This is a genomic window from Enterobacter cloacae complex sp. IR5384, assembly GCF_049237265.1.
Classification (GTDB): domain Bacteria; phylum Pseudomonadota; class Gammaproteobacteria; order Enterobacterales; family Enterobacteriaceae; genus Enterobacter; species Enterobacter cloacae.
The window spans coordinates 1-44,994 of record NZ_JBMKHJ010000036.1 but is presented as its reverse complement, the minus strand read 5'-3'; the positions used below and the strand labels follow the sequence as shown (position 1 = coordinate 44,994).

Sequence of the window (44,994 nt, the reverse complement as noted above, 5' to 3'; positions counted from 1 at the left end):
CAGACACCGTCTGAATTTGCAGCGGGCTGGAGAAAGGGTCATTCTGAGAATGAAGATTCCGACGTTACTAACTGAGTGTTGTATCTAATCGTGGGGGCAGGTCACATACATCGTGCCAAAATTTAGAGTGCTTCACAAATACCATGCATACAACATAAAAAAGATAGCCTTGAATCATTATCCTGAATATGTATGGAAATGACATTCCGAATACAACCATATCTGCCATTTAAAACTCTTTCCAATATATGATAATGTTATTATTATTTCATGTATATTTAAAATTAGATAAACAAAAACAGACAATGGATAAACAAAAAAAGACATTATTATTGAATAACAATGATTGTTATATGGTTTATTTAGGCAGCTTGGGCATTTCATGTCACGTGATTTAAGATCTAGGTATTTATTCTTTTGATTCAGAGTCAAGCTAGAGTTGTTTGAAGGGAAGGGGATGGGAATGCGTGAGTTTCAGCCTCCAACTACCTGTAAAGACATATTTTGAAACCTATATAAATGGGATAAGAAAAAATATCTTCAGTGTAAAACGATAAAAAAATCGCTATATCTTATTGATCATATGTGAATTTTCTTGTCTAAGAAAAATTTCTCGATAAGTGGATGTTCAAGACAGTCTGCGCTATACAAATAAATACAATAAAAAGTGTTGACCCTATAGTAGTTACAGGGTTTTTAATGGTCATCAACAGGAAACGAGCAATATGCTCTTATGATGAACATTAACTTTATTAGGATTATCACTATGAAAAATATCAAACTTCTCGCAGCAGCTGGTCTTCTCTCTGTTGTCTCATTCTCTGGTATGGCGCAGACTGTCAGCGTAACTGCTTCCACTCTTGACAGTGCAGAAGCAAAAATTGCTGCTAAAGCAAAAGAAGCACAAACGTCATACAAAATTCTTTCTGCTTCTACTGGCAATAGAGTTCACATGACCGCTATTCTAGGAGAGTAGCGATGTAACTGCTTGAAATAGCAATGTTTTTATTTATCCATTGTGATTCAAATATAATGTGCCGATTTATACAAGCATATTACCTTCCTTTATCTTGAGTGATGTTTTAGGGCTGCCTGTTGTTGGAGCCCTTTTTTAACTTCTCGATGTTAGAGTCTTTCCTATATATCAATAATTACAAAGGAAATCATTAAATTGAAATATTTGTATTTATCAGAACTACGGAGGTTATTTTTTAAGTAAGGCTGTTTTTGGAGTTTCTAAAATTATCGTTTCAGCTAGCTCAGCTTTGATTTTATAATCTGTTCGACTGCTGTTCTTGCTTTAACCGCTGCTTGTAAATCTCTGAGTATGTGAGCACGAATAATAGCTCCTTCAAAGAGCATTGAAACGGATTCTGATATTTCGAACACAAATTTTTCGGAGGAAATAACCTTCGACACATGGTGCCTGATTAATACATCCATTTCTATTTTATTACGAGCACACCTTTGATGTATCAGATGAGTGGGATCGCTAAATTCAGCACTGACATTGATAAAATAACAACCATGAAAAGATGACGATGTGATGTCTCTGCTATTTATAGAATCATCGAGTGTATTGAAAAGCTCGCTAATAGATGGGTAACCATCCTCTACTTGAGATAAACGAGAGTTTAAAGATGCGAAATATTGTTGGTTGCAATAGTCAATGGTAGCCGCAATAAGCTCTTCTTTGCTTGAAAAATAGGTATAAAGCGTCTTCTTCGCTACACCCGATTCAGTCAATACCTGGTTTATACCAACAGCATGAACTCCATATTGATAAAAAAGTTTAAAAGCAGTTGAGATTAATAGTTCTTTCTTGTCCATAGAAGCTAAGACCTGGTTGTTGTACGGATTGAATATTGACATCAGTAGACTGACTTGTCTACTCTTAGATGAGGGAGACAGATCGGTCTCCTTTACTTTGCCGGTACTTAATTAAGAGGTTTTTACATGAAAAGTACTCCCCGTGCTCCGCATGAAATGTTTCATAAAATCTATGACTTAGTGACTATTGGCTCAGGCTCTGCTGCAAGGGCAGCGGCTAATGAAGCACGCAGATTAGATAAATCAGTAGCAATGATTGAGCAGGGGGTTGCGGGAGGCACGTGTCTGAATGTTGGCTGTATCCCGTCCAAAACCTTATTGGCGGCGGCTGCAATTCGTTTTTCTGCGCTTCAAAAGAAATTTTCTGGCATTGATACCTCGGCTGCTCCTGTTGACCTGGCATTGTTGGTTTGGGATAAAGATCAGATGATTGGCCAATTTCGAGAGACCTATCATGTACAGGGACCTTCTGAAGCCGGTATTGATGTGTTTCGAGGGGCTGCCGCTTTTACGTTATCTCAGAATCAGGAATATGTGAGTTTAAATGTTCATGGAATTGATGGCATCACTCAAGTACATGCAAAGAACGTAGTCATTGCAAGCGGGGCGAGTCCGTTCATTCCTGAAATTCCAGGGTTGAAGGACGTAGATTATCTGACGTCTTCCACGGCTATGTCGCTTACTAAAGTTCCTGAATCTTTACTGGTTATTGGTGGGAATGCTATTGGCCTTGAGCAAGCTCAGTTGTTCTCTCGTTTAGGGTCAAAAGTCAAAGTTATTGAGGTTGCCACCAGAATAGCTCCTTTCGAAGATCATGAAATATCTGCTGTCTTGGCGAAATCACTCAATAATCAAGGTATTGAATTTTTAACTGGTGCAAATATCACACAAGTAAAAGCAATGGGAGATTTAGTTAGCTGCACAGTCAAGATTGGTGAGAGCACTTATATTCTTTCTGCTGAGAAGATTATGATCGCAACCGGGCGCCGCCCATTTACCGAAAATCTTAATCTTAATGCTGTTAATATCTCGACTGGTCCACGTGGGCAGGTGATTGTGGACGAGAATCTTAAAACGTCAAATTCACGAGTCTGGGCTGCTGGTGATGTTACAGGCGGTGCTCAATTTGTTTATGTTGCAGTTGAGCAAGGTAAATTAGCAGCGAGTAATGCTCTTGGTGATAAGCTAGATTCTCTGGATTATAATGTCCTTCCTCGTGTAACTTTCACTTCTCCGGAGCTAGCTTCTGTAGGTTTGACTGCATTACAAGCTGAGGAAGAAGGAATTCCATATGAAGTCCGAGAACTGCCTGTCGCGTTTGTATTGCGTGCAATTGTGAGTCGTCATACTGATGGTTTGGTAAGACTGATCTCGAATAGTGAAACAGGGAAGATACTCGGCATTCATATGGTAGGGGAATCTGCAGGTGATGTTATTGGTGCGGCTACCTATGTCCTTTCAGCTAATATGACAGTACAGCAACTTGCTAAACTATGGTCCCCTGAATTCACAATGACAGAATCACTAAAGAATGTGGCGAAAACCTCCCCAATTAGGTAGCACAACCTACCAACCTTAAATCCATAGTCAGCTTAATGCTGACAATGGCGGCCTAGTCCATTCGCTTATTGGGATTTTCCTATGAGTATATTACCTATCCTTCAGTTTCCCGACCCTCGATTACGTACCGAAGCAAAGACGGTTCTATGTATAGATGAGCAGGTTCATTTTCTTGCTCAAAATATGTTAGCAACAATGTATGATGCAAACGGGATTGGTCTTGCTGCTACCCAAGTAAATACCCATGAGCGCGTCGTCGTGATTGACGTGTCTGAGACGCGCGATCAGCCAATGGTAATCATCAATCCTGAAATAGTTTGGGCTAGCGACAATATTTCTAAAGGAACAGAAGGCTGTCTTTCGTTGCCGGGTATTTACTGCGATATTGAGCGTTCAGAGGTAGTGAAGATCAAATACATGGATAAATATGGGAAAACCCAGGAAATTCACGCGGATGGACTTCTTGCTATCTGTATCCAGCATGAAATGGATCATCTAACAGGAAAACTCATTATTGACTACCTCTCTCCCTTAAAGAAAGAACGAGTTCAAAGAAAATTATCGAAACAGAGAAACCGTCGGAATAAAAGGAAGTAATTTTGTATCTAACTGTTTTATAAAAAGAAAACCGCATGCAAAAAATACAATAAAAAGTATTGACCCTATAGTAGTTACAGGGTTTTTAATGGTCATCAACAGGAAACGAGCAGTATGCTCTTATGATGAACATTAACATTATTAGGATTATCACTATGAAAAATATCAAACTTCTCGCAGCAACTGGTCTTCTCTCTGTTGTCTCATTCTCTGTTATGGCGCAGACTGTCAGCGTAACTGCTTCCACTCTTGACAGTGCAGAAGCAAAAATTGCTGCTAAAGCAAAAGAAGCACAAACGTCATACAAAATTCTCTCTGCGTATACTGGTGATCGAGTGCACATGACCGCTAAATTAGGGGATTAATAGATAATCATTTTAGGGTATCTATAGGAATATATACCTTGATAAAATCTGCCACCATATACTAATTTTTATTATTTGATATATCACATGTTTTTCCTTGAATAGACTTTAGCGGACTGCTGATAAAGAGTCCGCATTTTTTTAATATAATACTAATAGTTAAGTATAGTTTTTTATCCGTGCAAATATTTTAGCTCCACGCCCTCTTTGATACTTTCAGTTTTTGTGATCCATTCTCAATACCGATGCTTGGTTAAAACAGAGAACCATTCATCATCAGCTAGCAACCGGTGCTTTTACGATTTAAGGGGTTAAGACGCCGCTCACTATTCTATTCCGTTAGCCTGACTCTGTGATTTCCCGAACATAGTTCAGTGTTCTGAACAGATAAAACCAGCATATTTGTGTCCGGAGCGTCAGACAAGATTGTCTGATAAAGGGTGACCGCATTGTACAAATCATCATCGTACTAGTCGGTGTTATTTGAATTTCCCGACAATTCAAAGCAATCCGCCTGGAGTTCGCCTACTAAGTCCTTGATGTAATCGTCCTTAACGAATCCGCCAAAGTTCGCCTGATGCTCTTCATCCGCGTCATAAGGACCGCCATAAATATACGCATATCCACCTTCCCGGGAGTTATAAGGATAGGCATTCACTAGGTCTTCGTAGTGTTCATAAAACCAGTTGCGCATCACTTCCAGCTGATTCGCTTTACTGTTGTATTGCAGTGACTTAAGCGGGACTTTCTTATGATTAATCATAAAGGTTTCTGACATAGTTTTATGTCTCCCAGACTAGACTAGGGGTCTGAAGCCCAACCGTACGAAAACGGACGCTAAGTACGTTTTGTGAACAGATGATCATCAAGCCCTGAGACAATATGATCGTCACAGAGTCCATTCATCCGTTTCTTCCGCTTGCTTCAGTGGCCGTAGCTGGCCTTTTGTTACCTGCTCAGCAAGTGTGAACGTGTAATGCCCCAGCATATTGATATCGCGTGCTTCAGTGGCGAAAGTCTGGCTTCATCCTCTTCATTTATGGTTTCACCTTCATTACGTAAATGATCCAATGCTGCCTGCATATAGATGCTATTCCAGAGAACGACTGCATTGGTCACCAGTCCGTGCGCACCCAACTGATCCTCCTGCCCATCCTGATAGCGTTTCCTTATTTCACCTTTTTGTCCGTGGCAAATCGCTCTGGCTACAGCATGTCGGCTTTCTCCCCGGTTAAGTTGGGTCAGGATGCGGCGGCGATAATCTTCATCACCAATATAATTAAGAAGGTATAAATTGCTTCATTTGGCGCACTATCGTAAACGTTTTTGGCGGGACAGGATGTACTTGTGTGTACGAAACCGAGGGCCAACAATAAATATTGATTTAATGCAAAGGCCCATATAAGATTGATTTACAAGGTGATGGTGCTCCACCTTTCCCAACCGCCGGTTTTTCAACACCGGATGATGGCGCCTGATATACAGATGAAGTTGTCCTCTTATAGGCATGTATGTCAGGTATCGCTATGCAAAATAAAACCACATTACCGCTTACCGCAGAATCTCTCTCTTTTCAAAGAGATAATCCGATTTATGTCTTCGGTCATCGAAATCCTGACAGCGATGCTATTTGCAGCGCGCTGGTTGTGGCTGACTGGCTTAATTACACCGGTCGTCCCGCAACGCCCTGGCGCCTGGGGGATATCACCCCGGAAACCCGTTATATCCTCAACGCTGCGGGTGTTTCACAACCCGATTTACTCACCGTCGATCTGACAGATAAAACCGTATGGCTGGTTGATTTTACGGATGCAGAGCAGGGACCGTCTTCGCTGATGGACAGCAACGTCATCGGCATCATTGACCATCATCGTATTGGTACCCTTGTTACCCGCAATCCACCGGATGTCTGGGTGCGGGCGGTAGGATGCTGCGGAACAGTAATTCTCTCAATTCTCATGCATGACATTCCGATGCCGCTGACTGCCGCTCAGGCTGTGTTGCTGATGGGGGCGATCCTCAGTGATACCGTTGCGCTGACGGGTCCCACCACCACCACTCAGGATCAGGAATCCGTGGCTGTTTTGCGGGAAATCGCCGGTATCGATTATGACCAGTTTGTGACAGGGCTGCTGCGAGCCAAAACAGATATAACCGGGCAATCCGCGTCGGTTTTACTCAATCGTGACGCCAAAAATTACCGGATCCATGATGTGCCGCTGTTGTTGTCACAAATTGAGGTCCGCGACATGGCTGATATTACTCCCCTGTTGCCTGAGCTACTGCAGGAAATGGATAAAACCTGCAAGGACAGCGTGCTGGACATGGTGATCCTGATGGTGACAGACATTACCAGCCGGAACTCCGTTTTGCTTTTTTCAGACAGCAGCCTGACAGGCTCCCGCCAGGTATCGCTGCCCGGCATGACAAGCCGGAAAAAAGAAATCCTCCCCTGGCTGACCAACCGCTTCGCTTCTTATAAGAGGTGATTTATGCAAATTTACCGGCATGCCTTGTTACTTGTACAGAATGAAACCGATGGTCTGCTGTTGCTTGAGCAGGCAGAACGTCTGGCAAAAGAGATGGGCACCCGTATTACTGTCGGGCATCTCAGTGCTGACTATAGGGAACTGGATTATACCAGTGACTCATTAACCAAAGACCGTCAGTCCCGCGAAGTTATTGATGCAAAGGCAATGCTTAGCCGTCTGGTGGAGTCCAGCAGTATTGATATCAACGTCAGGTCCATCGTCAGCATCCATCGTTTCCGGGACGTTGAGGCCGTTGTTCAGCATGAAGATATCGATCTGGTCATGCTGGGGCATGAAAACCGCCTGTTCAGGGTTTTTTCCTCCTTTTCTTTCGAATTCATCAATCACCTTTCTGTTGATGTTCTGATTAAACATATTCCAGCCCCTTAAAAGAAGGTCAAACTTATGAGCTTTGAAATTGAATGTATCATCGCAAGAGAAATTCTGGATTCCCGCGGTAACCCGACCGTAGAGGTTGAAGTGACTTCTGTAGGGGGCAGTATGGCCCGTGCCTCCGTTCCTTCCGGTGCCAGCACCGGCTCCCGTGAAGCCATCGAGCATCGCGATGATGACAAGACACGTTTTGGCGGTAAAGGTGTTCAGGATGCGGTCCGGTGCGTCAATACCGAAATTAACGATGCCCTGCAGGGCTACGATGTACGCCGCCAGAAAGAAATCGACAACTGTCTGATTGCCCTTGATGGCACAGAAAACAAAGGCCGGCTGGGTGCTAATGCGATCCTTGGCGTATCGCTGGCAGTATCCCGCCTGGCGGCACAACTATCCTCTACCCCGCTCTACCGCTATCTGGGTGGCGTCGGCGCGAATCTGCTGCCGGTTCCCTGTATGAATATCATTAACGGCGGAGTTCATGCCCGCTGGCAGGGCGCTGATTTTCAGGAGTTTATGATTGCACCATGGGGAGCCTCTTCCGTACGCGAAGCTATTCGCTGGGGCAGTGAGGTCTACCAGGCCCTGCGTCAGGTCCTGCTGGAAAAAGGTTTATCCGCCGGCGTGGGCGATGAAGGCGGTTTTGCACCGGCCGTTTCCTCAAACCGTCAGCCGCTGGAGCTTATCGTGGAGGCAATTAGCAAGGCGGGATACCGCCCAGGCGAAGATATCGTTATTTGCATGGATCCGGCCTCCAGTGAATTCTACGTCGATGGGAAATATACCCTGCGTACCGAAAATACCCGGCTCAGCGCCGACGAAATGACCCGCTACTATGAGCAACTGGTGAAGGATTTCCCGATAGTCCTGATTGAAGATGGCCTTGCGGAAGACGACTGGGCCGGCTGGCAGCTCCTGCACCGCGCGCTCGGCGATAAAGTTGAGCTGGTTGGCGATGATATCTTTGTGACCAATGTGAAATATATCCAGCGAGGTATCGATGAAAACCTGGCCAATGCCGCATTGATCAAACTGAACCAGATAGGCACCCTGAGTGAAACCATCGAAGCCGTCCAGTTGTGTCAGGATAACAACTGGGGAACCTTTATTTCGCACCGGAGCGGGGAAACCGTGGACAGCTTCATTGCAGATATGACCGTCGGCCTGCGGGCTGGTCACCTGAAAACCGGTGCACCCAGCCGTGGGGAGCGCATTGAGAAATACAATCAACTGATGCGTATTGAAGATGAATTAGGTGATGCCGCCATCTTCGCCGGTAAAGCCGCCTTCAAAAAACGCTGATTCCGTCACCCTTCCCGTATGCTCAGATACGGGAAGGGGTAGGGTGGTTCTGTGAACGGAAAAATACTCATACTGTCAACAGCAACGGGGATCCAGGCAAACTGTCTGGTTTTCCTGATCGCTGATGCCTTTTTTAATATACTGCCGGATGATACCAGTGCCGTTGTAATCGCGCTGTTCATCGGTAGCGGTGCCCATCTTCTGATGCATCACCTCCTTGACCGGAGTCCAGGTAAATCCGGGTAATCAGTACAAACAACTCAACGGGTTCAGGTCCTTCCGGTTCAGTTGTGGGTGACAGACAGGTAGTTGTTATGGGGAAAATTATTTTACTCCGCCATGGCGAAAGTTAGTTGAATCGCAAAATCGTTTTACCGGATGGGAAAATGTCCCGCTGATGCTGAAAGGAGTGGAGGAAACCCGGCGCGCAGCAAACCTGATAAAACGGTCCGGGATCAGTGTGCCACTACAATCATAGATGGAGCCTGCACATCCGTTCTGAACCGGGCAATTCATTCGCTCTGGCTGATAATGGAAGCGCTGAATCAATTGTGGTTACCGGTGGACAAATCATGGCGGTTAAATGAACGTCATTACGGTGCGCTTCAGGGAATGAACAAAGATGAAGCCACTCAACAGATTGGCCAGAAAATCGTTTATCACTGGCGGAGGAGCTATCGTGGTATCTCCCTTCCGTTGCCGGAAGCACCTGCTTCACTTCATCGTGAGGCACGTTATCGTCATGTGTCCCTGACGGATTTGCTGGGGGGAGAAAGTCTGGAAATAACGCAACGAAGGTTGTTGCCTTACTGGCACCACGTCATTGTCCTGCGCGTCGCCAGTGGCGAAACCATGTTGCTGGTCAGTCATGCTAATACACTGCGTGCGCTGACCATGTTTATTGAGCAGATTGATGAAAATAAGGTTCCCGATCTGCATGTCCTGACGGGAATCCCCGTACTGTATGAAATGAATGAAAAACGGGCCATCACCGCACGTTATTCCCTTGAATGACGGTCTGATGGTGCCCTGATTTCAGCGAGGTGGTATGTACAAATCATTATTCGCGGTGGTGATAGGCGGATCGATCGGCTGTGTGATCCGCTGGATCGATCGGCTGTGTGATCCGCTGGATACTGTCCATGCGTCTCAATGCACTTTTCCCCAATCTTCCACCTGGTACCCTGGTGGTTAATCTGGTTGGCGGATTTATCATCGGTATGGCACTGGCCTTTTTTGTCCGGCAGCCTCACCTTGATCCCGCCTGGAAGTTTTTTATTACCACCGGCATATGTGGCGGTATGACAACCTTTTCCACCTTTTCTGCTGAGGTGGTGGTGTTACTTCAGAATGGCAATTATGCATGGGCTGTCATTTCCGTACTGACGCACGTAACTGGCTCGCTTCTGATGACTGCCACTGGTTTCTTTGTGATGACACTGCTGTAAAAGCATATGCGCCATACACTTAACCGCGCCATGTCTCCGGCAGATTTTCATTTTATCGCCATAACAACATACCTGACCTGCCGGGTCAGGTATTTCCGGAGAAGGGTGTATGGAGATGCTCCCTGAGAATATCGTGAAGGGACTTTCCGAGGCCGAGGTGCAGACCCGGCTGGGTCAATGTGGCTATAACGAAGTGCGTGAACAGCCTCCGGACCAGGTGCGTGCTATCCTCAAACGTCTGCTGGGTCCCATCCCCTGGATGCTCGAAATTGCGCTGGTACTTGAAGTGGTTCTGGGAAAGACGACTGAACCAGTGCGCGCTCAGACAACGACGAACCATCCATTCACCTCATTCGGAGGTCACAGATAGTCGCTGTCTCACACGCCGAATCCCCTCCTGAGTTCACCACGATCCAGCAGGTCATGGCGGCGTCCGGCGCCATGATCCTAGCAGTCGCAACCGGCAGCGACGGTCATCCCCATATCCGCGGGTTGCAATCATTAGTCGAAGCATAGGCGATGATACGGCAGGACTCGTCAGGGATACGGTTTCCAGTGAAAGATTAGACTTATTGCTGCCGGCAGTAGTGTCAGCGTTGCCAGTGTGGCTGAAAGCAGCCCACCAATAATGGCAAATGCCATCGGTCCCCAGAAAACATCCCGGGCAATCGGCAGCATCCCGAGAATGGCCGCCGAAGCGGTCAGCATGATGGGGCGTGAACGGTGCAGCGCGGCGACTTTGATCGCCTCATCCGCAGTGAAACCATTTTTCATCCCCACATCCACTTCGCTAATAAGAATGACGGCATTACGGATGATCATCCCGGCCAGTGCAATGATCCCCAGCAGCGCTACAAAGCCCATCGGTATGCCAAAAGGCAACATAGCCATAACAATCCCCGGCAGACCAAAGGGTGCCATCAGCAGGGCCAGCAACATCGAGGAAAAACGCTGTAACTGGATCATCAGCAGTAACAGCATCACCATCAGCGTGACAGGCAATACCGCATACACTGAACTGTTCCCTTTGTCCGACTCCACAACCACCCCGCCTTCCTCCACGCCGTAACCCGGCGGCAGACTCTCCCGGAAACCGGCAACGACAGGAGACAGTGCCGATGATAGCCTTTCTGCACGCACCCCGGGCGCGGTATCCGACTGGGCCGTGATAAACGGCAGCCGCTGCCGGCGCCAGATAACCGGGTCATCGAGCGTCCATTCTGGCGTGGCGACCTGTCCCAGGGGAACTTTATTCCCGGTCGATGATGTCAGCATCAGAGCATTCAGTAACGCCGGGTTTTGTCGTGAGGCTTCATTTCCCCGCAGCACCACATCAATCTGGCGGTTACGGTCGCGCAGGGTGGTCACGGTGGTTCCGGAGAACAGCGTGGCAAGCGTTCCTGCCAGTGACTGAGACGTCATGCCGGTGGCACGCGCCTGCGTCTGATCCACCCGCAGACGGATGACCCGCTCCGGTTCACCGGACGTCAGATTGACACCCCGAGTATCGGGATTGCGGGCAATCATCCCTGCCAGTTGCGTGGCCAGTTCACGTACACGGGTATTATCCGGCCCGGATACCCGATATCTGATCGGCCAGCCTACCGGGGGGCCCAACTCCAGTGTGGATACCCGGGTTGTGAGCGTACTGAAATCTTTCGACAGGATCTGCTCAAGCTGTTTCTGCAGCCGGTTTCTCGCCGCTTCATTTTTCGCCACTACGACCAGCTGGGCAATGTTCTCTTTCTGCAGCAGAACATCCATCGGCAGATAAAAACGTACAGCGCCGGAACCGATGTAGCTTGAGTAATGGTCAATATCAGGATTATCGCGCAATTTCGCTTCAAACTTCAGGACGTCGTGGTGTGTCTGTGCCTGGCTGACATTCTGCGGTAGAGTCAGGCTCACCAGTAGCTCCGGGCGATCGGACGCCGGGAAAAACTCACCCTGCATCAGAAGGGCCCCGCCCCCGGACAATATCAGTATCGCCAGGGCACAACCGAGTGTCTTGCGCCGGTGCTGCATCACCCGGTCGAGCAGGCGGGTATAATGACGGTGAAAGAAACTGTGCTTATGTGACTGATGTGAATGCTGTTCCGGCAGTAACCAGACGCCGGTAAGCGGCGAGAAAAGAACCGCAACCAGCCATGAGCTCAGCAGCGCTGTCAGTACCACCACAAACAGGGAGTAGCAGTATTCTCCTGCGCTCGATTCCGCAAATCCCACCGGTATAAATCCGGCAATCATCACCAGTGTTCCCGTCAGCATCGGGAACGCGGTGGTACGAAATACCTGCGTGGCGGCCACACTCAGGGCATCGCCAGCCTCAAGCCGCGACACCATGGCTTCTACGGTGATCATGGCATCATCAACCAGCAGTCCCAGTGCAATAATCAGGGCACCGAGGGAGATTCGCTGCAGCCCTATCCCGGCCAATTCCATCCCGGTAAATGTCATGGCCAGCACCAGCGGAATGGCCACAGCGACCACCAGACCTGCCCGGCTGCCCAGCGAAAAAAAAGAAACGGCCAGCACAATAATAACGGCCTCAACCAGCACCTGGACGAATCCTCCCACCGCGTCACTGACTACGGCCGACTGGTCTGCCACCTTCTCCACACTGATCCCGTAAGGAAGATGCGTGCGGATCCTGTCCATCGTCGCGTTCAGCGCCCGACCAAAATCAATAATATTTCCACCGCGAGCCATCGAAATCGCCAGCCCGAGTGCCGGTTTACCGTTAACCCTAAACTCCGGTGAGGGCGGATCTGCCTGCTGCAGTGTGACCGTGGCCAAATCGGTGAGGGGGATAAAACGGTTTCCGGTATGCAGCACAATTTGCCGCAGGCTGTCCACGGATGTGAAGGCGCCACTGACTTCCACCGACATATTTTCCTGTGATGTCCGGATACGTCCGGCGGGCGTGACGGCATTCTGTGCCTGCAGAGCCGCCGTCACCTGCTGAAGATCGAGTCCCATTCCCGACAGTTTCAGTGGATCAAAAGCAATCACCACCTGTTGTTCGCTGTCACCCAGCGGCGTAACTTTCCCTGTTCCCGGAACAGCCAGCAGAGATGCCCGGATATCATCGACGGTATCGCGTAACTGCCGGGGAGTGAAGCCGTCCGACGTGAAGCCATAAATTGTGCCGTATGTATCATCGAATTCATCATCCACGGCCGGGGTGGTGGTGCCGTCCGGCAGGGATGCCCGGATGTCGTCCATCTTTTTCCGCACGCTATACCAGATACCCGCAACCTCTGACGGCGGTGTGTCATCACGCAGGTTCACAAAAATCACCGACGAGCCCGGACGCGTGTAACTCTCGATATAATCCAGATGTGGGATTTCCTGGAGCTTCTTCTCCAGCGTGTCGGTGACGAAACTGACGGTATCTTTTACCGTTGCGCCCGGCCACTGTGCCGACACCACGGCGGTCTTAATGGTAAACGCCGGATCTTCGCTGCGCGGCAGATTCAGAAAGCTCATGACGCCTGTCACCGTGATCATCAGCATCAGAAAAGCCACCAGTTGTCGGTGGGCCAGTGCCCAGGCAGAAAGATTAAAACCGACGGAAGCGTGCATAACATTTTTCATTTTTGGTCCTCCGTCAGCACGTTTTCCCCGTCACGTAACTGACTGACCCCGGCAGTGACCACCTGTTCACCAGCTGTCAGCCCTTTTCGGATGAGCACCGAATCGGTCATATAGGCCGCAATGTCAACGGGTGTCAGGCGCAGGCGATTTTTGTCGGTGTCCACCACGAACACTGCCGGCTTCTGTTCTTTCCTCGTCAGGGCAGATGCCGGTACCTGAAACACATCACTGCCGCCCATTGGTAATGACCCGGTGACCGTCGCCCCCATAGCCATTACTGCGGGTGCATTCTCAAGGTCATAGCGTACCCGCCAGGTCCGGGTCTGTGTATCTGCCTGCGGGCTGATGTCACGCAGCGTTCCGGTTACCGACACCGACGGGTTATCCGCCATACGCAGGGTGAGTGTCTGCTGCTGTTTCAGGGTGTCAGCCAGAGCCCCCGGTACGCTGAAGACCGCATCACGGGCCCCTGACTGCGCCACCCGCAGGATTTCCTGTCCGGTGGTCACTACCTGTCCCGGACCGGCGCTGACGGTGGTGACCACCCCGGTAACCGGTGAGACCAGTCGCGCATACCCCAGACGGTCCGTTGCACTGCTCAGGTCGGCCTGAGCGCTCTGCAGTTTTGCTGTTGCCGTGTCGCGGTTTGTGCGGGCCTCGTCAAGCTGAACCCGGGCAACCGCACCCTGCGGGGCAAGCAGCGTCATGCGTCGCAGGTTTATCTCAGCAAGCCTGACGCTTGCCCCGGCTTCCTGTACTACCGCCTGAGCACTGCGGTACTGATTACACAAATCGGTATCATCCAGTTCAGCCAGTACCTGCCCGGCAACCACTGACTGCCCCACATCCGTGAGTCGTTTCACCATCCGGCCATCGGTACGGAAGCCGATAATCGTCTCTTCATGGGGCAATATTTCACCGGTCATAAGCGTCTGCCCACCATGATTGCCGGCAGATACCTCCGTGGTCATCACCGGTCTTGGTGGGACATGGCGGGATACCGGCTCATTATCACAGCCGGTCAGTTGCAGGGCGAGGGCGAAAACCAGGGCTGAGCCCCGTCGCCAGAAAGGCAAAGATGCTATCAGGGGGATGAATGAATATGATGGCATGGCAGCCTCCGGAAAAAATGCTGCCATGAGTAAACCGCAGGTGTGTCCAGATACGTTCGACGAACCATCAAGATTTGGTCAAGAAAAGTGAAAAAGAAAACTCATACGGGCAGTTTCACCTGAAACAGGAGTCCGTTCCCCTCTTGCGGGATACTGGCGGTCAGCGTTCCGCCGTGAGACTCACAAATGGCTCTGGCAATCGACAGACCCAGTCCACTGCCTCCTGAATGACGGGAACGGGAAACATCAGAACGGGTAAACCGGTCAAACATCACCGGCAGAAAATCCGGTTCGACGCCCGCGCCGTAATCCCGGAAGGAGAACGTCCAGTAGCCTGACTGAACGTACCCCTGTATCGTTTGCTTCCCGCCTTCCGTCGCGTAACGCAGAGCGTTCTCCATTAAAATGGTAAAGACCTGTCCGATTCGCAGCGGGTCCGCACAACATTCTCCCGGAGGGATATCCGTGTCGTAACCGAAATGCCCGGCGGTAGCCTGTGGCCGTAGCCAGGCAATCTTTTCCTGCAGTAATCCGGCGGGTGAGAAGCGTTGTTTATTCAGCGTGAGTTGCCCTGCATCAGCCAGTGAGAGCAGGTGCAAATCATCAATCAGACGGCTGAGGCTCTGCAGCTGGTTCATCACCATATTCATCTGCGCCTTATCAGGCGGGAATACGCCGTCCATCATTCCCTGCAGACGGCCCACCGCGGCCGTCAGTGGAGAGCGCAGTTCATGCGCGGCCGCAACATGAGATGCCCGTAATTCCCGGTCATAACGTTCAAGTCTTTCGGCCATGGTATTGAAGTTCTGCGTAAACAACATCAATTCAGAGGGCGCACTTGCATCCAGTTTTGAGCGAGTGGTAAAACGCCCCTGCGCTATCGCTGCGGAGGCCCGCGTCAGCAGACCGAACTGCCGGGCGAGAGGTCGGGCGGCCAGCAAACCGAGCATAATTATCAGCGGCGTCACAAACAGGACCAGCCCTCCCAGCGTCAGCCAGTCTGTTGACGCAATGGACGGGTCTGAGAACTGCAGTCCGTACCAGTCATCAATAATTTCATGGTAACGGATGCGGTTAAGATCGGGATTTTCCCGCAGATGCAGAAATTCCTGTCGTACCGGCTCCGGCATCCGATTCTGTACCCAGGCATCCAGCAGGGCAAAACGCAGCCACATGCACAGGGCGATAAGCACGACACTGCCGGCCGCCAGCGACAACACCCTGACGCAAATCCAGCGCCATAATGAACGGGACTCTCTTTTATTCATGGCTGCAAATACCGGTAACCGACCCCTCTCACGCTGGTCAGCACACCGCTGACCCCCGCTTTTTCCAGTTTGCGGCGCAGGTTATAGATGTGTGTATCAACCACCCTCTCCAGGGCATCACTCTCCGGCAGACAGTGTTCAAGCAGGGTCTGACGGGAACAGACGCTCCGGGGGCGGGTCATCATCATGTCCAGCAGTGAAAACTCGGTGGGGGTCAGCTCAAGGTGCACCCGGTTTTCATCGTGAATAATAGCGACTGACATGGTGTCCCGGTTGAGTTCAACGGCCCCCACCCGGCGATAATTTTCAGCGTCAGTATGCGCTGCCGCCCCACGCCGTAACACCGCCTGCACCCGGGCCACGACCTCACCCGGATGATAAGGTTTGACGACATAATCATCCGCACCGAAGCGTAAGGCCCCGATACGGTCCGGAGCCTCGCCCATTGCGGTGACCATTATCACGGGAACATCGGATTCGCGGCGCAGCCGGCTGAGTATTTCTGTTCCGGTCATACCCGGCAGCATGATATCAAGCAGAATAAGTGCAGGATGCTGGGTAAGGGCGGCTTCAAGTCCTGCTTTTCCATCATGGGCCAGTATGACCCCGAAGTTTTCACGGCGAAGATAGGCTTCGAGAACATTCGCCGCATCCCGGTCGTCCTCGATAATCAGAATACGTTTTGTGTTCATTCATTCTGCCTTGATGGTTTCTTGATGGTTTCCACGCTGAGTCTTGATAAAGCATCGTCATAATCCACTGCGGTTTGCCGGGCGGTTACAGCTTACCGTAATGCATAAACATAAAACGAGGGATATATGATGGCAACGTGTTCGTCTGTAACAGGGTGTACTATGATCCTGCTGGCAGCGACCTGCGGGTCCGCTATTGCCGACAGCGGCAATCAGGATGGAGTGACGGTGGGGATAATAGGAGAAAACGCCCCCCGCTACAGTGGCGCGGATAAGCAGCACTGGACAGTGATGCCTTCCCTGCAGGCCCGTAAAGGCGCGTTTTTCTTCGGCTCAACAAAAGGTATCGGTTATGACCTGCAGACGGATAATGGGCTCTATTTTGAAAATGCGTTCGGATACAGTTTTGGCCGTGCCGATCAAAATTCATCGTGGCGCGATGGTTCTGACAAACTGAAAGGAATGGGAAACATCCGTGGTGCACTGAACACGCAGGTTGCTGTTGGCTGGCAGGTGAACAGCTGGTTTACCCCGGAAATCCGTGCAACTCTGCCGCTGACGGATTCACAGGGGGTACAGTACCAGGCCTCGCTGACGCTCGTGCCCTGGCAGAACGACACAGATACGGTTGCCTTGCAGGGCGCGGCACTTTTTGGTGATGCCCGGTACATTAATACCTGGTACGGCGTTAATGCTGCCCAGAGCCGCACAACCGGTTTTCGGGAATACAACCGTAGCGCAGGATTTTACGCTACGCAGACCACCCTGAGCTGGCAGCATCAGTTTAATGAACACTGGGGCACCCTACTGGGCGCTTCATATGCCTGGCTTGCGGATAAAACCAGTGACAGTCCTGTTGTGTCAGCGCGAGACAATATCAGCGGTTTTGCTGGTATCAACTGGACATTCTGACGCGCCTGGAACTGGCAGAGTCTCCGAAAAGTGGACTATCAGAAACATATATTTGAATGTTGATATCAGATGATGTTTTGCGAGTCATCTATTGGCTTGGAAATGGCCTCAAGCCCTGAGTGATATATCACCGGAAGATTACGAGCAGGAACATGTACTATTACACTTTCAGTGGGGTGGATTATAAGCGCAGGATAATAGCATATGAGGACAGCATTAAAATTCATTACCTTTCCAAATCCTTTATCTATATTCTCGGTAGTATAAAACCATGTATAGCGAAAGAAAACCTTAGCATATTAAATAAGACTGCACGGACTATATTCCCGCCGTGGTTCTTCTGCCCCCATAAACAATGACCACGAAAATATCAGAAAAACCACGACATCACATGTTGAATGGGCCGAATCCCTGCGTGACCAGAATTGACGAGTGAAGACTTGAAAAGTTTGACATAAATTGAATATCGTCATCCCATAATAGTATGGATATAGTACGCACTGCCAGCTAATTTGTTCCGTCCGTTGAGTCTCTAACTGACTATTATTTTAAGACTGATATATCAGTCTCTTTGATTTTTAGATGGCAATAATATTTTCTGACATTACTTCATTGAGTACTTTTACCACCATACTGGCATCAAGATTCTTGACCGACACATAGACCTTTATATGAGCCTCCACGCTATCGAGAATTATATCGAGCGTACGGTCAAGCTCTTCTGGACAGTAGTTCATCACGCTGTCGAACACGCTATTGTACGATGCCCTGACAATCCCATTACATACCGTAAGGAATAAGGCGATATTTCTCATTCAGAACTGAATCACATGCGGCAGCAGGAGGATGAAAATCAGCGACTGAAGAAACAGGTGGCTGGCCTGAGTGTGGACAAGGAGATGCTTCAGGAGATGCTGAAGCAAAAGTTCTAAGGCCGGCACAGAAATACCAGTCGGTGCATTCTCCGCAGGAAGCATATCGTATCAATGCCCACCGGGGACGCGGGTTACTAATGCAAAGCAGAGCTGTTTAACCGCCGCTATCGGACATAAATACTGGATTTTAATCTATTTAGAACTCAGAATGAGGTACGGGAGAATTACATTATGCTGGCTGAGGTAATACAATAACGAGCGGCCTCATGAATCTCTGAATAACCTGATACAGGAAGAGGTATCGGCTGATGACTGAAAACCCGGAGCTATCAAGAAGTGCATGGAACAAAAATGGCATGCTTAAACTTACAGCGTTTGGTTTACGTATACTTCGCTCTTCTTACTTTTTATGATGATAAATTTGGCATACCACCCTGTTCTTAATATATTTAAAAAAAACCAAATACCCCCTCCACAAATACTTGACGTCACATGATACATTAATGAGGCCTTAAAAGAAAAAACCGATGATTTAGTAAATCACACATAAATATTGAACACAATACATTTAACATAGAGAAAAAATTAGTGAGTTAAGTAATAGACATATTAAATCAAAACTACAACTCAAGACATCTAAACACCCCACCATGGTGCATAATAATAACAGAAATACTTCTAACCGTAAGGATACATGATAAAAAATGGTTACCACAGCGGGGAGGTAACCATTTTTAGTTAACTACTCTCTCGGAGGAAAACCTGCCTCACGTAAAGCATTAGCAACTTGTTCAGTAGATAAAGAAGTTTTCACTTCGATCTTACGAGTCGGTGGATCAGTTATGATACTTGCTTCAGGATCAATATTTTGAATCACTTTAGTCACTGTCCGGGCACATCCGCCGCATGTCATATTTTCTAGATGTAATTGCATATATATATCCTATTTAGTTGTAGTAACTTCAATGATAGAACTTGCCACCGTTGTAAGGTCAAGCCCTATCGCCAAAAATTTTCGTGCTTATATTCTCTGACTAAGCGTTTCACCTGAGGTGGGGATATATACTGCCCCAAAGTATTTCAAGTAAACCGTTCAGTTGTGCTTTCTGCCGGCTGTCGGGCAACAAGACGAAGACGTAGCAGTCCTCGCAGTAAAAGAAGTGGTTGCCGCGCCGTAACCCCTTATCCCTACGACAATGCAATACGCGGGCGGTTTTATCCCTCCACCCACGTATTGCCGACCTTATCGCCAGACAGTGGCGTTAACCTGCCCGGAGAGTTATGGCTTAGCCGGAGAGCTTTCTGTCCATCCGCCCCCTAGCGCTTTATACAAATTGACCAAATTGCTCATTCGCGCCAGTCGGGTTTGAACCAGAGTTTGTTGCGCACTGAACAGAGCTCGTTGTGCGTCAAGCTCCGCCAGATTATCGTCAATACCGGCCCGGAAGCGCTGTGAGGCCAATTCATAGTTAGCCTGGCTGGCCTGCACCAACAATTGTTCTGAACGGAATTGATCATCCAGGGTTTGTCTGCCCGCCAGGCCATCAGCCACCTCGCGGAAAGCAACTTGAATCGCCTTCTCGTAATTCGCAATTTCGATGCGCTTTTGTACCTGGGCCAGGTCCAGATTGGCGCGCAGCGCGCCCCCCCGGAAAATAGGCAACGAGATTTGCGGAACAAAACTCCAGGCCGCTGACCCCGGATCGAACAACCCGTCCAGACTCGAACTGGCCGTACCAGCCGATCCTGTCAAACTGATTGCCGGGAAGAATGCCGCGCGAGCGGCCCCGATATTGGCATTAGCTGCACGCAGTTGCTGCTCTGCCGCACGGACATCCGGACGACGCACCATCAATTCGGCCGGCAAGCCCGCCGGCAACGCTGAAGGGATGATGTCATCGGGCAAGGTATTCGCTTTATCCAGGCTGGCCGAGAGTTCGGCCGTCAATGGCTGCCCTAAAAGCAGAACCAGTGCATTGCGATCCTGCGCCGCCACCCTCGTATAAGCCGCCTGACTGACTTCCGCAGTACGCAACGCAATATCTGCACGCCGCAAATCGATTTGCGTTGCATTACCCGCATCAAACAGCGCCTGGGTCAATGCGTAAGTCCTCTTTTGCGTGGTCAGCGTATCGTGAGCCAGTTGCAGCAACTCCTGATCCGCACGCAACGTCAGATAAGCGTTTGTCACCTCAGCGAGCAGGCTCAGCCTTGCCGCAATCCGTGTTTCATCCAACGCCAGGTAAGTTGCCAGCGCCCGATCGCTGAGGCTACGAACCCGTCCCCACAAATCCAGTTCCCAGGCTGACACTGCACCATTAACGTCATAACTCCGCGTTATCTGAGTTGAACCACTCGGGCTGACATCTGCGGGCAGACGCTGCATAGCAGAGCCCGCATCCACATTCAGTGTTGGCAACATATCGGCACGACGGATCCGGTACTGGGCCCGCGCGGCCTCAACATCCAGCACCGACTTGCGCAGATCGCGGTTGTTTGCCAACGCGACCTCAAGTAATTGCTGCAACAACGGATCACGATAAAAATCGTGCCAACCGATATCAGCCACGGCAGTCTGAACCCGTGAAACCGTGCCCTGAGCATAAGCCGCTCCCGAAGGATAGCTCGAGCTCGTTGGTGCAGAAGGCCGTTCGTAGTCCGGCGCCATAGTACAACCGGCCAATACCACCGCCATCACCAGCACCTGGAGTTTATTAATACGATGGTTCATTTCATACTCTGCTTTCATTATTCTCGCTCCGCCCGTCATGGTCGTGAATCACTGATTGCCCGCTGTGCCTGCTTGATTTCCCGGCGAATAACCAGCTTACGTACCACGACATAGAACACTGGCGTCAACAAGAGTCCGAACAGCGTCACCCCCAGCATCCCGGCAAACACGGCAATCCCCATGGCATGACGCATTTCCGCACCGGCACCGCTCGCGATCACCAAAGGCACAACCCCCGCAATAAATGCCAACGAAGTCATCAGTATCGGGCGCAGACGCAGGCGAGCGGCCTCCAGGACGGCAGCCAGAGGATCGACGCCTTCACTCTCTCTGGCACGAGCGAACTCGACTATCAGGATTGCGTTTTTCGCCGCCAGGCCCACCAGAACCACAAAACCAATCTGCGTGAAGATGTTGTTATCTCCATTCGATAGCCAAACCCCGGCGATCGCGGAAAGTAATGCCATTGGGGCAATTAATAGCACCGCAAACGGCAGTGACCAGCTGTTGTATTGTGCGGCCAGGATCAGGAACGCCAGGAATACCGCCAACGGGAAGATATACAGCGCCGAGTTGCCAGCCTGCTTCTCCTGGTAAGTCAGATCGGTCCATTCGAATGTCATCCCCTCAGGCAGCGTTTCACTAACGATCTTCTCAATAGCTGCCGTTGCCTGTCCGGAGGAGTAGCCTGGAGCTGGGCCACCCGTAATATCTGCCGACGGATAACCGTTGTAACGCATAACACGGTCTGGTCCAGAGGTACGGGTAATGTTCACCAGCGTTCCCAGTGGGATCATTTCACCCGTGGCATTACGCACTTTAAGCAACCCGATATCTTCAGGCTGCATACGGAATTGCGCATCTGCCTGAGTGATCACCCGATACGTACGACCGAAGCGGTTAAAGTCATTCACATACAGCGACCCCAGATTCACCTGTAATGTATCAAAGATATCGGTCAGTGCGACGCCCTGAGACTTGGCTTTCACGCGGTCGATATCAACCTGCAACTGAGGTGCGTTAGTCTGGAAACTGGCCATCATCCCTGCCAGTTCAGGGGCCTGCATGGCCTTAGCCATGACCATCCCTTGAACACGGGTCAGTTCTTCAAAGCCAAGCCCTGCCCGGTCTTCGATCTGGAGTTTAAATCCTCCCATACTGCCCAGCCCCGGTACCGGTGGTGGGGGGAAGATCCCAACAAAGCCGTCAGGTATCTGGCTAAATTTCCCCATCAGACTACCGGCAATAGCTGCTGCGGACAGCGAAGGGTCCTTACGTTCACTGAAGGGCTTCAGCATTGTAAACATCAATGCGGAGTTAGGCATGTTTGGGCCGTTTACCGACAACCCAGGAAACGCCACGACGCTTTCCACTCCAGGTTCTGCCAGCGCAATTCTGGACATTTCTTTCACTACGGCTTCCGTGCGATCCAACGAAGCGCCGGAAGGTAATTGAGCAATCCCAACCAGATAGTATTTATCCTGAGCGGGCACAAAACCGTTAGGAACCTGCTGGAACCCCAACAATGTCAGGCCCAGGAAACCGGCATACAGCACCAGCACGATGATACTACCGCGTACGGCCCGGCGGACTGCACCAACGTAGTTGTTCGACAATCTATCGAAGAAAGCGTTAAAGCGACGGAAGAAACCACCGAATACGCGATCCATGACGCGCGTCAACCTGTCGGCCTGCGCCATATCCTGATGAGGTCTAAGCAGCACTGATGCCAGAGCCGGCGATAACGTCAACGAGTTGATCGCAGATAAGATCGTCGAAATGGCGATGGTCAGCGCGAACTGGCGATAGAATTCCCCCTGCAATCCTGACAGGAACGCTGAAGGAATAAACACAGCTGCCAAAACGGAAGTAATGGCTAAAATAGGGCCGGTAACCTCGTCCATGGCCCTTCTTGCCGCTTCTTTCGGAGAACGGCCCTGCGCAATATGTCGTTCGACGTTTTCAACCACCACAATGGCATCATCGACAACGATACCTATCGATAACACCAGACCAAACAACGACAGCGTGTTGAGCGAAAAGCCGAACAAATACATGAGGGCGAAAGTACCGACCAACGAAATAGGTACCGCGACCAGAGGGATGATAGAAGCCCGCCAGGTTTGCAGGAACAGCATCACCACCAGTACCACCAACACCGTTGCCTCCAGCAACGTCATTGCCACTGATTTCAACGAGGCGCTGACAAACACTGTCGGGTCATAAGCGATACGATATTCGATACCTTCCGGGAAGTTGGCCTGCAACCTCGCCATCGTCGCCCGAACCGAGGCAGAGACGTCCAGCGCATTGGCGCCAGGCGTCATAACGATGTGCATACCCACGGCATTTTTATCATCCAGCAGGCTGCGCAGGGAATAGTTGTCCGATCCCAACTCCAGACGCGCAACATCGCGCAGGCGGGTAACCTGGCCATCAGCGCCAGCTTTGATCACAATATCGCCAAACTGCTCAACGGTGGTCAGACGCCCCTGGGCATTGATACTGACTTCAAAGGCAGAAGAGCTGTTCGGCTGTTGACCGACAGAACCGGCCGCGACCTGGACATTCTGCTCACGAATTGCAGCAGTCACATCACTGGCCGTTAAACCACGGGAAGCGACTTTGGTCGGATCCAGCCAGACACGCATCGCGTATTCACCCTCGCCTCCAAGCGTGACGCTGGCAATACCTGGCAAGCGTGATAGCTCATCACGCACGTTCAACATGGCATAGTTGGAAACATAAAGCGGATCGTAGCGATCGCCCTGCGCAAATATATGCACAACCATGAGGATATCCGGTGACGTTTTCTCCGTCACGACACCGATCTGCTGCACCTCAGGCGGCAAGCGCGGCAAGGCCCGAGAAACCCGGTTCTGCACCTGAATCTGCGCAATATCGGGGTCGGTTCCCTGCCGGAATGAAATCGTCAATACCATTCGACCGTCGGCAGACATCTGGGAACTCATGTACAACATGCCTTCCACCCCGTTGATTGCCTGTTCCAGTGGAGCAGCAACGGTGTCAGCAATCACTTTAGGGTTAGCACCAGGGTAGCTTGCCGAAACCTGCACGGTAGGCGGTGTTACCGATGGGTATTCACTCAGCGGAAGCTGAAAGAAAGCCAGAGCGCCAGCTATCAGCATAAACACCGATAACACAATCGCGAAAATAGGCCGCTGGATGAAGAAGTGTGGGAATTTCATTATTGGCCTCCCCCTTCAACGGAGCCGGCTTTTTCCCCCTCGCTAACCGACGCGCCAGAAGCCTGCATCGGGGTCAAACGCGGCGTCACCGCCATACCGGGACGCACCAGCCCCTTGATAATAATGTTCTCACCGGCTTTCAGGCCACTCTTGACCACGCGCAAACCATCAACCACCGCGCCCAGCTCAATCGGGCGATACTGCGCCTTATTATCCGCACCCACCACCAGGACATAGTTGCGTCCCTGATCGCTCCCTATCGCCTGATCGTCAATCAGAATCGCCTGATGTGCTGCACCGGTGGCCAGCTGCACGCGGGCAAAGGCGCCTGGCGTCAGTTTCCCATCTTCGTTAGGGATTACGGCACGTACCCTGACAGTACCGGTACTACGGTCGATCTGATTCCCGACAAAATCGAGCGTTCCCTGATGCGGGAAACCTTTTTCTGTCGCCAGCCCAACATGTACAGGTAAACGCTCTTCAACCTTATTTGCGGCGTCAGGACGTGCCTTGCTGACCGAATTAAGGAACGTCGCCTCGTCAATATCAAAGTAAGCGTATAGCGGATTGACGGAAACAATCGTTGTCAATAGCGTCGCAGATCCCGTACCACCGCCGCTGACCAGATTTCCCTCGGTCACCAGCATGCGATCCACACGGCCGGTAATCGGTGCCGCCACGCGCGAATAAGACAAGTCCAGTGTCGCCGCCGCAACCGCGGCCTTTGCAGCTTGCACCTCAGCCTGACGAGCATGACGTGTAGAAGTTGCGTCATCGTAATCTTTCCGGGATACCGCGCCATTGTTCACCAGCCGGCCAACTCGCTCAAAATCGCGATTGGCCTGGATAGCCAGCGCTTCTGCCTGCTTGAGTCGTGCTTGCGCGCTGTTAAGAGCCACCTGGAATGGACGAGGATCAATTTGGAACAGCAACTGCCCCTGACGTACTATGCTGCCTTCAGGTACGCTGACAGCGTCGATAGCACCGCCAACGCGTGGGCGTAGCTCTACGGTTTTTGGGGCCGCCAATGAACCGGTAAACTCTGCCGAAGGGACTATCTGACGCGAGAGCACTTCGGCTACGGGAACCTGGGGAGCCATAGGTGCGGCCGCTGCGGCCGGCTCATCGTTGCCGCCACTATCCCGGGCAAACGCAATCCCGGCAGTGGCGATGATTGCGGCCGACACAATCAGAACCCCAATTTTCATTTTCATAACAGTGATCCTTTCATATGCCACAGGCAGCCCCGGCCCATCCGAAAACGGCGCTGTAGCAATTTCTTACAAGGCTAAAGGTTGATGTTACTGGAAGGTCAAGCACACCAATTAAAAAAAATGAAAAACATCCAATCAGGCTTAATTAATATTTAATGTGTAAGCGTTAAACGAGCGCCGTATTGACGATTATTTATCGGGAAGAACCACGTTCCATGGAAGTAGTTCGGCCACTTTGTTGCTGGACTACTCCGGTAGTATGCTCAAGATATGGCGAAGGTAGTGACCCATGCAGCAATTGAGCTCACCGCTGAAGACTCACGCCAGACCTTCCCCCTTCTCCCGGGATAGCCGCCTGCGGCAGCATGTCATTCGTCATCGCGCTGCCAACCTGACCATTCAGAACCAGCGGCACAACATGCCGCATTTCTTTACGCAACTGGCTGATTTGATAGCGGGGGACCAGCAGATGATTGGTAGGTGCTTGGCTGTCCGCGTGTCTCCGGGGTCAGACACTGACCTTTACTGACAGCTGGCGGCCCCCATTAAGGTCGGAACCACAGTACTTGGCGGGCTGTGCTGCAGGCGCTGATACTGCCCCAGTACCAGTTCGGCGCTGTTCAGAACATTTAGCATCCAGAACGGGGACATGTCTGCCATGCGCTCGTTACTATAGGGCAGGATCGTCTACCGGGGTGGGGTCAGTCCATCAACGGCTCGGAAGTGTCTAGATTACCCGTGGCGATTCAAGAAGGTTGAATATGATTCCCGACTCATTAATGGAACGCTGCATGATGTTATGCATTACGGGTTGACATTACGATGTGACGGGCCGGGTTAGCTGTATGGAGCCTGTACACAAGTTTGTGTAATTGCCTGATTTTGATATGTTCAATTCAACATCAAAAGCAGGTTACTTTATGGACGAAAAACAGTTGTAGGCTCTGGCTAACGAACTGACCAAAAATCTCAAAACCCCTGACGATCTCACCCAGTTCGATCGCCTGCTGAAAAAAATCAGCGTTGAGCGCCGCCTCAACGCCGAAATGCTCCATCACCTCGGCTACGGTAAACATCAGTCTAAACCGGGTGCCAACTCCCGCAACGGCTATTTCACAAAAACCGTTACCACCGGCGATGGCCCGCTGGAACTGCGTACGCCGTGCGATCGTGACGGCTCCTTCGAGCCCCAACTGGTGAAGAAAAACCAGACCCGGATCACCGGGATGGATAACCAAATCCTGTCACTGTACGCCAAAGGGATGACCACCCGTGAGATAGTGGCTGCGTTCAAAGAGTTGTATGACGCGGATGTCTCACCGACGCTGGTAGTCCTTCATGCTCCGGAAGGTCAGACTGATGTTGTCTTCACTGCCATCATCAGCAAGCGTGTTTTTAACGGTAAGATTGACTTTTGGGGAATATTCAGAAATGACAGAATCACAATTATTTTTATTCAAATCAACTTTTTTGCGCTCAGACAAGGGGCAGACTCCTGACCATTACTGAAGTCGCCCGCCACGAGCAATTTCAGGGGGAGCTCCGTTTTCTTGCTCGCACCACCGGTATGCAAATCAAGTTTTAAATTAATACGCGCTTTAGGGATTTCGGACTGAAAGGAAGAATTAGACATGGCTGTCCCTGTTCTATGGAGTGATAGAAACGGTCAATGCCAGTGAAAAATAAATAAGAAAAAATTACCCAGCCAGAACAACTTTCCGGTTCGCGTCATCCGACGTAAATAAAAATCCCGGAACCAAAAAAAGCGGGCGCATTCCATCCACCAGCATGTCGACACTGTATTTTCTGGGTATTTGTCTGAAATGAAAAATTTCGGATAAGGCCCAATGGCTGGAGTTTGGGAACGTTCCCTGCCAGATCGAAAATGAAAAAATGTAACAAAGATTTACACTCCTGGCTTTTAACAAAAAAATATCATCTTTCTGATTTATAAGAATTTTCCACCATAACCCTTCAGGCCCCGCGGGATAAGGATGTACAGAAAATGATCAATTTGGCTTAGGGTGTATATTTGTACAAAATATCACCAGTCACGTGAAATATCTGATTTTGTACTTTTATCAGAAATTGAGAAGCTGGACGTGACTGAGCATGTGAAAAACTGGCGACAGTTTCAGGTTTCCATCATTTCTTATTATTCACGTAAACCGGGCTTATTTATTTTTTTCAGATTAAAGGAATTGCAACGCCCGGACTTTACGCATATCTCATACCTGTACCAGCGATATGAATATCTCAGCCGCCGGTGCATTAGCGCGACCAGGAACAACACCCGTTCGGTTTACAGAAAGACAGACGTGGACAGTGATGAGCTTTGCTGCGGGTTGAGAACGGTTGTTTTACTGCTCAAGGTTGTAACACGATCCGATTCGACTCCAGCATGACAGCCGACAGTGTATGAGCCGCAAAAACAGCCATACAGGCTGACAAGTCGCCATTCACAAGAAACTCAACCGGCGCAACGAGTTTCCCTCCATCCGAAAATCCGCAGGTCAGTGCCGACTTCCTTACCAGCAGTGCATTCGCATCGCTGTATTCCAGGACCAGAAGCGTTTCATTGTCCCAGTCCCTGTCACTCACCGCTGCATTGACCCAGCCCCGCGATTTAAGCTGTTCAATTGCGTACGTCAGCCGATACAAATCCGACTGCGCTGACACCGGTCCGGTGCACGAAGACCACAGATATTCCAGACGACTGAATAAGCTGGCGGCAAGGCCTTTGTTACGCCCCAGCGTCAGCAATCCCTCAATATCAGATGCGATTGCACGTGGAAACCGTTTTTGCTTATACGCCACCGTTAACCAGCGCAGTATAAATGCATGCGTGCTGAGTGGCGACAATGCCTGACCATCCTGCTGAGCGGTACGTAAGGCGACAAGGGCGCACCAGGCGAAATGCGCAAGTGCTGTGACGGTTTGTTCCGGGGGTAAGGTATCGTGAGCTTTTTTCATTCAGGGATTATATCGGCGCTGCAGACACCGGGGAAGACCTGGATAACTCCCCCATTAATTAGAGAAGCTATTACTTTCACGGACAAATCATCCCCGTTCTGGCCGTTGCTATTGGCTCTGACATGGCCTTAACATGCACGGTAAGCTGGTTAAAGGGTGTTGCGAAGACTCCCTGAGCGACGCGGTTAATAATGATCTGCGTCATACTCGTTACGCCGTCAGTGCAGGCGGTACCGGTCACCTTTTGCCATGCGTCGGCGATGATGGCGTTAAGCCCCGGAGGCGCACTGTCGGTCAGTTGCAGGTTTCGCCCTGTACCCAGCGTATCGAGATTGAGCAGCAGCACCATTTTGCACTCCGGTGCGCTGGCCGTCTCCCATATCCAGCGTAACAGCGTCGGGAGTGAACGATGTCGTGCCTGCTGACGCTGGCGCGAATATTCGCCGGTGCGCTGCCAGACTTCAGAGTGAAAACGCAGAATCAATGACCGGTATTCGCTCATGGCTTCACGATACGGTAGCGCCAGCGTAAAGCTGAATGCCGCCAGTCGCGGGTAATGGTCAACGGCCTGTTGCAGAAATGCACGCGTGCTGACGGCATCCGCGCTGACAGCATCAGACGCCCGTATGTAAGAATGATTCATAATGCAGACTCTCTTTAGGTTAAATCAGGGAGGACACCGCCTCTACGGCGGTATCTGGTTCATAAAGACGGGGAACTATCTGGTACTGCAGCAGTAGTTTCTCTGCCAGTGCGCTTCTTCGATGCTGTAGATACCAGTCAGACACCGGGGACAGTGCTTCACGCCCTGGTAATGGTCGCCGCACCACACGCAGTACCAGGAGAGCACCATTACCGTCGCTTCCAGCCCGTTGATGAGACTGCGCAGCTTTCGGTGCCGGGCTTCGGTTTTCACTTCCGGGTCAAGGTGGGCGCAGGCCATCAGCACATGCCGGGCCACGCTCTGCTGGTCATGTTCAAACCACGGCGGCTCCCCGTATGTCCCCGCATGGAGCACCAGTCGACAGCCGCAGGACGCGCAGCTCCATATCTGCCCCGGCGCACTCACGGCCTCCCCGGCTGTCGCGAAGTGGCCTTCGCGGTCATTGGCCAGATAACATTTCAGCATGCGCATGCCGTCACTTCCTCTATCCGGTTGGTATCAGCACGCACATCACTGTGCTCGCCCGTCCGGCAGGTGAGGCAGTAGCGCTCACCGTGGTAATCACTGCCGCAGCCGTGACAGTGCCAGTCTGCGTAGAAAACCAGGGGACGGGCTTCCGGTACATAAGACTGCAGTTGCCGGATATGGCGGGTCTCCCTCACCCCGGGCTTTACATACGGGCAGTGCTGTCGACCGTTCTCCGAAAGCTTTGCTGCATGATGTTCAAACCACGGACGTTCGGTGTCGTATTCAGGATGGTACTGCAGGGCACTGGCACACAGATGGCAGCTGTAGCGGTCATACGGCGCGGTCTGCGCGGTTATGGCTCCCGTGAGACGGCCGTTGCCGTCCAGAGCCATAAACGATTTTGCATACATAGTGGTACTCTCCTTACCGCCAGACGACACGCAGGCGTCAGCCGTCCCGGTACGGGCAGCGTGGCAGGGTGAATGGCGGTTCAGTTATGCGTTAGCGGGTCGGTACGGTTGGTGGTCGGCACCGGAATACAGAAAGGTTACGGTTGCGCAGGTGCGTCGGTGGGTCTGAAACAAACGGGACAGGGTCTGGCGCCACAGTACTGTCGCCGGCAACGGGGACACGTCCAGCGAACCGGGATGGCCTGTGGCTGAGTGCGGCGTCGTTTTTCCATTCAGATATCCTCCCTGCTCAGACGCCACGGGAATCAGCAATACGCTGCTGCATCCAGGCTTCCACCTCGCTTCTGCGCCAGCGGGAGCTGCGCCCCAGCTTGATGGGTTTCGGAAACAACCCGTCGCCAATCAGTTTGTAAAACCATTTGTCGGTCATCCCGGTAAACGTGGTGATAAAGGTCATGTCGATAAGCGGGTCCTGAGCTGAAAGCAGTGTGTCAGGGCTGGCATTAATATTCGTATTCAACGTGGTCATGGTATTTTTCTCCCTCTGAGGATATGGCTATCGGGAGACGTCCGGTGGAGGTTGAATCATGGGGTTACCGGTTCGCCTCAGAGGATAGGGGAACGTTGTAAAAAATTACCCGGCCCGTACGGTCAGGCCTGGTGAATCGATGTATGCCTGGCTCAGCCGCGGCTGCAACCGAAATTACGTTCACCATCACCGGTGACTTTGGTTTCGCGTTTGGCAAGATAAGCGGCCTGCGCCAGCGCCTGTTGAAGCTCTGTGGTATTACCACGCGTCAGCCAGGACACCGGGCTCTTAGGGAAGCGGGCCAGAACGGCATGCGCCTGTGCATCCACCTTCAGGGCACTGCACCACGCCTGTTTAATCATACCTGCAAGCGAATCCGGGTCTTTGTAATCTCCCGGTCCGCACCACGTATCGCGGTTCAGCAACAGCACCGCGTGGTAATGCTTCTTCCCTTTGATTTCACCAAACTCCCGCGCCCAGACAAAACGTAGCGTGGTCGGCCAGACGCGTTTGCCCTCGCGACGTTGCCGCGCCTGAAGGGCATCAATCCGGGCTTTCAGGGAATCGGTGAAACGGGAGATAACGGCCGCATCGGTGGCCGCTGGCGTATCCGGCAGACGGAGGTCAACACGCAGGGCCAGTAATCGGGTGTAAGCGTTAAGTGCACAACTGAAGGTATCGGCGATGCGTTGCTGCCAGAAAGGGTCGTATGTGTAACTCATTAAAATGGACTCCGGTGGGTTATCGTTCATAACCATTACCGGTGCCGTTAAAAAATACTTTTCGGGAAGCCTGCCATCGTAGTACCGGACCAGATTGCCGTGTACCACATGAAAATATCGTCACCCTTCACGGTACTGTTCGCTTAAATCCGGAGATAAATCAAACAGCCGTCAATAAAAATGTTCATCTGCCCGGTAAAATAACGGGCAGTTCAACTGAGCTGTTTCAGCAAAAGGGAAAAGACATGCGACTGAAAAGTGTGGCAGTTAAAAATTTTCGCTGTTATGCACAGGAAGTAAGTGTGGAGTTTGATGACCTGACAACCTTTGTCGGACGCAACGACATTGGCAAATCGACGATCCTTGAAGCGCTGGAGATCTTCTTCAACAACAGCGTGGTATCAATCGAAAAAGGCGATGCCTGTATTCACAGCGGACAGGACAATGTGGAGATCACCTGCGAGTTTATCGATCTTCCCCCTTCCCTCACGCTGGATTCCGGCGCGGAAACCACGCTCCAGGAAGAGTTTCTGCTGACGGGGACCGGCTCACTGAAAATCCGCAAGATCTTTAACTGCAGTAACAAAAAACCGACCGCAGAGATTTTTGTCATTGCAAACCACCCTGCTGCTGCCGGTTTTCAGAATCTCCTGGAACTGAAGGAAAAAGAGCTTCAGGCCAGGGTGAAAGAACTGGGACTCGATGTTTCGCTTAAGGGGAATCCCGGGATGCGAAAAGCCATATGGGCGGCATCATCAGATCTGCAACTGACAGAAACAGGACTCCTCATAAGCAAAGCCAAAGAAGACACAAAACGCATCTGGGACCAAATCGAGAGCTGGTTGCCCATGTTTGCTCTTTTCCAGAGCGACAGAAGCAGCAGGGATTCCGACGATGAAGTACAAAGCCCGATGAAAGCCGCCATTACGGCTGCACTGGCCGAAGTCCAGGACGACATTGCCAGGATCCAGTTGCGTGTCCAGCAAAAGGCTGAAGAGATTGCCCGAAACACACATGAGGCGCTGAAAACCATTGAACCCGGCCTGGCGAGAGAACTTACTCCCGAGTTTACACCTCCCACTCCGGCAAAATGGCAGGGGCTGTTCTCCGTTGGTCTCAACACTGACGGAGGGATCCCGCTGAATAAACGTGGCAGCGGCGTCCGTCGTCTGGTGCTGGTGAGCTTTTTTAAGGCCGAAGCAGAACGACGACTTAAGTCCAGCAATCGCCGCAGTATCATCTACGCCATTGAAGAGCCCGAAACTTCACAGCACCCTAATTACCAGCGGATCCTGATTGAGTCATTTAAATCCCTGTCTCTCGAAACCGGCTGCCAGGTTATCCTTACCACGCACAGTCCGGGCTTTGCTGCAGAGCTACCGGGTGACAGTATTCGCTTTGTTTCCCGTAATGCTGAAACGGGTCAACCAACCATTCAGGCTGGCGCTGATGTTTTCGGCATCGTCACGGATACGCTGGGCGTCACACCAGACAACCGGGTCAGACTGCTGTTCTGCGTGGAAGGGCCGACCGATGTCGCTGCCTTTAAGGCTCTCAGTAAAGCGCTGCATGCAGAAGACAACACCCTTCCTGACCTGGAGAATGACGAACGTGTGGCGTTTATCGTACTGGGTGGCGGAACGCTCAAGCACTGGGTCAATGAAAATTATCTTCGTGCCCTTAACCGCAGGGAGATTCATATCTACGACCGTGATGTGCCTGCTTATGCTGACGCGGTGAATGCCGTTAATGCACGAGCCAACGGATGCTGGGCGGCTCAGACGCTAAAACACGAGGTCGAAAGCTATCTTCATCCCGATGCCATTCACGAAGCCTTTGGTGTGATGATCGACGTCACCGACCATCCTGTCGGCGGTAAGGCTACCCCTAAAGTGTTTGCGGAAGCGTATTCACTGGCTCAGCGATTTGATGGCGTGATGAAAGATAACGCCGCCAAAGCCCGTCTCGCAGAGCGGGCATTTCCCTTAATGACAGCAGCACGTATCCATGAACGCGATCCGGAAGGTGAAGTGATCGGCTGGATGCGCAGGATACGTGACATGATCCAGTGACAAAGGCCAGCCCGGCTCATACCAAAACGCCGGTCTGAAGGTTAGCAGGCAACGATAACCTGGAGAGGCACACTGCATAATCCTGATCCCCAGGACAAACGGTGCGCCTCCAGAAACGATGGATGATTACCTGGCCACTGTTCATCCATCGTTATTTTCACCCTATTGCATTTCTGGCTTTCGGTACAGACTCCCCTGACCGGAGGCTGCCCGCGCCCACAGTTCCTCATCGCTGAGCGAGGTTTCAATCAGCTCAATGGGCACACCGCAATCATCGATGACCGCCACCTGATAATCGTCGATAGGTTCATAAGGCCCCAGAATAACTGTTTCACCCGCAATCGCCTCAGCCAGACTGTTGACCTTAAACGCCACATGCGGAACCGTTTTCAGTAACGGATGCAGGGGTGAGTCATCGGTAAAGCGATGCCACTGCACCCGAAACTTACCTGGATTATCGGTGGTATACATCCCGGCTTTCGCACTGAACTTGCCTGCGGTGTCACCGTCCTGAACCGGTATACCGAAATGATGAAATTCATACTCTACATTTGCTTTCATGAAATGGTTTTGTCCTTAGCTGATTCAGTACCAGGTAAATTACCCGAACAATACGAAACGCAGTAGCAACCAGCATCAGTTTAAACGCGCTGTAACGCATCAGGAGCGACGTATTCATTCTATCTACAGATTTCCACTACCGTGTTATTCAATACGGTTATATAGCCTTACAGAAAGCCTCAAAGACATACATAATCATAAGACTCCGTCGTTTTAGCCAATAACGCAAAATCAGTGCGTTAGTTATTCTTCGTAAAGATACCCGTCAGCCATTTTTAATAATTCACTGCAGGCATTCCCTTTGGCGAATTAATTAAGTCAGGAGTACCAGCCCGGGCTATTACTCCCGTTACAGGCTACAGCCTCTACTGTATAGTTAACTGACGTAAACAATATCCGGATACGCACCACAATGATTAGCACAGTCCACTCAGTGATTACTGATGAACGTATTACCGGCCATAGTCAGCCAGGGTAGAAGAACGTTATGCCTGCCGGATAGCGCTAATAACGTTAATAACGCTCACCAGATACTGAGTGCGGGTTAACTGCCAGCACATACACGGACTCATCTGATAACCGCCATATCCTGCTTAATGAAGGTTTACGCACCAGTGACAATATCTCCCGGTCTGATGATTGCCTGCTAACGTATTGGAATACCCCGCTACCACAGACATCGAATAAACGACAATGCTGTTATCACGTCGTTATTCTCACTTTATAATCCTTACACCTTTAACGCTTCCCGACTCAGTTACAGTCATCATAAGTGCTCCCACGATTAAGACTGTTCACTGATTCAGTACCTTTCAACATCGGTAATCGTTACCATCTTCTCTCAGACAGTATATCGACTAAACAGCATTACTTACCTCTTACCCTTAAGTAACCTTTGAAGTTAATCCTTAAGATAATAATCTCTTCTTTAATATATTAATACCAATCCAACACACTACACCTGACAGTAATACCAGAGCCAGCGGCACCAGGCGGTGGCCACACGAGATAAAAGCGATGTTACATTCACTCTGGAATTATCTCTTCAACAAGAAGAATAAAAAAAACCGAGACATCACATGACCTCAACCTGTTAATACCCTGCTCCAAAGAAGCCCTCACTCCTGCTACTGAGCCACAAATTATAAATACGAAGGGTGAATCCTGTGTGATGCCGTCAATACGTCCTGAGTTAAAACAGACATCACTGATGGAGGTGAAAACGATAGCGTGCAGGAAGATGAACAGGAGAATAGATAAACCTGCAGATAGCTATGTAAGCATGAAAAAGACAGAAAAACAGAGACAGAAAAGAGATAAAACATTAAAAACAACGACGATAGCAACGTAGTAAAACCATTAACCAACCCGCATCAAACCAGCATATCACTTCACGATGACTACCAGATGTATTTTTCAGTGACGATAAAACCATCATCATGCTACTGTGTAACCACGATAATCACTACAACAACTACTACTGTGTAGTTTAGTTTATGAGGTATTGGATAATGGCTGTAAATTATGATGATGGCAGGCGAGGACTCATAACGAGTCGGGACCTGAGAGTTTGCGCGTTTTATGCCGGATGGTTGAATGCCAGCAACAAAATTAACACCAACAATGTTCCCAGGCAGGATGCAGAAAGCTGCCGACAGGCGTTAAACCAGCTAATTAATCAGGCCATCCCGGATAAAAACCAGCAGGCAGGACTGCTGTCTGAAATGGAAATAGCCCGTGATGAAAATGTGCTTCCACTGGATTGTTTTGACTGGCTTCGTCAGAATGAGCGGGCCACGTTCTGGCTATGGGCGTATCTCTGTAAGGCCGGGGATTATGAGTTTGGCATTGGCCCGCCAGCAAATGCTGAATTCGGGAAAAACTGGTATCAGCGAATAAACCTGAGTTTATCCCCGGCAAGTCATCAGGAGAGAATGCATATTCTCATCGCCTTCTTTGACAACATATACATTTCCACACCCCCAGTGAATCACCTTAAGAAACAGGTGATGGAAAAACTCAAAGACCGGTGGAAAATCATATACAGTAAACCGCTACCGTTAAAATGGCTGCCAGATGAAGAAGACGCAGTATTATGGGCCTGGAACAACCTGCAAAAAGTTCAGCAGGAGAAAGCCGGTAATCTCGGCGGACTCTATATGAGTCTATCCACGCCCGGATTAACGACCTGGCTCACGCCACTGAGTCATTCTGAGCGCAATTTAGCCCTGCGAGCGGCGATCGATTTATGGGACGATGCACCAGATACAAAGCGTTTATTCCTGCTGAATCTTAATAAAGCCTGGAATCAGCAGAAACTGCGTCAGTCCCGCACCGATAAAAAAGCACTCAATACGTATCTGAAGAATGAAACCAAAACACGACTGGACTTTATGGCTGAACGCAGCGGGGTTCGTATCAGCGATATGCTGGAAACGCTGATTAATGACCATTACCGGAAAACCTGTGGTGGTGAGTAGGGGTTCTGCGCTGAAAATAAAGTGAATGGAGACAGCAATACAGACCAGAAGGGACATTCAAAAAAATTTTAGACCTATATTACCAATGTGAGAACGGCAGCAGAAATGTTGCCGTTTTTTTATTTTACTCATGGAGGTTAATGTGTCTGATAAGAAAAAACGGGGTTCTGATGCCCTGCCGCTCCCCTTGTTCCGTCTCCCCAGTGAACTGCCCTGCAAAATACCCGCGTGCATGCTTCCCCCGTTCCGGCGCTGCCATCGCCACATTCCCTGTTCCGGTATCAGGGCCGTTTTTATACACGGCCCGCCTGTTTATTCAGGCGGCTTTATTGCCAGTAACAAGGGAAAAGAAATGCATTGTCCGAATTGCGGTTCGCAAAACATACGACTGCGCCATGTGGGTAAAAAGACTGGTGGGGTCATTGGCGCAACAGCCGGAGGTCTTGCCGGGCTTGAAGGAGCCTCCACCGGTGCGCTGATAGGTTCAGTCATTCCGGTTGTCGGTACGATAGCCGGAGGCCTCATTGGTTTTCTGTCCGGCGCCTGTGCTGGTGCGGTGGCAGGCTCTCTGGCCGGAGAACAACTGGACGGTACCGTCTTTGATGAATACGGCTGCACGCAGTGTGAGCATATCTTCAGTGCACCGTAACGTTACCCATCCTGCACAAAGCCTGGGCCGCTGACCGTACTCGCGAGAACACGACTGATGACAGGGCGTGTCAGCATGCTGTCGTCATTTCAGCTACCTGGCACTAACCCTTTGTTAATTCTTCTGTTTACTGAAAGGTAAATTTTCACTTTTTCTTTTCCGCCATTACGGGGGACGGACATAACGTGTCCCTCCCCTCCCGCATAATAACCGCATGAAATATCAACCTATTTATCGCACACGGAGCGTCCATGCAACGACCCGATGAAGAGGCCCGCTACGACCGGCTGGCCGTCAGATTGTCGGTCATTATCAGCCGGTTAATGGCCGGAGAAACGCTGACCCTTCAGACACTGTCTGGTGAGTTTGGTGTATCGATACGCACCCTGCGTCGTGACTTACATCAACGGCTGGTCCACCTCGACATTATCGGGGAGAACGGCACGTATCGGCTCAGTGAGAGCGCCACGCGTGATCACTCTCCGGGGGCCGTTTCCTTTGCCCGCAGTACCGGTATCGCACGCATTATCCCGTCGCAGAACCGGCAACTGATGCACCTGCTGATGAATGAAACGGGCACCTCACCCTGCTTTATCTGGCACGACTTACCGTCAGCATGGACACAGGCTGACAGTTTTCATCGTCTGGCCGAAGCCATTTGTCATCACCGGGTGGTCAGTCTGCTGGTCGGCGGTGTCCGTCACGATGAGCAGGAGCCTTACCGCCTGATTTACCGGCATCAGCACTGGTATCTGGTCGTCTGTTGCCGGGGGAGCCTTCGGGTGTTCCGGCTGGAAGACATTATCTCGGCCTCACTCTCAGAGCAAACCTTCCGTCGCCGGAGCGAAATCAGTTCGCTCATTACTGAAGAGGGATTTATCAGCGCACTGCCCCACTTTCGCTTTATCAGTGATGTCATTCACACCTTCAGGGAACAACACCCTGAACATCCATCCAGACCCAAAGGAGTCAAATCGTGAAACCTGTCGCAGGCCCTCTGCTGCTCTTCACCCTGCTGTTGTCTGCCGTAACCCTGAGCGGCTGTGGCGACAAAAATGAACGCGAGTTTATCCAGGGATGCAAATCAGGCGGCGGTACTACCGCCGTCTGCGGATGTATCTGGGATGACCTCAAAACGAAATATACGCACGGGGAGCTGGAGAAAATGAACCAGCAATACGGTTATGTCCCCCCGCGCTTCATGGACAACATGCTGAGCGCTGCTCAGCAGTGCAGAAAATAAGGAAATCTGAACATGGCGCTTGTCATTAAATATTTCGCGATTGCCTTCGCCATCGCGCTTGTGGTCGTGCTGTTTAACGTGTTCGGGAGTACCGGCGAGATACGCAGTTTTGGTCAGGGAATGGGATATCTGTTCTGGATGACGCTTGGGCCCGGAGCCGGTATGACGGTCGGTGCTGCTCTTCGACAATGGCTGATGCCGGATGCGGTATACACCCGCGAAGGAATGACCGGATTACTCAAGGCCCGTCTGTTCTGGCTTGTGGGCCCACAGTGTATCGGCTGGCTGGCCGGACTTATCGTCGTGGGTAAACAACTCATGTAACACGGCTGCCCCTCAACAACATTTTTGACTCAGAAGGAAAAACACCATGCGATTCATGCACGCCATCCTGTCAGCAGGATTACTGACCTTTGCCATCACGGCACAGGCGGTCCCCAATATGTGGAGCAGTGGCTTCGGTATGGGCGTCACCGAGTACATCATCACCAGCCCCGAAAAGGTGATGCTGAATCTGAACTGCACCGGCAACCCTGACGACCAGAATATCCTGCAACATCACGTCATGCTCACCCTGCCTGACGGCAGCGGTGCCGATTCACAGGATGAGAAAACCACCATCACCATGGTGACGGACGACCAGACGTTCCCGTTGCCGTCATCCCTCGGCTGGCGTAACGGCGACAATGCCTGGCTGTCGTTCATTGATGCCATCAGAAAGGCAACGTCATTTGACGTTTACGTCAACGACAAACAGGTGGGGCACTTTACCCCTTCGGCCGGAAACGTCCACAAGGTTCTGGCTGATATGCCCGAATGCACGACACTGACCGCCGGGTAACCCGGCGCATCCCCTGTTTACAGCAAAATCAATCAAGGACAATACGATATGACCGACATTTCGACACTCAGCCAGCGACTGGCGACGCCGACCCTGAACTTCGTGCTGCTCACCGTCGCCACCTGCGGTATCTGGCCGCTGCTCTGGCTGTATAAAAAGCAGGATATTATGAGCGACACCACCGGGTATCCGGTTTGCGGCAACCTGTTTATCATCTGGCTCTCCGTCTGTTTTGGGCTCGGACGACAATTCGGCGTGATGGCCTCACCGGACCTCGCCGGCTACGACACGGGCAGCGATACACTTCTGGCCTTAAGCGGCATTCTGTCGCTTGCCTGCGGCGTGATGTACATCGTCTGGGCCTTTAAGGCCAGGGCTGCACTGCGACACTATGCGCTGAACACCTTCCGTTTCGACCTCAGAATGAATGCGTTCTACACCGTGCTGTTCAACGTCTTCTACATCACCTACTGCATCAACGACATGCCACAGGCGCTGGCGAAACACCGGATTATTCATGGTCAGGGCCCCGTGCCGCCGGAGTCTCCGTCACCGCAGTAACGCAGCTCTCCTCTTATTATCCGGCAGGGGCATTCCCATGTGCCCCTGATTCATCCGGATCGCCCACTGAGATATGACCGAATGACATTACTGAAAATCGTGTTCAACACCTTATGTCAGGTGCTGACGTGGTGCGCCAGCAACAGGGCACAGCAGTTTGTGGAAGACCACTTTCGCGAAGAAGATTACGGCGAAGACAGCATTTATATTGCCAGACAGACGGCAGCCCTGCTGACTGGTGCCTTAATCGCAGCGCTGATGGAGCAGATACTGCAGATTATTACCACACACTTAACACACTGATGCCCTGCTCACTGAGCGGGGCATTTTGTTTTATGACGCTAATAAGGAGATGACGATGCACACGTTACTGCCCGCAGACACATTTACCCGCAGGCAGGCTGAGGTCGTCGTGATGTCGCACCAGAACGTCGCTATTGAAGATGACCAGGGCACGCACTTTCGGCTGGTCATTCGCGACAGCGAGAGGCACTTGATCTGGCGTGCGTGGAATTTTGAAGCCAGTGCCGGGGGATGGCTTAACCGCTATCTGCTCAGCCACGGTATCCCCCACCAGGTCTGACTCAGCACGCCCCTCAGCCAATTACCCGTCACACGACTAACAGGCCATGTTCCCTTCGGGGCACATGGCTTTTTTGTTTATACCGTTTCATTTACTACAGAGGTACTCACCATGAGACTTGCCAGCCGCTTCGGGCGGACAAACCAGATCCGCCGCGACCGCCCGTTAACCCGCGATGAACTGGTGCACTATGTGCCCAGCGTATTCAGTGAAGAGAAACATGAATCTCGTTCAGACAGATACACGTACATCCCGACCATTACCCTCCTCGATAACCTGCAGCGCGAAGGCTTTCGTCCGTTTTTTGCCTGCCAGACCCGCGTGCGCGACCTGAATAAACGTGACCACACGAAGCACATGCTGCGCCTGCGTCGTGAAGGCCAGATTACCGGTAAACAGGTCCCCGAAATCATCCTCCTCAACAGCCATGACGGCTCCAGCTCATACCAGATGTTGCCGGGGTTGTTTCGCTTTGTCTGCCAGAACGGACTTGTCTGTGGCGAAACCTTTGGTGAGGTGCGCGTGCCACATAAAGGCAACGTGGTTGAGAAGGTCATTGAAGGGGCTTATGAGGTGCTGGGGATATTTGACCGGGTGGAAGAAAAGCGGGACGCCATGCAGTCACTGCTACTTCCCCCACCGGCACAGCAGGCTTTTGCCAGAGCCGCGCTGACGTATCGCTTCGGGGAAGAGCACCAGCCAGTGGCGGCATCCCAGATACTGACGCCCCGACGCTATGAAGACCGTCAGGACGACCTGTGGTCAGTGTTCAATCGTTGCCAGGAGAACCTGCTGAAAGGGGGTCTGCCAGGACGTACCGCCAAAGGCAAACGCAGCCATACCCGGGCGGTTAAAGGCATAGACGGCGACGTTAAGCTCAATCGCGCCCTCTGGGTGATGGCGGAAGAACTTCAGCAGGCGCTGAGCTGATGCCACCGCTACCTGATAACGCCCACCAGGCAACCCTTTATCCGACCGCCCTGGAGAACAATCCCTGCAGCCGCTCCATCTCCGATGACGACCTGTGCGCCTGGTGCTCACACCTTCTTTATCGTCCCGGCGAACTCAGCCTGTGCAGCTTAAGCCTCCCGGAGGGCCACTGGCCGTCACGCTGTGATGAGGACGGCTATGCGCAGTCCTGCCCGTCACTCCGGCTGAACCAACATCCCCAACCCGATAAATAAACAAGGAAAAACCAGCATGACCGATATTATTAACCTTAACGATATCCTCCCGTTACCGCCACAACCTGCCAGTTCTTCGCCAGCGCTGACCGCCACACTCGTACAGGACGAGCAGCGCATCAGCTTCTGGCCGCAGCACTTCGGCAGCATCCCGCAGTGGATAATCCTCGAACCGACAGTCTTCGCGTGGATGGACCGCTTCTGCACAGACTACCACGGCGGTATCTGGCAGTTTTACACGCTCAGCAACGGCGGCGCGTTTATGGCCCCGGAAGCGGAGAGCGATAAACTCTGGTCGCTGTTCAACACCCTGAACGGTAACGGCGGTGAGCTCAGCGCCGGGGCTGCCGGGATCGCGGTCTGCCTGATGACTTACAGCCACCACGCCATGCGCACCGAATGCGACGCCATGACGGAGCACTATTACCGCCTGCGGGACTACGCGCTCAGCCATGCGGAATGCAGTGCGATCATGCACATCATCGACTGAGGTCAGCCGCCATGGAACAACAGTTACCGCTGTTTGCCCGTGAATTACCCTCTGCCGACCAGCTGACGGTCAGGGAAGCCTTAACCCTGCTGGAAGGGCAGCTCCGTGAACCCGGTGCGTCATTTACGTCCGGCAATGCCGTGCGCGACTGGCTGCGCCTGCATCTGGCCACGCAGGAGAGGGAGTCGCTGATGGTGCTGTGGCTGGACAACCAGCACCGCCTCATCGCCTGCGATACGCTTTTTCTCGGCACCATCAACAGCATTACCGTCCATCCACGGGAGGTCGTGAAGGCCGGACTTCACCACAACGCTGCCGCCGCGCTACTCGCGCACAATCATCCTTCCGGAGAGGCTGAACCCAGTCAGGCCGACCGGCTGATTACCGGACGCCTGAAACAGGCCCTGGAGCTGGTCGATATTCGCCTGCTGGACCACCTGGTGGTTGGCGGGATGGATATAGTGTCTTTTGCCGAACGCGGCTGGCTGTAAGGAGAAAAACAACGATGAAGATTATCAGCAAACGCCAGGTGATGGCGATATACCGCCAGCATCCGCAGTCGCGGCTGTTCCGCTTCTGTACAGGGAAATACCTGTGGTCCGGTAGCATCTGCCACTATGCCGGACGGGAGGTGCAGGATATCTGCGGTGTGCTCGCCGTATTCGCTGAACGCCGCCAGGACCGCAACGGCCCGTATGTTGTCCTGCGCAGCGTTACCCTGAATTAACACCTAGTTAAGGATTACTTAAATGCAAAGCTCAACAAATGTAGCAAATCACGATATTGCCGCCCCCTGGTGGGGACTTAAGCCTGCAGCTATCCCGTGTTTTGGCGCACGACTGGTACAGGAGGGCAACCGGCTGCATTACCTGGCTGATCGCGCCAGCATCACCGGTACCTTCAGCGAATCAGACCTGCGCCATCTGGACCAGGCATTTCCACTGCTGTTGAAACAACTTGAGTTAATGCTCACCAGCGGTGAACTCACTCCCCGACATCAGCACGGCGTCACGCTCTACGCAAAAGGACTGACCTGCGAGGCAGACACCCTCGGCTCCTGCGGATACGTTTATCTTGCGATTTATGCGACGCCACCTGTGGCACAACCCGGAGGAGAATAGCCATGCCACACGCCTGTAAAATCAGCGAGGTCATTGAACTGCTGAAACAACATCAAAATGACGACTTCGTATTGTGTTCACTCTGATACGAAGACGATGTACGCAATGTGGATGACTCTGTGACGGCAGAAGAGGCCAGAGCGGCATTATGCCATGCAGCCAGCCATCACGACGCAGAACAGGGCATTAACTGGTTCACACTGGAGGCCGCACCTGACGCCATCAGACAGTAAGTGGATTACCTGAAAAACACCGTGACTCACCATCCCCCTTCACCGTTATCCCCCCGACCATCAACATCTTATTTATTTAACAGAGATCAACTTTATGCAAACCTTACCCACCATCCCGACGAGGAAGGTATCGTCACACCCGTCGCCGGTAGAAATCTGGCAGCAACTTCTTACTTATCTGCTGGAAAGGCATTACGGCCTTTCGCTTAACGACACACAGTTTGGTGATAGTAATGTGATTCAGCAGCATATTGACGCCGGGATTTCACTGGCAGATGCACTCAATTTTCTCGTTGAAAAATCTGAACTGGTTCGAATTGATCGCCCCGGTTTCTCCATTCAGCATCAGTCTCCGTTCATCAGCGCTATTGACATACTCCGGGCCAGAAAGGCCACCGGCCTGATGCAACGTACCGGCTATAAGGCGGTGACTTGCGCCATCAGTGGGCAGTCATCCAGGGGGCAGCAATGAAGCTGTCCCTGACGGTGGAAGCCGATACCGTTAATGTACTGGCCCTTAATGGGGGCCGGATCGCCGTCGATCTCGATGGTATTGAGCTGGCTGCGCTGATTGATGTGGTCAATGATAACGGTTACTCGCTTCGTATTGCTGATGCCCCCGGGAAGTTGGTTGTTGAAGATCAGCTACCACGTACCGCCCGTCTGAATGGGATCCAGTGCAGTACCGCTCATATCACGTGTGAGGATAACGCTATTCTCGACCAGGTCACTCTTCAACGCCACGAAGGCGGCAACAGTGACTGGATACTGTACACCGGCTACGGTTACCTGCTCAGACTTAATGCTCGCTTATACCCAGTGCTGGAACTAAAGAGATTGGGGCTTTCAAAGGGCTGCCGTCGGTTAGTGACCACACTGATACGACGTTACGGGATCGATATGCTACATCTGGATGCAGCGGGTGACCTGTTGCCGGGTTTTAGCACCTTCGACGGGTAGTCTCTCCTTCCGACATGCTCAGTCTCTGCAACACATCCGCTCAGAATAATCACAGCCCTGTATTTACCACACGCATAAACGCCAGCCCTCACCGACTGGCGTTTTGCTTTATACAAAGGATATAAACTATGTCAGAACTCACCATCACCAGACCCGAAGTTTTAACCGACCATACCGATATAATTTGCTCCACCAGCATTGAACGTATCGTCACCGGACGTAACGCTGCGCTGGAGCAGATTAAGACACTGATACGCCAGCTTGCCGACATCTCGACGCTGACCAGCAGCATCGGTGGTGGGGATGCAAAGGACTGGGGAATGCGACAATACCGTTATGACTGCTGGCTGATGGAGGACACTGATACGGCTATGAAAGCCATTACCCGCAGCATCGATCGCGATATCTGGCGAGAGCTGATGCAACGGTCCGGAATGCTCTCACTTATGGACGCTCAGGCGCGCGACGAGTGGCACAACAGCCTGGAGAAAGACGATATTCCTGCTATCAGTGAATCGCCACGCGTTTAACAGACACCTCAGAGTCATTTAAGATGACTTAAAGAGAGGTGCCCATGAGCGGTAAGCGTTATCCTGAAGAGTTTAAAACTGAAGCAG

The 44,994-nt window shown here is 51.4% G+C and carries 46 protein-coding genes, 6 pseudogenes and 1 riboswitch; of the genes and pseudogenes, 31 read left to right on the top strand and 21 right to left on the bottom strand.

Translation table 11 applies throughout. From position 1 onward, the window contains the following. Positions 1-766 precede the first annotated feature (766 nt). On the top strand, positions 767-976 hold the full coding sequence (locus tag ACOTX3_RS21800) for a YdgH/BhsA/McbA-like domain containing protein (RefSeq protein ID WP_032645162.1): 210 nt from the start codon (positions 767-769) through the stop codon (positions 974-976). Positions 977-1,254: 278 nt separating this feature from the next. On the opposite strand, the gene ACOTX3_RS21795 is transcribed toward ACOTX3_RS21800, so the two are convergent. Then, positions 1,255-1,830, bottom strand: a complete 576-nt coding sequence (locus tag ACOTX3_RS21795; protein ID WP_023336659.1) for a TetR/AcrR family transcriptional regulator — start codon at positions 1,828-1,830, stop codon at positions 1,255-1,257. A 126-nt stretch (positions 1,831-1,956) separates the two neighbouring features. Between ACOTX3_RS21795 and ACOTX3_RS21790 the strand changes: the two genes are divergently transcribed. The 3 genes from ACOTX3_RS21790 to ACOTX3_RS21780 all read left to right on the top strand — a co-directional run bounded on the left by ACOTX3_RS21790 (position 1,957) and on the right by ACOTX3_RS21780 (position 4,352). Then, on the top strand, positions 1,957-3,390 hold the full coding sequence (locus tag ACOTX3_RS21790) for a dihydrolipoyl dehydrogenase family protein (RefSeq protein WP_023336658.1): 1,434 nt from the start codon (positions 1,957-1,959) through the stop codon (positions 3,388-3,390). Positions 3,391-3,471: 81 nt separating this feature from the next. After that, on the top strand, positions 3,472-3,987 hold the full coding sequence (def, locus tag ACOTX3_RS21785) for a peptide deformylase (protein WP_023336657.1): 516 nt from the start codon (positions 3,472-3,474) through the stop codon (positions 3,985-3,987). Between the two features lie 155 nt (positions 3,988-4,142). Next, positions 4,143-4,352 carry a YdgH/BhsA/McbA-like domain containing protein gene (locus tag ACOTX3_RS21780; RefSeq protein WP_023336656.1) on the top strand — a complete coding sequence of 70 codons (210 nt, stop codon included), beginning with the start codon at positions 4,143-4,145 and terminating at the stop codon, positions 4,350-4,352. A 472-nt stretch (positions 4,353-4,824) separates the two neighbouring features. On the opposite strand, the pseudogene ACOTX3_RS21775 reads toward ACOTX3_RS21780, so the two are convergent. Continuing rightward, positions 4,825-5,130: pseudogene (locus ACOTX3_RS21775) on the bottom strand (hypothetical protein); the annotation flags it as partial. 111 nt (positions 5,131-5,241) lie between these two features. Next, positions 5,242-5,645 (bottom strand): annotated as a pseudogene (locus tag ACOTX3_RS21770) (Tn3 family transposase); the annotation flags it as partial. A gap of 116 nt (positions 5,646-5,761) precedes the next feature. After that, positions 5,762-5,836, top strand: a riboswitch (Fluoride riboswitch). Positions 5,837-5,878: 42 nt separating this feature from the next. On the opposite strand from ACOTX3_RS21770, the gene ACOTX3_RS21765 reads away from it, so the two are divergent. The 3 genes from ACOTX3_RS21765 to eno are packed head-to-tail and all read left to right on the top strand — an operon-like array spanning position 5,879 to position 8,575. Continuing rightward, the gene (locus ACOTX3_RS21765; protein ID WP_009652407.1) at positions 5,879-6,841 is read left to right on the top strand and encodes a DHHA2 domain-containing protein; all 963 of its coding nucleotides are present in this window, start codon (positions 5,879-5,881) and stop codon (positions 6,839-6,841) included. Between the two features lie 3 nt (positions 6,842-6,844). After that, a complete protein-coding gene (locus tag ACOTX3_RS21760) occupies positions 6,845-7,273 on the top strand; it encodes a universal stress protein (RefSeq protein WP_023336653.1) in 429 nt (142 codons plus the stop codon). Between the two features lie 15 nt (positions 7,274-7,288). Next, on the top strand, positions 7,289-8,575 hold the full coding sequence (gene eno / locus ACOTX3_RS21755) for a phosphopyruvate hydratase (RefSeq protein WP_023336652.1): 1,287 nt from the start codon (positions 7,289-7,291) through the stop codon (positions 8,573-8,575). 75 nt (positions 8,576-8,650) lie between these two features. On the opposite strand, the gene ACOTX3_RS21750 is transcribed toward eno, so the two are convergent. Then, positions 8,651-8,785 carry a hypothetical protein gene (locus tag ACOTX3_RS21750; protein ID WP_023336651.1) on the bottom strand — a complete coding sequence of 45 codons (135 nt, stop codon included), beginning with the start codon at positions 8,783-8,785 and terminating at the stop codon, positions 8,651-8,653. A 168-nt stretch (positions 8,786-8,953) separates the two neighbouring features. Between ACOTX3_RS21750 and ACOTX3_RS21745 the strand changes: the two genes are divergently transcribed. The 3 genes from ACOTX3_RS21745 (at position 8,954) to ACOTX3_RS21735 (ending at position 10,393) form a co-directional block, all read left to right on the top strand. Next, the gene (locus ACOTX3_RS21745; RefSeq protein ID WP_224788374.1) at positions 8,954-9,589 is read left to right on the top strand and encodes a 2,3-bisphosphoglycerate-dependent phosphoglycerate mutase; all 636 of its coding nucleotides are present in this window, start codon (positions 8,954-8,956) and stop codon (positions 9,587-9,589) included. Positions 9,590-9,717: 128 nt separating this feature from the next. Next, positions 9,718-10,023: a fluoride efflux transporter CrcB gene (crcB, locus tag ACOTX3_RS21740; protein WP_009652450.1), complete on the top strand. Its 306-nt coding sequence runs from the start codon at positions 9,718-9,720 to the stop codon at positions 10,021-10,023. 109 nt (positions 10,024-10,132) lie between these two features. Further along, positions 10,133-10,393 (top strand): cation-transporting P-type ATPase, encoded by a 261-nt coding sequence (locus tag ACOTX3_RS21735; protein ID WP_016154443.1) that lies wholly within the window; start codon positions 10,133-10,135, stop codon positions 10,391-10,393. 167 nt (positions 10,394-10,560) lie between these two features. On the opposite strand, the gene ACOTX3_RS21730 is transcribed toward ACOTX3_RS21735, so the two are convergent. The 4 genes from ACOTX3_RS21730 to ACOTX3_RS21715 all read right to left on the bottom strand — a co-directional run bounded on the left by ACOTX3_RS21730 (position 10,561) and on the right by ACOTX3_RS21715 (position 16,692). After that, complete coding sequence (locus ACOTX3_RS21730; protein WP_023336649.1) at positions 10,561-13,620, bottom strand: efflux RND transporter permease subunit; 3,060 nt, start codon at positions 13,618-13,620, stop codon at positions 10,561-10,563. Then, positions 13,617-14,732, bottom strand: a complete 1,116-nt coding sequence (locus tag ACOTX3_RS21725) for an efflux RND transporter periplasmic adaptor subunit (RefSeq protein ID WP_023336648.1) — start codon at positions 14,730-14,732, stop codon at positions 13,617-13,619. The genes ACOTX3_RS21730 and ACOTX3_RS21725 overlap by 4 nt, the downstream gene beginning before the upstream one ends. Before the next feature lie 101 nt (positions 14,733-14,833). Then, positions 14,834-16,000: a sensor histidine kinase gene (locus ACOTX3_RS21720; RefSeq protein ID WP_023336647.1), complete on the bottom strand. Its 1,167-nt coding sequence runs from the start codon at positions 15,998-16,000 to the stop codon at positions 14,834-14,836. Beyond that, positions 15,997-16,692, bottom strand: coding sequence for a response regulator (locus ACOTX3_RS21715; protein WP_023336646.1), 696 nt, complete (start codon positions 16,690-16,692; stop codon positions 15,997-15,999). Before ACOTX3_RS21715 ends, ACOTX3_RS21720 begins: the two co-directional genes overlap by 4 nt. Before the next feature lie 162 nt (positions 16,693-16,854). Here ACOTX3_RS21715 and ACOTX3_RS21710 point away from each other — a divergent pair, with 162 nt between their 5' ends. Beyond that, positions 16,855-17,604, top strand: coding sequence for a MipA/OmpV family protein (locus ACOTX3_RS21710; RefSeq protein WP_058660965.1), 750 nt, complete (start codon positions 16,855-16,857; stop codon positions 17,602-17,604). 1,617 nt (positions 17,605-19,221) lie between these two features. Here ACOTX3_RS21710 and ACOTX3_RS21705 read toward each other — a convergent pair. The 5 genes and pseudogenes from ACOTX3_RS21705 to ACOTX3_RS21685 form a co-directional block, all read right to left on the bottom strand. Beyond that, the gene (locus ACOTX3_RS21705) at positions 19,222-19,413 is read right to left on the bottom strand and encodes a heavy-metal-associated domain-containing protein (RefSeq protein WP_016154448.1); all 192 of its coding nucleotides are present in this window, start codon (positions 19,411-19,413) and stop codon (positions 19,222-19,224) included. Between the two features lie 345 nt (positions 19,414-19,758). After that, on the bottom strand, positions 19,759-21,228 hold the full coding sequence (locus tag ACOTX3_RS21700; protein WP_023336642.1) for an efflux transporter outer membrane subunit: 1,470 nt from the start codon (positions 21,226-21,228) through the stop codon (positions 19,759-19,761). Between the two features lie 17 nt (positions 21,229-21,245). After that, positions 21,246-24,419 carry an efflux RND transporter permease subunit gene (locus ACOTX3_RS21695; protein WP_023336641.1) on the bottom strand — a complete coding sequence of 1,058 codons (3,174 nt, stop codon included), beginning with the start codon at positions 24,417-24,419 and terminating at the stop codon, positions 21,246-21,248. Continuing rightward, positions 24,419-25,633 carry an efflux RND transporter periplasmic adaptor subunit gene (locus tag ACOTX3_RS21690; RefSeq protein WP_023336640.1) on the bottom strand — a complete coding sequence of 405 codons (1,215 nt, stop codon included), beginning with the start codon at positions 25,631-25,633 and terminating at the stop codon, positions 24,419-24,421. The genes ACOTX3_RS21695 and ACOTX3_RS21690 overlap by 1 nt, the downstream gene beginning before the upstream one ends. A 546-nt stretch (positions 25,634-26,179) precedes the next feature. Continuing rightward, positions 26,180-26,305, bottom strand: a pseudogene (locus ACOTX3_RS21685) (hypothetical protein); the annotation flags it as partial. A gap of 272 nt (positions 26,306-26,577) precedes the next feature. On the opposite strand from ACOTX3_RS21685, the pseudogene ACOTX3_RS21680 reads away from it, so the two are divergent. Next, positions 26,578-26,964: pseudogene (locus tag ACOTX3_RS21680) on the top strand (transposase); the annotation flags it as partial. On the opposite strand, the pseudogene tssB reads toward ACOTX3_RS21680, so the two are convergent. From tssB to ACOTX3_RS21645, 7 genes and pseudogenes are all read right to left on the bottom strand, one after another. Beyond that, positions 26,962-27,266, bottom strand: a pseudogene (gene tssB / locus ACOTX3_RS21675) (type VI secretion system contractile sheath small subunit); the annotation flags it as partial. The pseudogenes ACOTX3_RS21680 and tssB sit on opposite strands and share 3 nt — an antisense overlap. A gap of 734 nt (positions 27,267-28,000) precedes the next feature. After that, entirely contained in the window at positions 28,001-28,606 is a 606-nt protein-coding gene (locus ACOTX3_RS21670) for a DUF2913 family protein (protein ID WP_023336638.1), read from the bottom strand. A gap of 76 nt (positions 28,607-28,682) precedes the next feature. After that, a complete protein-coding gene (locus tag ACOTX3_RS21665) occupies positions 28,683-29,249 on the bottom strand; it encodes a YagK/YfjJ domain-containing protein (RefSeq protein ID WP_009652434.1) in 567 nt (188 codons plus the stop codon). A 75-nt stretch (positions 29,250-29,324) separates the two neighbouring features. Further along, positions 29,325-29,741: a putative zinc ribbon protein gene (locus ACOTX3_RS21660; RefSeq protein ID WP_009652429.1), complete on the bottom strand. Its 417-nt coding sequence runs from the start codon at positions 29,739-29,741 to the stop codon at positions 29,325-29,327. Further along, positions 29,729-30,148 carry a putative zinc ribbon protein gene (locus ACOTX3_RS21655; RefSeq protein ID WP_016154451.1) on the bottom strand — a complete coding sequence of 140 codons (420 nt, stop codon included), beginning with the start codon at positions 30,146-30,148 and terminating at the stop codon, positions 29,729-29,731. The genes ACOTX3_RS21660 and ACOTX3_RS21655 overlap by 13 nt, the downstream gene beginning before the upstream one ends. Before the next feature lie 289 nt (positions 30,149-30,437). Beyond that, positions 30,438-30,677: a helix-turn-helix transcriptional regulator gene (locus ACOTX3_RS21650; protein ID WP_009652493.1), complete on the bottom strand. Its 240-nt coding sequence runs from the start codon at positions 30,675-30,677 to the stop codon at positions 30,438-30,440. A 152-nt stretch (positions 30,678-30,829) separates the two neighbouring features. Beyond that, complete coding sequence (locus ACOTX3_RS21645; protein WP_023336637.1) at positions 30,830-31,399, bottom strand: inovirus Gp2 family protein; 570 nt, start codon at positions 31,397-31,399, stop codon at positions 30,830-30,832. Between the two features lie 245 nt (positions 31,400-31,644). Between ACOTX3_RS21645 and ACOTX3_RS21640 the strand changes: the two genes are divergently transcribed. Beyond that, complete coding sequence (locus tag ACOTX3_RS21640) at positions 31,645-33,471, top strand: ATP-binding protein (protein WP_023336636.1); 1,827 nt, start codon at positions 31,645-31,647, stop codon at positions 33,469-33,471. 162 nt (positions 33,472-33,633) lie between these two features. Here the strand turns inward: ACOTX3_RS21640 and ACOTX3_RS21635 are convergent, their stop codons facing one another. Then, the gene (locus ACOTX3_RS21635; RefSeq protein WP_023336635.1) at positions 33,634-34,032 is read right to left on the bottom strand and encodes a VOC family protein; all 399 of its coding nucleotides are present in this window, start codon (positions 34,030-34,032) and stop codon (positions 33,634-33,636) included. 1,511 nt (positions 34,033-35,543) lie between these two features. On the opposite strand from ACOTX3_RS21635, the gene ACOTX3_RS21630 reads away from it, so the two are divergent. The 18 genes and pseudogenes from ACOTX3_RS21630 to ACOTX3_RS21545 all read left to right on the top strand — a co-directional run. Then, positions 35,544-36,512 carry a hypothetical protein gene (locus tag ACOTX3_RS21630; RefSeq protein ID WP_023336634.1) on the top strand — a complete coding sequence of 323 codons (969 nt, stop codon included), beginning with the start codon at positions 35,544-35,546 and terminating at the stop codon, positions 36,510-36,512. A 352-nt stretch (positions 36,513-36,864) separates the two neighbouring features. Then, the gene (locus ACOTX3_RS21625; RefSeq protein WP_071849719.1) at positions 36,865-37,161 is read left to right on the top strand and encodes a hypothetical protein; all 297 of its coding nucleotides are present in this window, start codon (positions 36,865-36,867) and stop codon (positions 37,159-37,161) included. Between the two features lie 251 nt (positions 37,162-37,412). Next, entirely contained in the window at positions 37,413-38,141 is a 729-nt protein-coding gene (locus ACOTX3_RS21620) for a helix-turn-helix transcriptional regulator (RefSeq protein ID WP_023336632.1), read from the top strand. Then, positions 38,138-38,404 carry a hypothetical protein gene (locus ACOTX3_RS21615; protein ID WP_023336631.1) on the top strand — a complete coding sequence of 89 codons (267 nt, stop codon included), beginning with the start codon at positions 38,138-38,140 and terminating at the stop codon, positions 38,402-38,404. The genes ACOTX3_RS21620 and ACOTX3_RS21615 overlap by 4 nt, the downstream gene beginning before the upstream one ends. 12 nt (positions 38,405-38,416) lie before the next feature. Beyond that, positions 38,417-38,728 (top strand): hypothetical protein, encoded by a 312-nt coding sequence (locus ACOTX3_RS21610; RefSeq protein WP_023336630.1) that lies wholly within the window; start codon positions 38,417-38,419, stop codon positions 38,726-38,728. A 46-nt stretch (positions 38,729-38,774) separates the two neighbouring features. Beyond that, positions 38,775-39,245 (top strand): hypothetical protein, encoded by a 471-nt coding sequence (locus ACOTX3_RS21605; RefSeq protein WP_023336629.1) that lies wholly within the window; start codon positions 38,775-38,777, stop codon positions 39,243-39,245. 48 nt (positions 39,246-39,293) lie between these two features. Further along, on the top strand, positions 39,294-39,806 hold the full coding sequence (locus tag ACOTX3_RS21600; protein ID WP_023336628.1) for a DUF4234 domain-containing protein: 513 nt from the start codon (positions 39,294-39,296) through the stop codon (positions 39,804-39,806). Positions 39,807-39,887: 81 nt separating this feature from the next. Further along, a complete protein-coding gene (locus tag ACOTX3_RS21595; protein WP_023336627.1) occupies positions 39,888-40,109 on the top strand; it encodes a hypothetical protein in 222 nt (73 codons plus the stop codon). A gap of 49 nt (positions 40,110-40,158) precedes the next feature. Next, a complete protein-coding gene (locus tag ACOTX3_RS21590; protein WP_032645134.1) occupies positions 40,159-40,389 on the top strand; it encodes a DUF905 family protein in 231 nt (76 codons plus the stop codon). Positions 40,390-40,500: 111 nt separating this feature from the next. Further along, positions 40,501-41,319 (top strand): DUF932 domain-containing protein, encoded by an 819-nt coding sequence (locus tag ACOTX3_RS21585; RefSeq protein ID WP_023336625.1) that lies wholly within the window; start codon positions 40,501-40,503, stop codon positions 41,317-41,319. After that, entirely contained in the window at positions 41,319-41,573 is a 255-nt protein-coding gene (locus tag ACOTX3_RS21580; protein WP_023336624.1) for a hypothetical protein, read from the top strand. The genes ACOTX3_RS21585 and ACOTX3_RS21580 overlap by 1 nt, the downstream gene beginning before the upstream one ends. A 16-nt stretch (positions 41,574-41,589) precedes the next feature. Further along, a complete protein-coding gene (locus ACOTX3_RS21575; RefSeq protein ID WP_023336623.1) occupies positions 41,590-42,063 on the top strand; it encodes an antirestriction protein in 474 nt (157 codons plus the stop codon). An 11-nt stretch (positions 42,064-42,074) separates the two neighbouring features. Beyond that, a complete protein-coding gene (gene radC, locus ACOTX3_RS21570; protein ID WP_023336622.1) occupies positions 42,075-42,554 on the top strand; it encodes a RadC family protein in 480 nt (159 codons plus the stop codon). 14 nt (positions 42,555-42,568) lie between these two features. After that, positions 42,569-42,790 (top strand): DUF987 domain-containing protein, encoded by a 222-nt coding sequence (locus tag ACOTX3_RS21565; RefSeq protein WP_023336621.1) that lies wholly within the window; start codon positions 42,569-42,571, stop codon positions 42,788-42,790. A 22-nt stretch (positions 42,791-42,812) separates the two neighbouring features. Further along, positions 42,813-43,184, top strand: a complete 372-nt coding sequence (locus ACOTX3_RS21560; protein ID WP_023336620.1) for a type IV toxin-antitoxin system YeeU family antitoxin — start codon at positions 42,813-42,815, stop codon at positions 43,182-43,184. A 327-nt stretch (positions 43,185-43,511) separates the two neighbouring features. Further along, complete coding sequence (locus ACOTX3_RS21555) at positions 43,512-43,889, top strand: TA system toxin CbtA family protein (protein WP_023336619.1); 378 nt, start codon at positions 43,512-43,514, stop codon at positions 43,887-43,889. Further along, a complete protein-coding gene (locus tag ACOTX3_RS21550) occupies positions 43,886-44,377 on the top strand; it encodes a DUF5983 family protein (RefSeq protein ID WP_023336618.1) in 492 nt (163 codons plus the stop codon). Before ACOTX3_RS21555 ends, ACOTX3_RS21550 begins: the two co-directional genes overlap by 4 nt. Positions 44,378-44,505: 128 nt before the next feature. Then, positions 44,506-44,892: pseudogene (locus ACOTX3_RS21545) on the top strand (DUF4942 domain-containing protein); the annotation flags it as partial. Positions 44,893-44,994 lie beyond the last annotated feature (102 nt).

Excerpts from the sequence above, each read along its gene's own strand:
- ACOTX3_RS21665 (WP_009652434.1), bottom strand. The coding sequence starts at position 29,249 with ATGAATCATTCTTACATACGGGCGTCTGATGCTGTCAGCGCGGATGCC.
- ACOTX3_RS21590 (WP_032645134.1), top strand. The coding sequence starts at position 40,159 with ATGACGATGCACACGTTACTGCCCGCAGACACATTTACCCGCAGGCAG.
- ACOTX3_RS21745 (WP_224788374.1), top strand. The coding sequence starts at position 8,954 with ATGGGAAAATGTCCCGCTGATGCTGAAAGGAGTGGAGGAAACCCGGCG.
- ACOTX3_RS21730 (WP_023336649.1), bottom strand. The coding sequence starts at position 13,620 with ATGAAAAATGTTATGCACGCTTCCGTCGGTTTTAATCTTTCTGCCTGG.
- ACOTX3_RS21700 (WP_023336642.1), bottom strand. The coding sequence starts at position 21,228 with ATGAAAGCAGAGTATGAAATGAACCATCGTATTAATAAACTCCAGGTG.
- ACOTX3_RS21670 (WP_023336638.1), bottom strand. The coding sequence starts at position 28,606 with ATGAAAAAAGCTCACGATACCTTACCCCCGGAACAAACCGTCACAGCA.
- ACOTX3_RS21630 (WP_023336634.1), top strand. The coding sequence starts at position 35,544 with ATGGCTGTAAATTATGATGATGGCAGGCGAGGACTCATAACGAGTCGG.
- ACOTX3_RS21725 (WP_023336648.1), bottom strand. The coding sequence starts at position 14,732 with ATGCCATCATATTCATTCATCCCCCTGATAGCATCTTTGCCTTTCTGG.
- ACOTX3_RS21765 (WP_009652407.1), top strand. The coding sequence starts at position 5,879 with ATGCAAAATAAAACCACATTACCGCTTACCGCAGAATCTCTCTCTTTT.
- ACOTX3_RS21690 (WP_023336640.1), bottom strand. The coding sequence starts at position 25,633 with ATGAAAATGAAAATTGGGGTTCTGATTGTGTCGGCCGCAATCATCGCC.
- ACOTX3_RS21610 (WP_023336630.1), top strand. The coding sequence starts at position 38,417 with ATGGCGCTTGTCATTAAATATTTCGCGATTGCCTTCGCCATCGCGCTT.
- ACOTX3_RS21655 (WP_016154451.1), bottom strand. The coding sequence starts at position 30,148 with ATGTATGCAAAATCGTTTATGGCTCTGGACGGCAACGGCCGTCTCACG.
- ACOTX3_RS21585 (WP_023336625.1), top strand. The coding sequence starts at position 40,501 with ATGAGACTTGCCAGCCGCTTCGGGCGGACAAACCAGATCCGCCGCGAC.
- ACOTX3_RS21715 (WP_023336646.1), bottom strand. The coding sequence starts at position 16,692 with ATGAACACAAAACGTATTCTGATTATCGAGGACGACCGGGATGCGGCG.
- ACOTX3_RS21600 (WP_023336628.1), top strand. The coding sequence starts at position 39,294 with ATGACCGACATTTCGACACTCAGCCAGCGACTGGCGACGCCGACCCTG.
- ACOTX3_RS21795 (WP_023336659.1), bottom strand. The coding sequence starts at position 1,830 with ATGGACAAGAAAGAACTATTAATCTCAACTGCTTTTAAACTTTTTTAT.
- ACOTX3_RS21620 (WP_023336632.1), top strand. The coding sequence starts at position 37,413 with ATGCAACGACCCGATGAAGAGGCCCGCTACGACCGGCTGGCCGTCAGA.
- ACOTX3_RS21565 (WP_023336621.1), top strand. The coding sequence starts at position 42,569 with ATGAAGATTATCAGCAAACGCCAGGTGATGGCGATATACCGCCAGCAT.
- ACOTX3_RS21780 (WP_023336656.1), top strand. The coding sequence starts at position 4,143 with ATGAAAAATATCAAACTTCTCGCAGCAACTGGTCTTCTCTCTGTTGTC.
- ACOTX3_RS21720 (WP_023336647.1), bottom strand. The coding sequence starts at position 16,000 with ATGAATAAAAGAGAGTCCCGTTCATTATGGCGCTGGATTTGCGTCAGG.
- ACOTX3_RS21790 (WP_023336658.1), top strand. The coding sequence starts at position 1,957 with ATGAAAAGTACTCCCCGTGCTCCGCATGAAATGTTTCATAAAATCTAT.
- ACOTX3_RS21625 (WP_071849719.1), top strand. The coding sequence starts at position 36,865 with ATGCATTGTCCGAATTGCGGTTCGCAAAACATACGACTGCGCCATGTG.
- ACOTX3_RS21550 (WP_023336618.1), top strand. The coding sequence starts at position 43,886 with ATGAAGCTGTCCCTGACGGTGGAAGCCGATACCGTTAATGTACTGGCC.
- ACOTX3_RS21635 (WP_023336635.1), bottom strand. The coding sequence starts at position 34,032 with ATGAAAGCAAATGTAGAGTATGAATTTCATCATTTCGGTATACCGGTT.
- ACOTX3_RS21710 (WP_058660965.1), top strand. The coding sequence starts at position 16,855 with ATGATCCTGCTGGCAGCGACCTGCGGGTCCGCTATTGCCGACAGCGGC.
- ACOTX3_RS21760 (WP_023336653.1), top strand. The coding sequence starts at position 6,845 with ATGCAAATTTACCGGCATGCCTTGTTACTTGTACAGAATGAAACCGAT.
- ACOTX3_RS21575 (WP_023336623.1), top strand. The coding sequence starts at position 41,590 with ATGACCGATATTATTAACCTTAACGATATCCTCCCGTTACCGCCACAA.
- ACOTX3_RS21560 (WP_023336620.1), top strand. The coding sequence starts at position 42,813 with ATGCAAAGCTCAACAAATGTAGCAAATCACGATATTGCCGCCCCCTGG.
- ACOTX3_RS21640 (WP_023336636.1), top strand. The coding sequence starts at position 31,645 with ATGCGACTGAAAAGTGTGGCAGTTAAAAATTTTCGCTGTTATGCACAG.
- ACOTX3_RS21580 (WP_023336624.1), top strand. The coding sequence starts at position 41,319 with ATGCCACCGCTACCTGATAACGCCCACCAGGCAACCCTTTATCCGACC.
- radC (WP_023336622.1), top strand. The coding sequence starts at position 42,075 with ATGGAACAACAGTTACCGCTGTTTGCCCGTGAATTACCCTCTGCCGAC.
- ACOTX3_RS21800 (WP_032645162.1), top strand. The coding sequence starts at position 767 with ATGAAAAATATCAAACTTCTCGCAGCAGCTGGTCTTCTCTCTGTTGTC.
- ACOTX3_RS21595 (WP_023336627.1), top strand. The coding sequence starts at position 39,888 with ATGACATTACTGAAAATCGTGTTCAACACCTTATGTCAGGTGCTGACG.
- ACOTX3_RS21605 (WP_023336629.1), top strand. The coding sequence starts at position 38,775 with ATGCGATTCATGCACGCCATCCTGTCAGCAGGATTACTGACCTTTGCC.
- ACOTX3_RS21735 (WP_016154443.1), top strand. The coding sequence starts at position 10,133 with ATGGAGATGCTCCCTGAGAATATCGTGAAGGGACTTTCCGAGGCCGAG.
- ACOTX3_RS21660 (WP_009652429.1), bottom strand. The coding sequence starts at position 29,741 with ATGCGCATGCTGAAATGTTATCTGGCCAATGACCGCGAAGGCCACTTC.
- ACOTX3_RS21555 (WP_023336619.1), top strand. The coding sequence starts at position 43,512 with ATGCAAACCTTACCCACCATCCCGACGAGGAAGGTATCGTCACACCCG.
- ACOTX3_RS21645 (WP_023336637.1), bottom strand. The coding sequence starts at position 31,399 with ATGAGTTACACATACGACCCTTTCTGGCAGCAACGCATCGCCGATACC.
- eno (WP_023336652.1), top strand. The coding sequence starts at position 7,289 with ATGAGCTTTGAAATTGAATGTATCATCGCAAGAGAAATTCTGGATTCC.
- ACOTX3_RS21750 (WP_023336651.1), bottom strand. The coding sequence starts at position 8,785 with ATGCATCAGAAGATGGGCACCGCTACCGATGAACAGCGCGATTACAAC.
- ACOTX3_RS21650 (WP_009652493.1), bottom strand. The coding sequence starts at position 30,677 with ATGACCACGTTGAATACGAATATTAATGCCAGCCCTGACACACTGCTT.
- def (WP_023336657.1), top strand. The coding sequence starts at position 3,472 with ATGAGTATATTACCTATCCTTCAGTTTCCCGACCCTCGATTACGTACC.
- crcB (WP_009652450.1), top strand. The coding sequence starts at position 9,718 with ATGCGTCTCAATGCACTTTTCCCCAATCTTCCACCTGGTACCCTGGTG.
- ACOTX3_RS21695 (WP_023336641.1), bottom strand. The coding sequence starts at position 24,419 with ATGAAATTCCCACACTTCTTCATCCAGCGGCCTATTTTCGCGATTGTG.
- ACOTX3_RS21705 (WP_016154448.1), bottom strand. The coding sequence starts at position 19,413 with ATGCAATTACATCTAGAAAATATGACATGCGGCGGATGTGCCCGGACA.